The organism is Flavobacterium sp. XS2P24, assembly GCF_030010285.1.
In the GTDB taxonomy this organism is placed as follows: domain Bacteria; phylum Bacteroidota; class Bacteroidia; order Flavobacteriales; family Flavobacteriaceae; genus Flavobacterium; species Flavobacterium algoritolerans.
Genome location: NZ_JASCRU010000001.1, coordinates 115,344 through 173,014, shown reverse-complemented (window position 1 = coordinate 173,014; position 57,671 = coordinate 115,344). Strand labels below are relative to the sequence as shown.

The window sequence follows — 57,671 nt, the reverse complement described above, 5'->3', positions numbered from 1 at the left end:
GGTTGGAATGCTGGACTTTCGATGCGGGGAAATTTCTATAATAATTGGGACATGGTGTATAACATTCAATTTAGCGAGAATAATTTTTCTGTTGTAACAAACACTTTTACTTTGGCTAAAGAAGATGTTAACTATAAATTGGCGTCAGCTCAAGTGTCTTTACAAGTGAGTTATAAACTTGTTGAAAATCATTTGAGTATTGAGTTTGGACCCATTGTTCAAGTAAATGGAAAATTAAATATTGATAATGCAGATGAAAATAATGTTATATCTGGTACAACGTTGTTAGCCAAAGATATTAGAGAGATTTCAAATTTTAATTTTTATCCAACGGTTGGAATCACGTTTGGTGTTCGTCATTTCAGAGCAAATGTTTCCTATCAATATGGTGTCAATAACATGCTTGAAAACTTGAACAACAAGAATTTAGGAGTATATTTCAAGGGAAATCCTGGAATACTAAATGGGAATTTGATTATTTATTTGTAGCTAATCACATAAGAATATAAAGTAGAAGGCTCAAAGTTCACTAAATAAACCTAGTGAACTTTGAGCCTTTCTTGGATAACTTTGTGTTTAAAAACTACAAAGTTGCTATTGCTTTTTGAATTCTGTTAATCGTTTCGTCTTTTCCAATTACTTCAACGATATCAAATAGGTGAGGACCTTTCAGCGCGCCAACCAAACTCAAACGAAACGGTTGCATTACTTTTCCCATTCCAATTTCATTTTTCGTCATCCAGTCTTTGACAATCGTTTCGATATTCATCGAAGTGAAATCCGTGATTTCCTCCACAACAGAAATTAATTCCTGCATTAACGCCGGAGTTTCTTCCTTCCAGTTTTTGCTTGCTTTTTCATCATACGCTGTTGGAGCCACAAAAAAGAAATCACTCATTTCCCAAAATTCAGAAACAAAATGCGCGCGTTCTTTGATTAAAGAAACCACTTTTGTTAAGACACTTTCATCAACAGAAAATCCTTTTTCAGCCAAAATAGGAGCATAAGCTTTCGCTAAAGTTGCATCTTCTTGCTTGATTAAATACTGGTGATTGAACCATTTGTTTTTTTCCGGATCAAATTTAGCTCCGGATTTATGAACTCTGTTCAGGTCAAAAGAATTTACTAATTCTTCCAGCGAGAATAATTCTTTATCTGTTCCGTCATTCCAACCTAATAACGCTAAAAAGTTGATTACGGCTTCCGGGAAAAATCCTTTTTCTCTGTAACCTGATGAAACGCCTTCTGCGGTTTTCCAATCCAATGGAAATACTGGAAATCCCATCTTGTCACCATCACGTTTGGATAATTTTCCGTTTCCAACAGGTTTCATAATCAATGGTAAATGTGCAAATTCCGGTGCTTCCCAACCAAATGCTCTGTACAATAAAACGTGCAAAGGCATAGAAGGCAACCATTCCTCACCACGAATTACATGCGAAGTTTCCATTAAATGATCATCCACAATATTAGCTAAATGATAGGTTGGCATTCCGTCACTTTTGAACAATACTTTATCGTCCAAAAGATTCGTTTCAAATTTCACATCACCACGAATAATGTCATGCAAATGCAATGTTTCATTCACCGGAGTTTTAAAACGGATGACATAATGTTCTCCTGCAGCAATTCTTTTAGCAGTTTCATCAGCAGAAATCACTAACGAAGTGTCCAGTTTTTCTCTGTTAGTATGATTGTATATAAAGGTTTTTCCTTGTTCTTCTTCTAGTTTTCTTGCTGCATCTAAAGCTTCGGCTGTATCAAAAGCATAATATGCATTTCCGGAATTGATTAATTCAGCAGCATATTGTTGGTACAAATCTTTTCTTTCGCTTTGACGGTATGGACCAAATTTTTCATTTTTACCAATAGTCTCATCTGGCGCAATTCCTAACCATTCCAGCGCTTCCATGATATATTCTTCGGCACCCGGAACAAAACGATTTTGATCCGTATCTTCAATCCTCAGGAAGAAAACACCATTGTTTTTTTTGGCAAACAAATAATTGAATAATGCGGTACGAACTCCGCCAATATGTAAAGGTCCAGTTGGACTTGGTGCAAAACGCACCCGAACTTGTTTAGACATTGCTGTAAATTTTTTGCGAAGATACAAATTCGATTTCTCATGTTATTATCTGAAAATGAGATAATGTAAGATTAATGAGTTTGATGATTTTTAACATTTCTTTATTCATATAAATTGTTACTTTTATTGGTTACAAAAAACAAAGCATAAATTTTGGAAACTCAGCAATTTATTTATCAAAAATTAGAAGCTTTCATCAGGAAGTTTTACACGAACCAATTGATACGGGGAACTATTTTCTTTATCGGTTTAGGATTGTTGTATTTCCTTTTTACGCTTTTTGTCGAATATTTTCTTTGGCTCAAGCCAATGGGAAGAACCATTTTATTTTGGACTTTCGTTGGAGTAGAAGTGTATCTGTTGTTTCGTTTTATTTTGTTTCCCATTTTTAAATTATTCAAACTTCAGAAAGGAATCGATTACAATCAGGCTTCGGCAATTATTGGAAATCATTTTACAGAAGTGAGCGACAAACTGACTAACTTTTTGCAATTGGCGGATTCTGATATTCATCAGAATAAATCGGAATTATTGGCCGCATCGATTGAACAAAAAGCGAATGCGTTGCAACCAATTCCTTTTGGGAATGCCATTAATTATAACCGAAACAGAAAGTATTTTCCTTTGGCTTTAATTCCAATATTATTGTTTGCTTTCTTTTATGTCTCGGGTAACAGCAACATGATTTCTCAAAGTTTGAATAGAGTAGTACATTTCAATTCGGCTTTTCTGCCGCCGGCTCCTTTTAAATTCGTGATTTTAAATTCGAATTTACAAACCGAACAAGGAAAGGATTTTATCCTTCGAATAAAAACCGAAGGAAAAATTGTTCCTGAGAATGCGATGATTTTTATTGATGATGAAAGTTATTTTATGGAATCTTCTAAAGCAGGAGAATTCCAATTTAAGATGGCGAAGCCTTCAGAAAACATTTTGTTCCACGTGGAGGGAAATGCTATTTCTTCTCCAGATTATGAATTGAAAGTGATTACCGTTCCATCGATTGCTAATTTTGAAATGCAGTTGAACTTTCCTTCTTATTTGAATAAAAAAGCTGAAATTATAAAAGGAACAGGAAATGCAATCATTCCGGAAGGAACGCGTGTGACTTGGAAAATGAACACACAAGCCACAGAAAATGTAGCGTGGATGGATGGAATTTCAAAAGCTACTTTTTCGAAAACTGAAAACACCTTTGTTTTATCTAAAAATATAGTTCAAAACACAGATTATCAAATATTTACTTCAAATGAGAAGGTAAAAAATTACGAAAAACTCAATTATCAGCTTACTATTGTCAAAGATCAGTTCCCAACGATTAATGTGAACAACGCACCGGACAGTTTGAAGGTGGTTAAGAACTATGTTTTAGGTCAAATCTCAGATGATAATGGTTTGTCTAGACTTCAGATTGTGTATTACGAAAGAGAGAAACCACAAACTGCCAAACGTGGAACAATTGCTATTAAGAAAAGTGCTTTTGACCAATTTGTATTTTCGTTTCCAAGCAATCTTCCGGTGGAGCAAGGCGTGTCTTATGATTATTATTTTGAAGTTTTTGATAACGATGCCATCCATAATTTCAAAAGTACAAAGTCTTCGGTTTTCTCTAATCGTGTTTCTACAGATGAAGAAAAGGAAGATCAAATTTTCCAGCAGCAAAGTGACAACATTAACAGTTTAGAGAAGTCTTTAAAAAACCAAGATAAGCAAATTTCTGAAATGGAGAAGTTGCAAAAAACTGGAAAAGAAAAAGAAAATCTGGATTTCAAAGATCAGCAAAAAGTAAATGATTTCATCAAACGTCAAATGAAACAGGATGAGATGATGAAAGAATTCACTAAAAAAATGAACGATAATTTGGAGCAATTCAAAACCGATAAAAAGGATGAGTTGAAAGAAGAGCATCAAAAACGAATGGACAAAGCCGAAAAGGAATTGGAAAAAAACCAGAAGCTTTTAGATGAATTGAAAGAACTAAACGATAAAATTCAGAATGAAGAGTTGTTGTCTAAGTTGGATAAATTCAAACAAAACAGTAAAAACCAAACTAAGAATTTAGAACAGTTGGTGGAGTTGACAAAGAGGTTTTATGTCGAAAAGAAAGCAGAACAATTAGGAGACAAACTCGACAAGCTTTCTGAGAAACAAGATAAATTATCGAATGATGAAAAGGAAAACAAACTAGATAAGCAAGAAGATATCAATACTGAATTTGACAAAATCCAAGAAGATTTAAACGATCTTGAAAAAGAAAACAAGGAATTGAAATCACCTTTGGATTTACCAAAAGATGATGCTAAAGAAAAAAGCATTGACGAAGATTTAAAGAAAGCGTCTGAGGAATTGAAGAAAGACAAAAAGGACAAAGCCAAACCAAATCAAAAAAGCGCTTCTAAAAAGATGAAAGAGATGGCGCAAAAAATGGCACAAACTTTGGAGCAAGGTGAGATGGAACAGTTGCAGGAAGATGTGGCAATGTTGCGACAAATTTTAGATAATTTATTAGCGTTTTCTTTATCACAAGAAGACTTGATGAATCAGTTCAAAAAGCACAAATCAGGGTCTCCGGCCTTTAATAAAAATATTAAAATCCAACAGGATTTAAAGCAACAGTTCAAGCATGTTGATGACAGTTTGTTTGCAATGTCGTTGCGTAATCCAAAAATTGCTGAAGACATAACCAAAGAAATTGGCAATGTAGTTTACAATGTAGATAAGTCTTTATCCAGTTTAACCGATGCTCAAGTTCCAAAAGGATTATCACACCAGCAGTACACTGTTTCTGCGGCTAATAAACTTGCAGATTTTCTAAGTGATATGCTTAACAATATGCAAATGCAGATGTCAGGAATGGGTTCTGGGAAACCGAAGCCAGGACAAGGACAAGGAATGCAATTGCCGGATATTATTAAAAAGCAAGAAGGTCTTGGCGAGAAAATGAAAGATGGAATTAAAAAAGGGGAGAAACCTGGAGAAGGTCAAAAAGGACAAAATGGCAAGCAAGCTAAACCTGGAGAATCGGGTGAAGAAGGCGAGGGTGGAGAGGGCGATGCACAAGCTATAATGGAAATTTATAAAGAGCAAAAGCAATTGCGTGAAGCATTGCAAAACGAATTGAATAAACAAGGATTGGGGGGTAATGGACAAAGCGCTTTGGAACAGATGAAGCAAATTGAAAAGCAATTACTGAATAAAGGTTTTAAGAACGAGACACTTCAAAAGATACTGGATGTAAAACAGGAATTATTGAAATTGAATTCTGCTATACAACAACAAGGAGAGGAAAATAAGCGCCAATCTGAAACCAATAAAAAGGAGTTTAATAATCAATCTAATGCGCTGCCAGCTGCTTTATTAGATTATTTGAATAGCATAGAAATATTAAATAGACAATCCTTACCTTTGCGCTCGAATTTTAATCAAAAGGTTCAAGAATATTTTAATAAAAAATGATCAATTTTAATTACGAAACCGACTTTAATTTAGACAACGAAGAAGCCATTGAGGCTTGGTTGGGAAATGTTATTGTGTCGGAAAAGAAAAAAGAAGGAGAGATAAATTATATCTTTTGTGATGATGAATATCTACACAAAATTAATGTTGAGTATCTTGACCATGATACGCTTACGGACATCATCAGCTTTGATTATTCTTTGGGTAATGAATTGCATGGCGATATTTTTGTTTCTATCGAAAGAGTGAAAGACAATGCGGTTGATTTCAATGTTTCTTTTGAGGAAGAGTTAAAGCGCGTTTTAGTTCACGGGATTTTACACTACTGCGGTTATAAAGACAAAGGGGAGGCTGAAGAGCTCCTAATGCGCTCTAAAGAGGATGAAAAAATAGCTATGTTTCACGTGGAACAATAGCGCTGTTTTTGTTTTTTAAATCTAAAGTGTTTCACGTGGAACATTTAGAGTTGGTTTAAAAATAGGTTTGCAATGTTTCACGTGGAACAAAATATAGATTTCAAAATTACAATCCTGAACAAGGATTAAATTATAAAAGAAGATGTTTCTAAATGAATATGATGTAATCGTTGTGGGTGCAGGGCATGCTGGTTCAGAAGCTGCAGCCGCTGCCGCAAATTTGGGTTCAAAAACCTTGTTGGTTACAATGAGCTTGCAGAACATTGCCCAGATGTCATGTAATCCAGCGATGGGTGGAATTGCCAAAGGACAAATTGTGCGTGAGATTGATGCGCTTGGAGGATACTCGGGAATTGTTTCGGACAGGACGGCAATCCAGTTCAAGATGCTGAACAAGTCCAAAGGTCCTGCAATGTGGTCGCCGCGCGTTCAAAGTGACCGTATGCGTTTTGCAGAGGAGTGGAGGATGATGTTGGAAGGAACTCCAAATCTTGATTTTTATCAAGAAATGGTGAAAGGTTTGATTATTGAAAACGGAAAAATAAAAGGAATCCGGACTTCGCTTGGAGTGGAGATTCGATCTAAATCGGTTGTGTTGACCAATGGAACTTTCCTAAATGGTTTGATCCATATTGGTGAAAAACAATTTGGTGGAGGAAGAGCAGGCGAGAGTGCTGCTTATGGAATTACCGAAGATTTAGTGAATGCCGGTTTTCAAGCAGGAAGAATGAAAACAGGAACGCCTCCAAGAGTGGATGGACGTTCTTTGGATTATTCGAAAATGAACGAGGAAAAAGGGGATGCTAAGCCAGATAAGTTTTCTTATTCGGATATAACGTCACCGTTGGTTCATCAGAAATCGTGTCACATGACGTATACGTCTCTTGAAGTTCACAATATTTTGAGAGAAGGTTTTGATCGTTCTCCGATGTTTAACGGTAGAATAAAAAGTCTTGGGCCAAGATATTGTCCATCAATTGAAGATAAAATTAATCGTTTTGCTGATAAAGAAAGACATCAATTATTTGTGGAGCCAGAAGGATGGAATACGTGTGAAGTTTATGTAAATGGTTTTTCCACATCGCTTCCTGAGGATATTCAATTCAAAGCGTTGAGTTCTGTTGCGGGATTTGAGAAGGTGAAATTCTTTCGTCCGGGTTACGCAATCGAATATGATTATTTCCCGCCGACACAATTGAAACACACTTTGGAAACAAAACTTGTTGAAGGTTTATATTTTGCCGGACAAATTAACGGAACTACAGGATATGAAGAAGCGGCTTCTCAAGGATTAATGGCAGGAATTAATGCGCATTTAAAAGTGCATGAAAAAGCACCATTAATTTTAAAAAGAGACGAAGCCTACATTGGGGTTTTAATTGACGATTTGATTACCAAAGGAACTGAAGAGCCGTACAGAATGTTTACGTCTCGTGCGGAATACAGAACGTTGTTGCGTCAAGATAATGCTGATTTCAGATTAACGCCGATGTCACATGAAATTGGTTTGGCTTCGGAAGCGCGTTTACGTAGAATGGAACACAAATTAAATGAGTCTGAAAAAATGGTGGCTTTCTTCAAAGAAACGAGTGTTTCGATTGCGGAAGCAAATCCTATTTTAGAATCAAAAGATACGGCGTTGATTACGCAAGGAGATAAAATGTTTAAAGTATTCTCTCGTCCGCAAATTGATTTGGAAGACATCATGAAATTTGAAAAGGTTGCAGCTTATGTTGCAGAAAACGATTTGGACCAAGAAATTTTGGAACAAGCCGAAATTCAAGTGAAGTATTCTGGTTATATCGAGAAAGAAAGAAACAATGCGGATAAATTGACAAGATTGGAAGATGTAAAGATTCCTGAGAATTTTGACTATGAAAAAATCAAATCGATGTCAATTGAAGCCAAGCAAAAATTAAGCAAGATTCGTCCGGTAACCATTTCTCAAGCATCAAGAATCAGTGGTGTGTCGCCAAGTGATGTTTCGGTGTTGTTGATTTATATGGGACGATAAGATTTAAGATTGTTGATATAGGATTAACGATTTTTGATTTAAATCTGGAATCAGAAATCGTTAATCTTTATTCTTAAATCAATTTGTTCCACGTGAAACTACGTTGTGAAGCCTTGCTATAATTGAATAATCACAAAAATAAATAATTCAGCCCTGAAAGCATCCGTTGGTGTTTTCAGGGTTTAGTTTAAAATTAAAATATAAAAGCACTATTAATTAATGGACATTTCAAACCAACAGCCTTTTTTAACCGTTAAAGATTATTCTGTTTCTCAGGAAATTTTCGATTTATATTATGATGATAAATTGGACATGCTGATTACGTCTCCGCAACCCAGCTTAGAAAATTTAGGAAAGTATTACGAAAGTGTGGATTATATTTCGCATACTGACAGCAAAAGGTCTTTGTTTGAAAAAGCATATCATTTTGTAAAAACTATTGCGCTGAAAAATAAATTGAATTTAATCAATTCATTGCAACCTAATAAAGGAAGCATTTTAGATATTGGAGCCGGAACAGGTGATTTTTTATCTGTGGCTAAAGAAAATGGTTGGCACACGATAGGAGTAGAGCCAAGCGAAAAAGCTAAAGCGATTGCAAAAAAGAAAGGCGTTTCATTTGTTGGGGCAATCAGCGAATTAGACAATCATTCTTTTGATGTGATTTCGATGTGGCATGTTTTGGAACACGTTCCAAATTTAGAAAACCAAATCAAAGAATTGAAACGATTATTAAAACCAAATGGAACTTTAATTATTGCTGTTCCAAATTTCAAATCTTTCGATGCAAAACATTACGGAAAGTTTTGGGCTGCTTACGATGTGCCAATTCATTTTTGGCATTTTTCTAAAACGGCAATAAAATTGCTTTTCGAAAAAGAAGAAATGAAATTGGTAAAAGTGCTTCCTATGAAGTTCGACTCTTTTTATGTGAGTTTACTTTCGGAAAAATATAAAACAGGTAAAATGAATTATATAAAAGCCTTTTTTGTCGGATTGCAATCAAATTGGGAAGCGAAGAAGAATTTTGAGTATTCTTCACACATTTACATCCTAAAAAACAACTAAAAATCATTTTAAGCGCATTTAAGCGCATTTTTTAATGAAATCGAGGGTGATTATTGGATTTTTGGACTGATTAGTTTATTTAAAAGATATGAACGTCACTTTTGATAGTCATAAATTATGCGTTCATTAATCGCAATAATAAAATCTTATATCATAAATATGTAGCATTTTTTAAACTTTATGTCAATGCTGTCTATTTTTTTATATTTTTGTCACCAATACTTAAAATTAGAAATTAACCGAAATGAAATCGAATATTCAAGAATACCAAAAAAGTAATATTAAAAATATGAGTAAAAAAGCATTAGTAATTATCGCACTTTCAATTTCACTTGTTGCTTGTAATAAACCTGCAGAAGTTAAAGAAGTAAAAACAGCTTACGTAGATACTTCTGAATTAATGAAAGAATATACAGAGGCAAAAGACCTTGAAGCAAAATATAAATCAAAAGCAGAAGAAAAAGGAAGACAATTAGAAGCTGAAATTGCAAGATTTAAGCAAGAAGCAGCAAGTTTTCAATCTCAAGCACAAGCAAACGGTCAAGCTTGGGCACAACAAAAAGGTGCTGAATTGCAAAAACGAGAGCAACAATTAGGTTATGCGCAACAAGCATTGTCTCAAGAATTGCAACAAGAAAGCGGAAAAGAAATGGATTCTTTAGTAAGCGGAGTGAAAAAATTCATCAAAGCATACGGTAAAGAAAAAGGATATGCATACATCTACGGTACAGGTGACGCAGCTTCAATTCTATACGCTGAAGACAAATTTGATATCACAAAAGAAATTATCAAAGCCTTGAACGACAAGTATAAAGCTCCTGCTAAAACAGAAGAAAAAGCAGAAGCTAAAAAATAATTTTTTTATATTAATTCAAAAAATTGCCTTCGTCTACCCTTAGATTGAAGGCATTTTTTTTGAAGCTATCGGGGCTAAAAAATAGTTGAATTATAATCCTAAAATGTTTTCCAAAATTAAAATAGTATTCCTAATTTTCAATACTTTAGCTTTACATATACACGCCTAATGCAAACCATTTCAGAAGCCGCTGCTTACACCTTACGATTCATCAATCAAACCCATCGATCCGTTTTCCTGACCGGGAAAGCTGGAACGGGAAAAACTACCCTATTACGGGAAATTATCCAAACCACACACAAGAACACTGTAGTTGTGGCACCAACGGGAATTGCTGCGCTAAATGCTGGTGGTGTAACGATTCATTCCATGTTTCAGTTGCCGTTTGGAGGATTTATTCCGGATAATTCATCGCCTCAATTTTCTGAAAGCACTAAATTTGAAACCAAAGCTACCTTGCGCAGGCATTTCAAAATGAGCGGTTTGAAAAAATCAGTAATTCGCAATATGGAATTGCTGATTATTGATGAAGTGAGTATGCTTCGTGCTGATTTACTGGACGCTATGGATTATATGATGCAAACGGTACGTAAAAAAAACAGTGCTTTTGGTGGCGTTCAGGTCTTGTATATTGGCGATTTATTGCAATTGCCACCGGTAATTCGTGACGAAGAATGGCGTACGCTGAAAACCTATTACAAAGGAAAATTCTTTTTTCATTCGCATGTCGTGCAGCAACATCCGCCTTTATACATTGAATTGTCCAAGATTTTTCGTCAAACTGATGATACGTTTATTTCGGTTTTGAATAATCTGCGCAACAACCAAATTTCCCAGCAAGACATTCAAACTTTAAATCAATATGTAAAACCTGATTTTGATTTAAAAGCAAACAAAGGATACATCACGTTAACCACGCACAACAACAAAGCCGATTCTATGAATGCGCAGGCTTTGGAAGATCTGGAAGGAAAGTTAGTGGTTTATAAACCTGAAATAACAGGAGATTTTCCAGATAAGATATTTCCCGTGGAACAACAATTGCAGTTGAAAGTAGGCGCGCAAATCATGTTTGTAAAAAACGATTTATCATTTGATAAGCATTATTTCAACGGAAAGATGGGCATTATCAAATCGCTTTCTAGTCAGGAAATTCTGGTTCATTTTCCGGAAGAAAACAAAACCATAGAGGTCGAAAAATACGAGTGGCAAAACATCCGCTATAAAGTAGACGAAACCACCAAAGAAATTGAAGAAGAGGTTTTAGGGACTTTTGTGCATTATCCTATCAAATTAGCGTGGGCAATTACGGTTCATAAAAGCCAGGGATTGACATTTGATAAAGCTGCGCTTGATGTTTCGCAAGTTTTTCTTCCCGGACAAGCTTATGTCGCATTATCACGTTTACGCTCGTTAGAAGGGCTTATTTTGCTTTCTCCGCTGCGTATGAACGGTATTTCAAACGATCAGGATGTGATGGATTATTCGTTAAACAAAGCTTCGGATTCATTTTTAGAGAATGCGTTGCATTTTGAAACTAAAAATTTCATCCATAACTATCTGATAAACACGTTCGATTGGAGTGATTTGGCACAAGAATGGCGCAATCATAAATTCAGTTACAACGAAAAATCTGAAATTTCAGAGAAATCCAAACATGCGGTTTGGGCCAAAAAACAAACGGAAGTCATCGAACAGCTTTTGGATCCATCCAAAAAATTCATATCGCAATTGAATAAACTTTTTGGTCAGGAAACAGTCGATATGAATCATGTTTCGGAACGCATTCAAGCCGCTTTCAGTTATTTCCTAAAACCAATGGACGAATTGGTTTTTGAAATCCTTTGGAAAATAGAAGAAGTAAAACGCATCAAAAAAGTAAAGGCGTTTTACGATGAATTAATCGTGCTGGAAGAATTGCAAACCAAGGCCGTTTTGCGCTTAATGAAGGCCAAATTATTGATAGAAACCGTTGTTGCAGGAGAAACCATTTCGAAAGAGAAATTGACCTCCTCAGAAATAAAAAAATACATCAGCCGAAAAACGGAAGCCATACAAAATCAATTCAAGGAAGTGAATATCACGCTGATTGAAGACGAAAAAGACGTGGAACGTTATACTTCGAAAAAATCAAAAACAGTAGCGCCTAAAAAATCAACGGTTCAGGAAACCTATGAATTATGGGTAGAAAAGAAATCAATTGAAGATATTGCGACAATCAGGGTGTTGACGAAACAAACGATTTACTCGCATTTTGTGAAGTTGATACAAACCAAAGCAGTATCCATTTCGGAAGTTTTACCGGAGGATAAAATGCAGGATTTGGCAGCTGCTTTTGCCGGATACAAAGAAGAATCACTGAATACCATGATGGAAAAACACGGTCATAAATTCTCTTGGGAAGAAGCGAGGATGTATAAAGCAAGTTTGAATTAAAGTACTAAATTTCTAAATATGAAAGCATTATATGTTATTGGTAACGGATTTGACATGCATCATGGTTTATCTACAGGTTATCAGTTTTTTCATAAATACATACTTCAAAATCAAAAAGAATTAGTAGATGATTTAGAAAAATATTTTTCCTTTATTGAGGACGTTGATAAACTTTGGTCAAGTTTTGAAGAGGACTTAAAAACTTTTGAATTTCAGTCTTTTTATGATGATAATTGTAATGTTCAAATTTATGATGAAAATTTTAAACCCAGTTTAACGTATGGTCTTGAAGATGATATAAATGAGCAATCCCAAAAATTAATTGAATCCATCAGGGGCGCTTTTGAAAGCTGGATTGAAAATATTGATATTGAATCGGTTGAAAAGAAATTGAATATAGAAGAAAATTCTTTTTTTATAAACTTTAACTATACATTGCTTTTAGAAAAAACATACCAAATCCAGCAAGATAAAATAGTACATATTCATGGTGATATTGAGAATAAACAAATAGTTTTTGGACATAATAAGGTTCTAGAGGAGGATTCAGAAATTGATGAAAATGGGGATAGCAATAGAACACTATTTTCAGATTCTGAATCTGCAGCAAAACAACCATTTCATGCTTTTTACAAACCCGTTGGAGATATTATTAAAGAAAATAAACATCATTTTGAGCGTTTTAATACTGTAAAAAAAATAATTGTTTTAGGACATTCTTTAAAGGAAATAGACATTCCGTATTTTGAAGAAATTCTCATTCACACAAACAGTGCGAAATGGGAAGTGAGTTATCATGAAGACAAAGAAGAAAAGGAGCATTTGCAAAAACTACAGAAAATTGGGATTAATAAAAAAGACATTAAATTGTTTAGATTAGATTAATTTCATTCTGCTGGTAGCATAGAAATATTTACGCAAAAGTAAAAATGTACAAAGCGAGTTTGAATTAAAGCAATAAAGCGCTAAAAATAAAAAACCCTATTCGGTAAGAATAGGGTTTTTGTTTTTATAGTGATTGAATCAATATCCAAGCCTCTGGGTTGTGCTTTTCATTAATTTCTTTTTTTGCTTTTTCTGCTTCAGCAAATGTGGCGTAACTGCCATATAAAACTGGAAAATAACCATTTTTATTAGGAGCGATTCGTTTGGCATCATATCCTAAACGATTTAAAATTCGCAACGTTTTGTCTGCATTTTTTTCTTCTCTGTAGACTCCAGCCATAATGTGATACGGCATTTTTATTTCGGCAGTCGATTTTACGGAGAGTGTAACAGCAGGAACCGGACTTTCAATGAAGAAAGTGGCTTGCTGAATTTTATTTTGAACTTGTTTTTGAACGGCAGTTTCAACAAGAATCGTCTCTGAGGCGATTTGGTTTTGATACATTGGATAACCAACGCTTCCTGCAAGTCCTAATCCTAACACAAAAATAGCAGCGTATTTCAAATATGGATTTGCTGTTCTGGTTTGTTCAGGAACCATTGTGATGGTTGCTTTTTCTTCGATTGCTTCTACTTCTTTTTCAAAGATTGCTCTTTTTACAAGTGGAGAAACAAAAGGAGCCAATCCAAAAGAACTGGTTAAATAATTCGTTTGATCATAAGGTGTGAAAACGATATTGTGATCCGCGTTCAAACGAAGGTCACCTACATTTTTTATAGAAAAAAGTTGATTTTCTTCTAATGCTTTTTTCCAATTAAAAACCTCATATTGAATTGCGCTTACCGCATACTCATAAGACGTTTTCTCTGCTAAAGCGATATGACAGGCCAATAAACCATCATTGTTTTTTAGATTAGCATTGAAAGCAATCATTTTTTTGGGTGGAGAAAATGAATTTGTACTTTCGTTTAGTTTAGCCGATTGAATTTCGGTCAAAAAAGCTCCGAAACCAGGAACGGTAACACATTGATAACGGTATAAAAGCTGCGCGATGTATAGTTCGATTTTCATACTTACAAAGTTATACAACCAAAATAGTTATCAAAATTTTATTCACAATTTTTATTAACAATCCGCATAAAAATTTATACATTTCACTCTCAAATAATTAACATGAAATAGCCATGTTTAATCGTTATACAAACATAAATAAAGATTTCTTTAAATTGGCGTATTCCATATTCCAATAAAAAACAAGTATTATCTACATATGAAAGAGCAGGATTTATTTTATTTATTGGCATTGCAAAGAATAGAGGGCGTGGGCGACATAATGGCCAAAAAACTGCTTACCCATTTTGGAGCTGCAGAAGCGGTTTTTAATACAAAGGCTTCGCAACTTGCTGCTATTGATGGAGTAGGCTCTGTTTTGCTGAAAAATTTAAAGGATAAATCGGTTTTCGAAAAAGCAACTCAAGAACTGGAGTTTATAAAAGCGAATGAAATCAATGCTGTTTATTTTCAGGACGAGGATTATCCGGAACGGTTGAAACATTGTATTGACGGACCACTTTTATTATTCACCTCTGGAAATATCAATTTAAAAAACAGAAAAATAATCAGCATTGTAGGAACGCGTCAAATTACCTCGTACGGAACTGAATTTTGCAGAAAATTGATTGAAGATTTGGCTCCGCTAGATCCTATAATCGTCAGTGGTTTTGCGTATGGAGTCGATATTGTGGCGCATCAACTGGCAATGGAACATAATTTACAAACAATAGGAGTAGTAGCGCACGGTTTAAACCAAATTTACCCGAAAACCCATAAAAAATATGTGTCAAAAGTAGAACAAAACGGTGGTTTCATGACTGAGTTTTGGAGTTCTTCGAATCCCGATAAAGAAAATTTCGTTCGAAGAAACAGAATCGTCGCAGGAATGTCTGAAGCGACCATCGTAATTGAATCAGCTGATAGAGGTGGTTCATTGATTACGGCAAATATGGCGAATGATTACAACCGTGATGTTTTTGCGGTTCCGGGACGTGTTACGGATAAGTACAGCCAGGGTTGCAACAACTTGATAAAAACCCAAAAAGCAAATGTCTTGACGAGTGCCGCGGATTTGATTTATATCCTGAATTGGGATATCCAGAAAGAAACAAAACCCGTACAAAAACAATTGTTTGTAAGCTTAGATGATGAGGAGCAAAAAGTATACGATTACCTTTTAAAAACAGGAAAAGAACTGATGGATATTATTGCTTTGCGCTGTGATTTTCCTATTTATAAAATCTCTGGAATGCTGTTGAATATGGAACTGAAAGGTGTTATTCGGCCTTTGCCGGGGAAATTGTTTGAGGCGATTTAGCAATTAAATCAAAAGAAAAAACCGCAGATTTACAGATTTTAAATAATCTGCGAATCTACGGTTAATCATTTTATAAACTTAAGAATTAAAATCAAGGTTTTAATTAACCTCAAATCCTAATTTTTCTCTCACTCTTGCCAGAACTCCATTCGCAACAGCAGCTGCTTTTTGAGCGCCAATCTTTAAAAGTTCATCTACTTCATTAAGATTATTGATGTAGTAATTGTATTTTTCTCTCTCGGTTTTGAAAGTTTCTGTAATCAATTCAAATAACGCTTGTTTGGCGTGACCGTAACCGTAATTTCCGCCAAGGTAATTGGCTTTCATCGCTGCGATTTGTTCTTCATTTGCCAATAAAGAATATATAGCAAAAGCATTGCACGTATCTGGATTTTTAGGATCTTCCAGCGGTGTGCTGTCGGTTTCAATGCTCATCACTTGTTTGCGTAAGGACTTATCATCCAGGAATATGTTGATAATATTATTGGCTGATTTACTCATCTTTCCGCCATTGGTTCCTGGAATAAGCATGCTGTCCTCCTGAATTTTAGCTTCAGGAAGAACAAATGTTTCGCCCATTTGGTGGTTGAAACGTGACGCTACATCACGAGTGATTTCAAGGTGTTGCAATTGGTCTTTTCCTACGGGAACAAACTCTGCATCGTATAATAAAATATCGGCAGCCATCAGCATTGGATACGAAAACAAACCAGCGTTTACATCTTCCAGTCTGTCGGCTTTGTCTTTGAAAGAATGCGCTAATGTCAAGCGTTGAAAAGGGAAAAAACAACTCAAATACCAAGATAATTCCGCTGTTTGAGGAACATCAGATTGTCTGTAGAAAACTACTTTATCTACATTCAAACCACACGCCAACCAAGCTGCAGCGGTACTGTAGGTATTGGTTCGTAGGGTTTCGCCGTTTTTTATTTGTGTTATCGAATGTAAATCGGCAATGAAAAGAAAGGATTCGTTTTCAGGTTTATTTGATAATGCTATTGCGGGAATGATTGCGCCAAGTAAGTTTCCTAAATGTGGTGTTCCTGTACTTTGAACGCCTGTAAGTATTTTTGCCATTATTTCTTTTTTCTTAACCGCAAAGTTCGCAAAGATTTTCGCAAAGTTTGCAACGATTGTAAAGTTTTTCTAATACTTAGCTTTCCAAAGCAAATTCTTTTATTATTATTCGCCTACGATTTCTTACTTTTGAACTTATGAGAGGATTAAAAATTGTTTTTTGGGTTTTGTGGCGCGTATGGTTTTATATTTTGATGGCCATTCCCATATTGGTGATGTTTCCTTTTCTGGTATTGTCTATTTTGACAGAAAGAGGCTATCCTTATTTTTTTAAGATGGCTCGTATTTGGGCAAAATTTATTCTTTTCGGAATGGGTTTTTATTATAAAATAGATAAAAACCAAGAAATGGAATACCAAAAAAGTTATATGATAGTTGCCAATCATACTTCCATGGCCGATATTATGCTGATGCTAGCTCTGACTAGAAATCCGTTTGTTTTTGTGGGTAAAAAAGAGCTTTCAAAAATTCCTTTGTTTGGATTTTTCTATAAAAGAACCTGTATTTTGGTAGACAGAAGTTCTTCAAAAAGCAGAATGGAAGTCTTTAATCGCGCTCAAAAAAGAATCAATCAAGGATTGAGTATTTGTATTTTTCCTGAAGGCGGCGTTCCAGATGATGAATCGATTTTGTTGGATACTTTCAAAGACGGTGCTTTCCGATTGGCGATAGAACACGAAATTCCTATTGTTCCCATTACTTTTGCTGATAACAAGAAGAGATTTTCGTATACTTTTTTCAGCGGAAGTCCAGGAATTATGCGTGTAAAAATGCATTCACACATAGAAACTTTAGGAAAAACCGGCGTTGATCGAAAAGAAATTCGTGAAGAAGTACGCGAAATAATATACAATCAACTAGTAGCTTTCGACTCAGATCCAATTAAAAGCTATAGCTAATACCAGAATACAATCCGATAAATAACGGTTTAAAGTCGCCCGAGTTGTTTGAAAATGTATTCAATTGATATTTTACCATTGGTTCCACATTAATTTGGAATGATTTTATAATCTGGTACTTAAATCCTAAACCTACATTAGTACTGAAATGGACTTGATTCAAGTTTTTTGCTTCGCCTAATTTCACATTGGTTTCAGATGAAACTAACGATATTTTATTTTGGCTTAGAAACAAAGTACTTACACCTCCAATAACGTTAATTCCGAATTTTTTATCCAAAACAGCATAGGAAACCTCCAAAGGGACTTCGTAATAGCCCATTTTTTGATTGATGGCGCCTGTATTGGTTTTTTGTAGGTCTTTTTCGAAAGTGATTAAGCCGTTCAAAGCAGATTGATTTTTAATCTCAATTAATGCATTTGAAGAATAATTGATATTTGCCAGATTATTGTTTGCCAAACCGGTTGAGTAAACTACGTTATTCGTGTTGTATCCTAACGAGAGCTTGTTAATTCCGCTTCGTAAGGCTATTTTTTTAGAAACAGCATAATTTACCCCAATACCAAAACTTAAGGTGTTATTGGCCGTTTTTTGATTTTCTGAAAATTGTGGGTCAATGGCTGAACCGCCTGAATTCGAATTCAGATATACAGCCGCGATATTTGGCGTAATTTGCCACTTGTTTTTTTGATTGAGAGCCACAGCCTCTTTTTCTTCTCCTTTTTTCTTTTTAAGGATTTCTTCTAATTCGTTTGGTTTTTCAGCACTATTTTCGGGCTCTTTTTTAGTGTCTATTGCTGCAATTTTAGCGTTTTCATTCTCTTTTAAGTTGCTTTTTTCCAGTGTTTGATTTTGTTGAATGTTTTCAAACGGATTATAGTTTTTTGTATTGTTTTTTTCAGCAGTAACAACCGTAGCGTTTTGGTTGTCATTATTTGCTGATGTTTGTTTTAGCGGTGAATTATTTTTTTGGAAATAAACAACAGAACCGTTTTGATTCTTCTCTTTGTTCGAATTGATTTTAAATCTATCAGAAGATATAATTTCTTTTTCATCTGTTTTTCCTGTTTTAATTTTGTTAACTACGACCTGAGGAATTGTTTTCACTTCTAAAGGATTACGCGCTCTTTTTGTTTTTTCAAGAGTAGAATCCTTTCCTTCAAACGAATTTTTTAAAACTTTTGTGTCTATAACGACACCATTTTTTATTTCAAATTTATTGTTTACAATGGTGTTCAATGCAAAAAAACCTAAAAGGAAAGCGGCGGCTATCCCAGAAGATTTCATCCAAAAAGGAATTACTTTTCGGTCCTCCTCTTTTTCTTTTAAAGAGGCCTGGATATTTATCCAAACTTGTTTACTGGGCTCTGATTCAAAATCTTTGAATCGCTCTTGAAACAATCGGTCTATATTTTTTTTATCGTTCATTTTGCCAATGAATTTATTTTAGTTTTTGTATGATGATCAATTTTTTCTTTCAAAATCCCTCTTGCTCGCGCCAGATTTGATTTTGTGGTCCCGGTACTGATTTTAAGCATCTCGGAAACTTCTTTATGAGAATATCCATCAAGTACATAGAGACTAAAAACTAATCTATACTGGTCTGGTAACTCTTGAATGATTTGCATTAGATACTCGATAGAAATATTTTCGTCTTCAATTTCGACTTCTTCCTCAGGAATATTGTCGTTTATAACTTCCATATATCTAACGCCTCTGAATTTCTGAAGGGCATTGTTAATTAATATTCTCTTTGCCCATCCTTCAAAAGAACCTTTAAAATTATACTGCTCAATTTTATCAAAAATGATCAAAAACCCATCCTGTAGATTGTCTTCGGCATCTGCATAATCAGTGGAGTATTTTAAACACACCCCAAAGAATTTTTTAGAAAACAATTGGTACAATTGCTCTTGTGCCTTGGGGCAGTTTTTTTTACATTGATTAATTATTTGATCTAATACCACAGTTTTTAAGGACATTAATTAATTAGTCACTGGAATTTCAACCTCTTCAAATATATTTTGACCATTGGCGTCCTCACCTTTGTAAAACTTAAAAATATAGGAACCGGTATTGGTTACATAAAAATTGAAAGAAACCTCAATGGGCTCCGAAGTTAAAGGTGTGCAATTTGTAGTTTCAAGAACAGAGGTTTGTATACCAATTGTTCTTACGTTCAAATTTTTATCGTAATAGATTCCTTGAAAAGAATGGCAATCAGAAGGTTTTTTGTACTTCAATTTTATCTCATAGGTTTGCCCTAAGGTGAAAGATTGAGGCACTGTGTAACTGTCTACCGGAAGTACTTCATAGCTGTAATTGGGTTGATCATCGTCAATACTACAGCCCGTCAGGGTCAATAAAAACAGGGTGAGTAAAACAATTTTTTTCATCTTTACTAATTTAAAAGTTAATACTATTCCGTCAGTTTAAAAGTTTTTATTGACGGTTTTCTTAATAGATGAAATTTTTTAAAAAGGTTGCGTTGTAAATTAAAAAAACCCGATATTCTCGGGTTTTTAGTTTTTTATGCTTCAGCTAGTTCTTTTATTCTGGCTTTAATTTTTTCTTCAAGTTCATCCGCTAATTCCGGATTGTCTTTTATTAAAGACTTAACAGCATCACGGCCTTGTCCTAATTTGGTTTCACCATAACTGAACCAAGATCCCGCTTTTTTGATGATTTCAAATTCTACTGCAAGATCTAAAATTTCTCCTGTTTTTGAAATTCCTTCACCATACATGATGTCAAATTCAGCAATTTTAAAAGGCGGAGCAACTTTGTTTTTCACCACTTTTACTTTGGTTCTGTTTCCAAGGACGTTATCACCATCTTTAATTTGTGTGGAACGACGAATGTCTAAACGAACCGAAGCGTAAAATTTCAAGGCATTTCCTCCAGTTGTTGTTTCTGGATTTCCAAACATTACACCGATTTTCTCTCTTAATTGGTTAATAAAGAAAACAGTACAATTTGTTTTGCTGATGGTTCCTGTTAATTTACGCAATGCTTGAGACATCAAACGAGCGTGAAGACCCATTTTAGAATCTCCCATTTCTCCTTCAATTTCACTTTTTGGAGTCAAAGCGGCAACCGAGTCAATTACTACAATGTCAATCGCTCCTGAACGAATTAAGTTTTCAGCAATTTCTAAAGCTTGTTCTCCGTTGTCTGGTTGCGAGATGATTAAGTTTTCGATATCTACACCTAACTTCTCTGCATAATTTCTGTCGAAAGCGTGTTCCGCATCAATAAAAGCAGCAATTCCACCCGCTTTTTGAGCTTCGGCAATAGCATGAAGTGTTAAGGTTGTTTTTCCAGAAGATTCCGGACCGTATATTTCAATAATTCTACCTCTTGGATACCCGCCAACGCCTAACGCTAAATCAATTCCTAAAGATCCTGATGAGATTGTTTCCACTTCTTCAATGGCTTTATCCCCCATTTTCATCACCGTTCCTTTTCCGTACGTTTTGTCTAGTTTGTCAAGCGTAAGTTGTAGCGCTTTTAATTTGGATTCTTTCTCTGTACTCATCTTCTCTTTTACCTTTTCTTTCATCTATTTGTATTATTTTATAACTCTAAGAAACTGACAGAATGACTAATTATCCTGAAAATTTCATTTATATGCAAAGATTTATTTTCGTAAAAATACTTCTTTTTTTAATGTAAATTTTCTCTTTCAAGAATATTTTAAATCTAAATTTCAATAAAAAATAAGTTGCTTATACGTGTTACTGAAACAATGCCTTCAATTCAGTAGCTTCATGAGGATTTAATTTTCCTGCTAAAACTAAACTGAGTTGTTTGCGTCTCAATGCGGCATCAAAACGTTGTTTTTCCAGTTCTGTTTCTGGAATTAATTGAGGTACTTCTACCGGTCTTCCAGTATCATCAACCGCTACAAAAGTATAAATTGCCTCATTGGCTTTGGTACGGTTTCCTGATTGTCTGTCTTCAACCCAAACGTCAATATATATTTCCATTGAACTTCTAAATGATCGGGAAACTTTGGCCTCTATAATAACCACGCTTCCAAGAGGGATAGCTTTATTGAAAGCTACGTGATTTACTGATGCGGTCACGCCAATTCTTCTAGAATGTCTTCCTGCGGATATACTGGCTGCACGATCCATTCGGGCCAATAATTCACCACCAAAAAGATTATTCAAAGGGTTGGTCTCACTTGGTAAAACCAAATCAGTTAATATAGTCAGGGATTCTGAAGGATGTTTTGGAGTCATGTTTTTTATATAAAAAGGGAATCGTTGTTTTTAAATAATAATTGGGTTTTAGTTTAACCAATAAACCGCCAATATAGCTGGTATGAAATAGATAACAATTGTTCTGGCACCATCGTAATCCTTCGCCAATCGCTGTCCGAAAAGCAACATCAATAAAGTGATACAAGAGAAAACTGCTCCATAAAAACCGAATATTCTGCCATTATTTACGAATAATTCAATGCAACCCACTACGCACAAAATACCAGAGATTAATTCTAATATTAAAATGTTAAGCAATGCTAACGGCACATGGTTTTTTAGCGGTGTTTTAGAAAAATGACCTTTCAACCAGTCTACATTATCTTTCCAATAAAACAGTTTATCGTAACCGGATTGCAGGAAAGTAATGGCCAGAAAAATTAAAATTAAAATCGAAGTAATGTTGTTCATTTTTTTATTTTTTGTGAATTAAACGGGTGAGTTTTATAGATAAATCGGTTAAAATAATTTTAGCATTTCCGTTGCGCTCAATGTGATACATGGCATCCGAAAGTTCTTTGAAAATATCATTTATGTTGTTGCCATTTACAAAAGGGGCAAAATTCTCCAGTTTGAATTTTTCCACTTTCGGCTCCATATAAACCAAGCTTTCCGTTTGGTAATTGAGCAACAAAGCCTGACGGAACATATCGATACAAAAATGTAAAAACTTCTTTTGGGTTTCTCTTCCTAAACTGGCAATTTGCTCGCTCCATTGAATCAAATCCTGAATGGCAGCTGCATTTCCTTTGGCTCTAAAAGCAGCACGAACCCAATCAACAAACCACTTTTCAAAAAAAACCGATTCGCTGTCCGGTTGTAATAATTGCAATGCTTTGTTATAATTTCCTTGTGCTTGATGTGCTATTTTTAAAGCTTCTTTAGGCTCTGTATTTTCTCTTGAAACTAAAGCTTCAGCAATTACGGTTTCGTTTAATCCGTTAAAATGTAGGACTTGACATCGGGAACGAATGGTTTGGATTATATCTTCTTCGTTTTCTGAAATCAGGATAAAAACGGTTCTATCCGTAGGTTCTTCGAGTAATTTCAATAGTTTATTGGAAGCGGCAATATTCAATTTATCAGCCATCCAAATAATCATGACTTTGTAACCGCCTTCATAAGATTTTAATGCGAGAGATTTTAAGATTTCCTGGGCATCATCAACCCTAATTTCTCCTTGTTTGTTCTTAACGCCAAGAGTTAAATACCAGTCAAACAAACTTCCGTACGGATTTTGAGTCAAAAACGCTCTCCATTCCGTGATAAAATCAATACTTTTTGGTTTGGTTTTTACATCTTCGGTACTTACTGTTGGGTAAATAAAATGCAAATCGGGATGCGAAGTTTTCTGGAATTTGATATTGCAGGCTTCGTTTGAACCCGAGTTTTCGGCGTTTTGATTGCTGCAAATAATGTATTGTGCATAAGCAATTGCCATAGGTAAAGTACCACTTCCTTCAGGGCCAACAAACAGTTGCGCATGTGGAATTCTTCCCAAATCAGCACTTCTTGTCAAATGACTTTTAATGTGTTCTTGTCCTAAAATTTCTGAAAATTGCATAAAGCAAAGATAGAAGAAAATGGTTTAGTCTAAAATTTTCGGTAGCAAACTTTCAGGAAAAGTAACGGTATAAATGATATGGAGCGTGTGCCTTTTTTAAGATGAAAATTTAACTTTTTTTAGGGAAAAATAGGCTTGAAATAGATAAAAAACGTCATTATTTATGATAATTTAACATTTTAAGTTTACTGAACTGTAGGTTTAATATTAATAAACGAAATTTTTTTTGGTGAGAATTAAATTTTCTTTTCAGAAGCGATGTCCATTAGAATGAAACAGTGTTAAACCCAATAATATCACTTGTGTAGTGAAAAATCAAAGCGCCCGATGAAATGCAAATATGTTCGATATAATACGTTTTTTTTTACAATTTGTAATCTTTTGTAGTCAAAAAAAATATTGACAAAGTTGCATTTTGAGTTTTATTGTATATTTTTGTTAGATAAACTAATTGGTAAATTCAAATTATGAAAGGGAAAATTATTTTTTTCAGTGTGTTTTTTTTGTTAGCGACAGGCGTGGTTTCAGCACAGGATAAAAATGCTCCTAAAAGTATTATTAGTACAAATGCGATAATAAAAAAATACCACGTTAAGGAAGAGTTGGAAGGAATGAAAAAAGGGGAATTATTAGAACTTTATATTGAACGTATAAAAGTTTTGGTAAAAACACTACCCTACATTGCCTTGGCTACAAAACCAGGAGTTACTATGAATGATCTAGGAATTCCTAATGATGCCGATAATAGAAAAATATTAGCGGGACAAGATGAAAGTACTGCAAATTTCCTGGATGTAACTGTTGCGTTTCAAAGAAGAATGGTGCCTTATTCAGATACAGACAATTTAGTAAAAGCAATTTTATTTTATGAAAACACATTGAAATCATTACATGAGTTCAATGACATGTAATAATTTGTGAGGCTTAGTTTAATTTCTTTTCTAATTTTTATTAACAAGTAATTTTATAAGAGTATTGTAGCGATAATCGAATATTAATTTAGAAAAAACTCGTTATCGATACATTCTGAAATAATTCAGAAAAATCGTAATGGGTTTTTTTATTAGTACCAAAGCATTTTTAATATAAATTTTATATCTTTTTATCTCATGAAAACAATTACTCAAATTGTATGGATTCTCTTTTTTGGAGTTTTCAGTGTAAATGCACAGCAAGAAAAAGGAATAACAGGTTCAAACAACTGGCTAAACAACTGGACGGAATTTAAACCTAATAAAGTTGATTATGGTCAAGCCAATCAAATATTGGCGGGAAATATTACCGGAAACACAAAATTGTTCAAGAAAAATGTCTACATATTGCAAGGCAGTGTTTTTGTTACTAATAATGCAACGCTGACCATTGAACCCGGAACAGTAATAATAGGCGATTATGAATCCAGTGCTTCTCTTGTAATCACAAAAGGTGCTACGATAATAGCCGAAGGTTTAGAGACTGACCCTATCGTTTTCACTTCAAACAGAAGCTCCAGAAAAGCGGGAGATTGGGGAGGAATTGTAATACTGGGCGATGCACCAACGAATAAATTTGGGAATGCTTCCTCTGTAAATTTTGATTTGGATACTTCGTTAACATCATATGGCGGTAATAATGTAAGCAGCAATTCAGGTATTTTAAAATTTGTAAGAATCGAATTTGCAGGAAAAAAAATTAAAGGTTTAGGGAATTTCAATGCATTGTTACTGGCAGGTGTTGGAAACAAAACGGTTTTAGAAAACATAATGATCAGTTATGCTGCAGGTGATTCTTTTGAAATATATGGCGGTGAACTTACTTTGAATAAACTGGTTTCTTTTAAGTCAAGCAGCGATGATTTTAAATTCAACTTTGGGACGCAATGTCGAATTGATAATTCTCTTGCCATTCGATCTTCTTATTTAACCAGCAATTTAGGTTCAAGATGTATAGATGTGGCTTCTTATGACAAAAAAGAAGAAGTTGATTTCACTAAAAAACAAACCTCAGTGATTGCAACAAATCTAACGTTGATTAACAATAGCGAAAACATAAATGTTGATATTCAATCAGGTTTAGTTAAAGAGGCAGTATATGTCTCTCAGAATACGTCTCTCGATCTTAAAAGAACGGTAATTTCTGGTTTTAACCCAGCAGTTTTATTGGATAATAAGATTGAAATTAATGGTGAAAATCTTAAGAAAATAAAATTCGAACAGATGTATTTCAATTTCTGTAAGGGAAATATTTTTACGGAATATAACTCAAACAATGAGGATTTAGAAAATTGGTATGGCAATAGTGCCTTTTCTAATGTGTATTCTCAAAGTGATAATAAGGAAACATTCATAGACCTTTTCAATGAAAAAAAACCTGATTTTAGATTGCGAATAGCTAAAATTACAGCATCAAATGATCACTAAAAGAATCATTTGTTGTAACTGATTTTGATTTCAGGTGTGAAAATGTAACGATATACAATTGTAAATTATTTTTATGAATTGGATAAATAAAGATTGAATGCGGAATGACTACTATTATAAATAAATATTTTTATTTTCTTTTATTACTGGTTTTTCCTTTAACTAATAGTGTTTATGCTCAAATAGTTATAGGAACACCAACATTGTCTTTTAGTCAAATTTGCGCGAATCCATCTTTTAATACTTTTAATGTAACGTTTCCTTTTTCACCGGTTTCCGGCTTAAATGCCTCCAATCAGTTCATTGTAGAATTATCAGATCCAAATGGAAGTTTTGCTACTCCAACCACAGTTTTCACTTCTACTGCAGGAGCTATAACAGTCTCACCGGCAACAGTAACTTTTTCAGTACCTGTTACCACTGCTGGTGAACAATACAGGTTAAGGGTAAAAAGTACAAGTCCATCAGCGACAAGTCCTAATTCTATCGCTTTTGCTGCTTATTATAAAGTGCAAGATACCCCATTTTCCATCAATAATTTTATCCCAACGGCTACCTATTGTACTGGCGGAAGTTATGTTTTAAACATAGATAATCCCGGAGCGGCAACTAATGATTCTCCTTTAAAATATCCTTCGTTAACCTACAAATGGTTTAAAGAACCAAGTTTAGCTCCTATTGCTACCGGAAAAAGTTTAACGGTAAATCAACCCGGAAAATACTATGTAGAGACAAATTATGGTACTTGTACCTCAAATTCATACTCTAACCGAGTTACAGTAAGCGAGTCTAATTCTTCGGCTGCTACGACAATCACATCCAGCCTTGGAAATCCTTTTTGTTCGAGCGCCAGTGCAACAACTTTAAGTACAGTGGCGGGTAATAGTTATCAATGGTCTAAGGATAATGTTGCTATAGCCGGAGCTACAAGCCAAACGTATGTAACGAATCAACCAGGACAGTATTCAGTAACTGCAAGCTTTGGAAGTTGTGTGGCCAATGCCTCTATCAACTTACAAGGATATCAATTTGCAAGCACTATCAATGTCCCGGATACCAATACCATTGCTCCAGATGAAACTCTGGAAGTAATTGTAACAACAGCGGCTTCGAGTCCGGAATACAAATGGTATTTAAACGGAACAATTATTTCGGGTGCTACAACAAGTACGTATGATATACGAACAAAAGGGAATTATAAAGTTGTAATTACTCAAACTACAGGCTGTGTCGCATCAAAAGAATATTCTTTTGTAGTCAATTCCTCAATTGATCCCAATCCATTTCCTAATGTTACAAACATACCTAATTTAGTAAGCCCTAACGGTGACGGTATCAATGATACTTGGATTATTCCGCAAGAATATGTAAGCGGAACAAATACAAAAGTACAATTGATAAGTTCCTTGGGGGAAATAGTGCTCGACACAAATGACTATCAAAATAACTGGCCCGAAAACGGAAACGATTTCAAGAATATAAACCCGGTTTATTATTATATTATCACTACTCAGGATCAAAAAGTGAATAAGGGATCGATAACTATAGTGAAATAACATGAAAAATATTTTTATAGTTATAGCTCTTTTTTTCGGTACACAACACCTGCTTTATGCTCAAGAGGATGGAGTGGTTTCATTTAATCAACCCGTCCGAAATTCGTTAAAGTTTAATAGATTCCTGATCAATCCTACCTTTAGTTTTGTTAGAGAACAAAGCACTATTGTCAGTTTTTATAACAAAAGGCAATGGGTTCAATTTGACAATGCGCCTCAGACCTATTCAGTAAGCTATTCTGGAAGATTCAGAGAAAATGAAGGGATTTCTGTTGGATTATTCCAGCAGAATTATGGTGTGCTTACCACCTTTGGGGCTGTGGCAAACTTTGCTCATAATGTAATGCTTCAAGAGGATAGTAATCTAACTTTTGGAATGAATGTAGGATTTTATAAAAGCGGCTTAGATAAAGGCAAGGTTATTACAAACTATCCTGATCCATCATTAGAAAGTATACCCTCAAATGCTTTAATAACGGTGAATCCGGGTATCAACTATGGAACTGCCTTTCTTGATTTTGGACTTTCTGTAAATAATCTGATTTTATACAATCTTAAAACTTCTAAAGTAGTCAAAGACGATCCTGAACAAAGCATTCAAGCTCACATTATGCACACGGGATATTTAGATACTTATGGTTTTTTTGACAAAAGTAAATTTTCGGCTTTGCTTAAAACAGAGGTTAAAAAAGATAAAACTGTTGTTTCAGGATTAATGATGTTTGCTATTCCCAAAGGAATTTGGGCTCAAGCGGGTTATAATAGCGTATACGGGATGTCCGGCGGAATAGGGTTGAATATTACTCCAAAAATTTCTTTAGAGTACAATTATGAAAAAGGCATAGGGAATTTGTCCAATTTTGGATCTTCCCATGAAGTTGTTTTTGCTTATAAATTTAAGAGTAATTCGTACTATTATGGCGATGATGAGGAAGAAGGAGCTATTATTCCTCCCGCAGAGGTAAGAAAATCAGTTCCGGCACAACCAAAAGAATCTAGCATTTTATCTCCTGAGGATGCTCAAAAGTTGAAGGAACTTAAACTTGCTTTGGCAGCTCAAAAAGAGGAAAGAAGATTGCAGAAATTAAAAGAAATTGCTGATGCTGCAGCTAAAGCCAAAGCGGATTCACTTAACCAAACCAAATTGGCAGCAGATGCCAAGGCTAAAGCGGATGCACTTGCTCAAGCAAAACTTGCTGCTGATGCCAAGGCTAAAGCAGATGCGCTTGCTAAAGCAAAAATAGCAACAGATACTAAACCTAAACCTGATGCAGTTGCTCAAGCGAAACTCGCTGCTGATGCAAAAGCCAAAGCTGATGCACTTGCTCAAGCAAAACTTGCTGCCGATGCAAAAGCCAAAGCAGATGCCCTTGCTCAAGCGAAACTTGCTGCGGATAATAAAGCTAAAGCTGATGCGCTTGCTCAAGCAAAACTTGCTGCCGATGCAAAAGTCAAAGCTGATGCACTTGCTCAGGAGAAACTCGATGCAGATAATAAAGCTAAAGCTGATGCACTCGCTCAGGCAAAACTTGCTGCCGATGCCAAAGTCAAAGCTGATGCACTCGCTCAGGCAAAACTGGATGCTGATAATAAAGCCAAAGCAGACGCACTTGCTCAGGCAAAACTTGCTGCGGATGCTAAAGCTAAAGCTGATGCACTTGCTCAAGCAAAACTTGCTGCAGATAATAAAGCCAAAGCAGACGCAATTGCTCAAGCGAAACTAGATGCGGATAATAAAGCCAAAGCTGATGCCCTTGCTCAAGCGAAACTCGATGCAGATAATAAAGCTAAAGCTGATGCCCTTGCACAGGCAAAACTTGCTGCTGATGCTAAAGCCAAAGCAGACGCTCTTGCTCAAGCGAAACTCGATGCGGAGAATAAAGCTAAATTAGCAGCAACACCAAAGGATGCCACTACAAAATCGATGGATGATTTAAGCAAATTAGTAGAAGAATCTAAAAACACACAGCAACAATTATTAATGCGATTAGGTGAAACGGTTGCCAATAAAGAAAAAGACCTTAAAGAATTAAAAGAAGAGAATGATCTAAGTGAGAAAGGTATTTTCAAAGAGCCGAAGCCTTTCAAAAGCGTGTCTGCGGAGAATAATGCATTAGAAGCTTTAAAATTAGAATTAGTTGAGGTGAATAAAACTCAAACCGTAAAAATTAGAGAGTTAGAGAATTTATACAAAGAAAGGCTGAAAAAAGTGCCGAATAAAGAGGACGAAACGAATCAATATTATTTGAAAGCCATAGAAACATTAAAACAAGAACAATTAAAAGTATTGCAGTCAAATACGAATCTGATTGCATCATTAGAAAAAATTAAAACAGATACTGAAATTGAGAAAAAAAGAAGAATTAAACGCGCTGGTTTTGAGAATGATCAAAGTAGGTATTTGAAAGATAAAGCGACATTAAGCTTAATAAAAGAGAAGACTGCTTTCAGTTCGGTTCCTTTAAAAGCAGAAGATTTTGACTCAGGTGATGAGCAGTCTAATATGCAAATTTTGAAAAATATTAAAAATGTGGAAAGTGGTTATTATTTAGTGGTTGCAGTACATGATAATGTTGCTAAAAGAGATGAATTTTTAACAAAAGCAGTTGCTGCAGGACAAACAAACATAGATTTCTTCTACGATATTAATACCAGTAAATATTTCATTTACTATAATAAATTTGATAACATAGAAGAAGCCAAAAAAGCATTAGAGTCAAAAGGCAGTAAACCTTATAACGGTAAAATGTCTCTTGCTAAAATTGAAAATTAATTAATAAAATCAGTTATGGAAAAACAGTAATAATTTGTTCTAAATATTAAATTCAGTTTTGCACATTTTTGGATTAATTCCCAAGGCCCCTAAGAGTTAATCCGGAAAAATAAAAACCATCAGGCAATGTTGCCTGGTACAATAATTTTACCCCAATGAAATTAAAAAACTACCTACTAATTGCTGCATTATTTGTGGCAAATAATTATATTGTATTAAGGCAATCTGCCCTTTCTTTTGCGTCTCTATTTTTCACTCATACGATTAAATCAGAAAGGATTTCATTATTGAATGTGTTCAAAAAGTCTGTTCTTTTAAAAACAGGTTTTGTACTGCTAATGCTCTTGCTGAGTGAGACATCCTATACTCAAACCTACAAGACATTTGCTATACGAAAAAAGATAGATATCAGAGGAAGTATGGTTGTGGCGGGAAATAATATTTTGGGCCAAGACAATCTTCCTTTTAACGATAATACAAAATCCAATCAGGATATATCGATGAAGTATATCGATATTGATTCTGATGCCAGTACTTTCAGTTCCAGTAGTGCAGACCTTTCAGTTCCTACACAAATAAATGGAACATTAAGCACCTGTTATAGGGTTTCCTATGCTGCTTTGTATTGGGGAGCAATGCTTCAGAGCGGTAGTAGGACAGACATCAATAAGGTAAAGCTAAAATTGCCGGGGGCTTCCACATATAGCGATATTAATGGGACACTCATTTATGATGCCAACAGTTCTCCCATAATTCCAGATGCGAATAAACCGTATGCCTGTTATGCTGATGTGACCAGTTTATTGAGTGGTTTGTCAAGTGCAGGGGGAACGTATACGGTGGCTAATGTAATTGCCAGTGAAGGTTCTAATGGCTCCACCGGATTATCAGCCGGATGGACTCTTTTTGTGGTTTATGAAGACCCAAGTCTTCACATGAAATCATTTAATGTTTTTGATGGATTTAGCCATATTTATGATTCACATTTTGAAAAAATTCCGGTTACGGGTTTTATAACTCCTCCATCAGGTCCTGTAGATTTACAGTTTGCTTATGCTGCTTTGGATGGAGACAAACCTAAAGGGGGAACGAAACTGGAGTTTGGCACTAAGGAAGTTACGACTCCCTTAAGATCTGCCAATAAGTTTTTTAGTTCTACGATTGAAAATACCAATGGAGTTCAAACGCCAAGAAATCCTTCTGGATCCAATACCTTGGGATATGATACCGGTGTATTGGAAGTGGTAGGAGCAAATCCGGAGTATATAAAAAATAACCAAACATCAACCGATTTTACACTGCAAGTGGCCAGAGGTCAAGCGGATCCGGTATTTCTATTTTTCTCTGCTTATGCCGTAGATATCATTGCGCCAAAAATAGACCTGACTAAACTGGTAAAGAATACTTCGGGAGTTGACATTGGTGGAACCAATGTTACTTTAGGACAGTCTTTAACGTATGAAATTAGTTATCAAAATGTTGGTAATGATAATGTGAATAATTTTACGATAAAAGATGTATTGCCAGAGAATATAGTCTTTAATCCTCTCACCAATATCGATTATACTAATTCAGGAGGAGCTACATTACAATCCTATGATCCAGCTACAAGGACCATTATTTTTACAATCCCAAACAGTTCCGTATTAGTCAATGGAGCCCTTTATACCATACGCTTAAACATACAGGTAGTCCCCAATTGTAACATGTTGAGTGATGCTTGTTCGAATGTGATCATGAACCAGGCGTTTGCAACTTATAGCGGTATTATTAATACCAATACATTTGAAGAAGAGGGGAGTTTTGCTTCGACGGCCTGTAAATTAGGTTCGCCTGAATCGACTAATTTTTTAGTAGATATTTCCAATTGTACCTTTGAGAGAACCGAAGTCTTGTGTGGAGCCAGTGTTGTATTATCCGCTTCAGATGGATATGCCAGCTATTCTTGGTCAACAAGTCCAACAGGAACACCGGTTATTGGAACCGCTCAAACCTATACAGCCACTCAAACCGGGGTTTATTATGTGAAAAATACCCCTTCGGGTACCTGTTTGCCAATTAATGAAAAGATTACCGTTGTTCCTTATGGTAACACCATTACGAATCCAATTATCCCTTTTGCAGATTTATTGCCTATTTGTCCGAACAACGGAAAAGTCCTGCCTAATATTTTCCTGTGTGGTGCCAATGCTACCCGTGCAATTACTACCGGTATTAGTGATGCGGCATCGATTGTTTGGCAAAAATTAAACGAGGCAAGCTGTCCAGCCGTTACTGTTGATAATTGTGCGAATGAAAGTTCAGCATGTACCTGGAACCAAGTTGGTACGGGTCCGGATTATACGGCAAATACTGCCGGACAATATAGGGTTACCATAAATTATGTAGGAGGCTGTTACAGTGTTTTTTATTTTAATGTGTATCAAAACCTTTTAAGCCCAACAGTTACCACCAGAGATATTATCTGTAGTACCCTTGGAGAAATAACCGTTGGAGGTGTTCCTGCAGGATATGAATATAGTTTGAATGCTGCCGGTCCTTATCAAACCTCAAACGTGTTTTCTATTGCTACGCCCAATTCCTATATGGTATATATTAAACAAGTTGGGGTAGTTACCAATCCATGTATTTTTACTGTTCCTGATATTCTTATCCGAAATAGAGTTTTTACGGTTTCAAAATTTGTCAGTCAACCACTTTGTAACGGAGATAAAGGAGCGATAAAATTGGCGGCTAATGACGCACGTCCACAATATTATTTTAGCATTCACCAAGGGGGAACATTGGTCAACAGTGTAGGTCCAATAATGGCTAGCGAATATGAATTTTCGGGTTTAAATCCGGGAATCTATACTGTGAGGGTTCGGACTGAAGATGGTTGTGATTATTCGGAAAATATTGAAATAATAGAACCACCTTTATTAACAGCAACTTCGGCACTGACTAAACCATTGACTTGTACAGATGGGCAAATTACAGTATATCCTGTTGGAGGAACGCCACCATATACGTATTATGTAAATAGCACAACCGATTTCCAAAACACGCCACAAATTACGGTTACAAATCCATTGCCTCCGGGAGGTGTTTATACTATAGACGTTTTTGACAGTAAAAACTGCAAGACCACAACTACAATTACGGTAGCTGCTATTCCGCCGCCAGTTTATACGGTTAGTCAAACTAATATTCTATGTTACAATGACACTACGGGAGAAATTAAATTTAATGTTACAAATGCCAATGGGTATACTTTAGCTTATAGTATTGATAATGGCGTTACCTATGTGGCAAATCCAACTTTCTCTAACCTTAGTGCAGGAACTTATACGGCGATTCTTAAATATTCATTGTTGGGTGCAGACTGTTTTTCTACAGCTGAAGTTATCACGATAACACAACCAACAACAGCTTTAACAGCTTCTGCGGGAGTTTCTGAATTAGCCGGTTGCGGACCTTTGGGGGAAGGGAAAATAAGAATCACTAACCCACAAGGAGGAACACCTTTTCCAGCACCAAATTATTATTTATATAGTTTTGACAATCAAACTACTTGGATAACCACTAATGAAGCGTACTTGGCTCCGGGAACGTACACGGTGTATATAAAAGATGCTAATGGTTGTATTTATGCCATGCCAAATATCATCATTGACCCAAAACCGGTTGAACCAACTATTGAGGTTGAAGATGCTGTTTTCAATTGTGATGGTACTGCGACCAGTACTGTGACTGTAACAAATAATGGAGGAGCCAATTATAGTTATCAATATCTGTTGGATGGTACTTTGAATGCGAACATACCGTCAAATGTTTTTACAAATGTGCCTTCCGGAACGCATACAGTAAGTGTTTCCTATACATTATTAAGCGTTCCAACTTATAGTAATTTATTGAAAGAAGATTTTGGATCTGGAGCACCAACTACAACTTCGGGGATTGCAAGTGCTTATTGTTTTAATGATCAACATGTGTTAGCACCTTATGCTTGTGGTACTAGATCAGTCGAAGACAACCAATATTCTGTAGCCAGCTTTTTTTGGAGATCTGATGACCCAACCAGTAATAATACAGGGGCTTGGTATCACTTTAAAGATCATACAAGTAATGGAACTAATGTAAATGGAAGGTATTTATTGGTTAATATCGGCTCTGCTGCAGGACCTTATGGGGTTCTATACAGTAAACCTATTGTTGATATTATTCCAAATCAAGACGTAAAAGTTGATTTGTATCTTGCTAACTTAATAAGGACTTCTAGAACTGGAGCTAAACCGGATTTCATTATAGAGTTAGTCGATGGTTCAGGAGCAGTAGTAGCTTCACAAGCAACTGGTGAAATTGCTAATAATGAGATTTGGAATCTAAAATCATTGTCACTTAATCCAGGGAATAACACTAATTTGACATTTAAAATACGTTCCGGAAGTATACTATATTCCGGGAATGATGCTTTAATTGATGATATCACCGTATATCAATTACCAAAATCATGTATTACTACCAAAGATTTTACTGTAATAATTCCTACTGATGAAGCTTTTACTGCTTCAATCACAGGATTCAAGAATGTAACTTGTGCTGGTGCTAATAATGGAGAAATCACAATCGCTGCCCAAAATTTTGATACTACAAAAGGGTTTCAATATTCTATTAATAATGGTGTGACTTGGTTTACCCAAATGACCTCTCCTTATACGATTATAGGATTAGCAGATGCCACGTATAATTTACAAATTCGTTATGATGCTACCTCAACTGGAACGTGTGTAAAACCATTTACACAAATTATAACTGCGCCAACGGCATTAATCACGACAGCAACTGTAACTAAAGTTGCAACCTGTATTTCGGGTGCAACCATTACGGCTAGTTCGACAGGGGGAACTTTAGCATATAGATATGAATTATGGGATGCAACAGGAACGACTAATGTTCAACCATCTCAGAATACCGGTATTTTTACAAATATTGCACCGGGAACCTACATTGTTCGTGGGTATGACGCTAATAATTGTACCGATGATGCTGATGCACTTGTTGTTTTGGCACCGCCAACTTTAACCGCATCACTGGACGCAAGCTCCGATTTATGTTTTGACAGTTTGAATCAGGCTTCATTAGTAGTAAATGTTTTAGGAGGAACTGCACCATATACGTATAGTTTAGATGGTGCTCCGGCTCAAAACAGCAATACATTCAATACTGTAAGTGCAGGGAATCATTCGGTATTGGTAACAGACAGTTTTGGTTGTACTGCGCCGGCTATTACTGTTAGTATTGCACCTCAACTGACTACTGTAGCTACCACTACAAAGACATTAGATTGTACAGGTAATCCAAATGCTGTAATATCAGGAACCATTTCTGGAGGGAATGCTCCATTTGTAATAACGGTACTTTCAGGAACAGGACCAGGAACAATAGCCCAACCAACAGCAACTACTTTTACATACACAACAGCAGTTGCAAGCACGTATCAATTTCAAATACAAGATGCTCAAGGATGTATTACTACTGCTACTGCAACGGTAAATTCTTTAACTCCGATAACAGCGACAACTACAAATAGTAACCCTTCTTGTAATGGTGCATTTGATGGTTCAGTACAAATAGTTCCATCAGGAGGAGTAGGTCCTTATACTTACAGCAGCGATGGAATTACGTATGTTTCGAGTTCATTATTCTCAGGTTTAGGCAACGGAACACATACTTTTTATATCAAAGACAGTAAAGAATGTTTTATTACAAAAACGGTTACTTTAACACAACCTACTGCTTTAGTAACGTCAGCAAGTGCAACCGCATTTAGTTGTAGTGCAACCAATACGAAACAATCAGCAACAATAACCATAGCGGTTCCTACTTCAGGAACAGCTCCATATCAATACAGTTTTAATGGTGGTGGTTATACCAATGTCAATACCTTAACGATAAATGACAACGGAACAGATCAAGTAATTTCGTATTCCGTAAAAGATGCAAAAGGGTGTGTGTACTCAAACACGATTACAGTTTTAAAATTAAATCCACCAACTGATTTAAGTTTTGCGGCTGCACCAATAACATGTACGGCGCCAACAACTACAGTTACAGTTACAGCCACAAATGGGGTAGGAATATTGACTTATGCCATTACTTCGCCGGCAGCTTCAGTAGCTTCAAATACTACTGGTGTTTTTGTTGGATTATTGCCGGGAACTTATATTTTTAAAGTTACCGATGCCAATGGATGTTATTTCTCAGAATCTTATGTTGTAAATTCAGTTACGCCAATCACTGTTATTGGAAGTAAATTGAGCGATGTATTGTGTAATGCTGGAAATACAGGATCAGTTCGATATACTGTTTCTGGATTTTCAGGAACGTATAGTTATAGTATTAATGGAGGTTCAACTATTACGGGACAAACGGCAACAACGATTAATCTGACCAATCAATTTGCAGGAACATACGCAATTTTGATAACCGATGAGGTTACGGGTTGTACTGCGAATGCTTCTGTTACAATACTAGAACCGACAATTTTAACAATACCTTCAACAAGTGCCACTAATGTTCATTGTAATAATGACAATTCACAAATTACGGTAATGGTCTCTGGAGGTACCGCTAATTATTTATACGCAGCGGTAATTGCAGGCTCTACGGCTCCAATAGCTTCAGTGTACAACAGCAGTAATATCATAACTGTTGACACGAACTCAGCGACAAATTTAAGCTGGGATGTTTATGTAAAAGACGCTAAAGGCTGTATCGTAATCACTACAGTAGATGTGATTACAGATGATTTACCAATTGTTACGGCCAGTGTAAACAATCAGTGTACAAGTTCAGGAAGTAATTTTACAATTACTGCTTCGGGCACTGGATTAGCGCCTTTAACGTATAGTATCAATGGAACTACTTTCCAAACCGGTTCAACTTTTACAGTTACTCCAGGTTCATATACGGTTACTGTTAAAGATAAGAATGGTTGTACCGCTCAAGCAGCTGCACCTACTGTTGTTTATCCGGCTATGATTGTAACGGCTGTTTTAACCAAAGACAACACTTGTTTTCCTGCGCCTACGGATGCTAGTATGACTATTTCGGTAACTGGAGGAGAAGCTCCATTTGGATATCGTGTAAAAGTTGGAGCGGGTTCTTATATTGGTTCGCCAATTCCTTTTGGAGGAACCTCGTTTACATTTAGCACATCAACCGCAAATACATATCAATTTGAAATTACGGATGCTAATGGATGTACCAAAGAAAGTAATGTAATTTCAACAACAGCCATTGTACCTGTAACGGCCTCTTTTGTAAAAGTAGACCCAACATGTAATGGGTTTTCAGATGGTTCTATTCGATTAACAGCCCTAACCGGTGAAGCGCCTTTTACGTATAGTATTGACGGAGGAACTACTTTTGTTGCTACTAATGTGTTTGGAGGACTAGCTTCGGGAAGTTATCCTTATGTTGTCAGAGATAAAAAAGGTTGCGATGCGACAGGAACAATTATACTTGATAATCCTCCTCCAATAGATGCTTCGATTGCAATAACAGATATATTTTGTAACGCAAATACTCCGGGTAGCTTACTTGCAACAATTAATTCAGGTGGAATCGCTCCATTTACATATACTTTGTATAGCAATACTTTTACACAATTAGCAACATCTGGAACAACAGCAGCAACAAGTTATAATTTCACTGGATTAACTTTTGGGGATTACTATATTACAATAGTCGATGCTAAAGGATGCGAATATAAAAGCTCGAAACAAAGAATTAAAACACCACCATTTCTTAGCCTTGCTGCGCCTGTTATTGTAGGGAGTGATTGTGTTAATGGCGCCACGGTTCAACTGGAAGTTATTTCTGGAGGAGTTGCTCCATATAAATTTTCAATTTTTGGACAACCCGCAACAACCTCACCAGCTATAAATACTCCTCCGTATCAATGGACGTTTACTAATTTATTACAAGGAACCACTTATTATTTTCAAGTTGAAGATGCTAATCTTTGTACATCAATACTAGAGGTTATTATACCGCCAATATCAACTATTGCAGTAAATATAGATAGCATAAAAAATGTTACTTGTAAAGGTTCCAATAATGGTATTTTAGATTTCACAGTTAGTAGTTTTGATACTTCGGTGACAACTATAAATTACGAAATATTGGACGCTTTGACTAATGCTCCGGTTTCCCCAGTTATTAGTGGGGCTATAACTGGAACTGCAGGAGGACCAATATCAGGGACTATTACTTCGTTACCTCCAGGGGATTATTTGTTGAAAGTCACAGAATCCACCGGTACACTTTGTTCTGCAATTATACCATTTAGTATAACTCAGCCTCTTCAAGTACTTGCTTCAAGCATTACGGCTCAAGTAAATGCCAATTGTGATTTGGGTTCTCAAATAACGCTAACTACAACAGGAGGAACCGGACCTTATGAATATGCTGCTGGTGCGCCTGGATTTACACCAATAACAGTTGATTTTGGAACAAGTAATGTGTTGACTTTAAATTATGTTGCTCCCGGAAATTGGGATATAGTAGTAAGGGATGCCAATGATTGTAGGGTTATAATTCCTGTAATAATCTCTAAAGATGATGATCCAACCATAAATACACCAGCTGCTATTTGTTATGATGGGAATCCGTTTACAATTACTATTTCAGGAACTGTTGATCTGGATTTAGCCGGTACAGAAATGTATAGCGTAAACGGTAGCGCTTTCCAGGCAAGTCCTAGTTTTACTTTTAATGCATCTGGAACCTATAATTTAGTAATTAAAGATGGAAATGGTTGTACGGCTACAGTACCGTATGAAGTAAAAGACCAATTGGAGTTAAGTGCAACTCTTACCAAAGAATTGGATTGTACAGCAACACCAAATGCACAAATTACTTTGACTACAACAGGTGGATATACAACGCCGTCTGCAAATTATACTTATGAAGTTTCTACAAATGGCGGTGGAACATGGACAGCTATGGCTACCAATGTATATCCTGCAGTAATAGCGGGAACGTATGATTTCAGAGTTACTGATGCGAATAATTCAATAATTTGTCAAACAACTACAACTTTTATTTTAGATCCAATACCAACTACAGTATTTAATACTACAGTAACTAATGTAAGTTGTAACGGTGGGAATGACGGATCGATTACGGTGAATGTAACTTCTGGAGTTGGGCCTTTTGAATACCAATTGGGTGCAGGAATCTTTCAATCTTCGAATTCATTTACAGGTTTAACAGCTGGTACAGCTTATGTTATTACCGTCCGTAATGCTAAGAATTGTACGCTGGCTTCATTGCCAATCACCATTACAGAGCCAGACGATTTAACGGCAACTTCATCCATTACAACAGCATTAGTATGCGGTGCGGGGAATGCAGCACAACCAGCAACAGTGACTGTAAGTGGAATTGATGGTACTGCTCCGTATACTTATAGTTTTGATGGAGGTGCAAATTATACAGCAACACCTACTTATCAATCATATACGGGAATCACATTTGATGTTTATGTAAAAGATGCTAACGGTTGTATTTTTATTTTAGATAATGGTGTTGATATTCCGGCTTTGGATGCTCCAAGAGATTTAAATTTTGCAGCACCTGCTGTTACTTGTTCTTTACTAACAACTACGGTAACAGTAACAGTTCCTGCGGGACAAGGAGGTATAGCACCTTTTACATATAATAACCTAACATCAGGTACATCAAGTGGTACTGGAGTATTTGCGGGACTCTTACCAGGAACCTATTTATTTCAAGTAACGGATGCTAATTTCTGTACCTACCAAGAGTCACACACTGTTAATCCGGTAACGAATATCACTGTTTCGGGTCAATTAATTAGTGATGTGACTTGTAATCCGGGAGCCAATGGAGAAGTATTGTTTACAGTAGGAAACTTTGCAGGAATGTACAGTTATTCATTAGACGGAGGAACTACAGTTATTACCGGACAAACAAATCCAACGATAACAGTATCAGGATTAAGTGCCGCAAGTACACAAACGATCATCGTAACTGATGAAACAACAGGATGTACGGCTACAACTTTTATTGATGTTTCGCAACCTACTCCATTAGCTTTGACGGCAAACCCATTTATTAATGCCAATTGTAATTTTGGCGCTCAAGTAAGTGTGACTGCTTCAGGAGGTGTTGCTCCATACGGTTATTCGTATGTAATAAGCGGAGATCCGGCAGGAACTTATTCTGTTTCGGCTTCAGCTGTTTTAAACCCGGCTACAGCAACATCATGGGATGTGTATGTGAAAGACGCTAATAATTGTGTAATTACAACGCCATTAACAATCGCTATTGCAACTGATCCACTTCCAACAGGAATAACGGTTTCTGGTTTAAGTCAATGTCCAAGCGCAACAGGCGATTATACTTTTACCGTAAATGTAGCAACAGGAGTGGGTCCGTATGAATTTAGTATTGGAAGCGGATTCCAAACAAATCCAACATTTACCGTGAATGCATCAGGAACGTATGATGTAATTGTAAAAGATGCTAATGGTTGTTCGACAACAGCGACAGGTTTAGTCGTTATTTTGCCTGCTTTACAATTACAGGCTACTATTACGGCTTTACCAACTTGTATTGATGGCGATGGAACACTAACGCTTTTTGCTACTGGAGGTTCGGGTAATTATGAATACAGTAAAGACTCAGGAACATATCAAGCTTCCGCAAATTTCACTAACATTTTTGCAGGAACACATACAGTAACCGTTAGAGATATTACAACAAATTGTACCAAGTCTATTTCGGTAATTTTGGCAGCGGCAACTCCAATCACTGGTTTTGCACTTTCAAAAGTTGATGTGACTTGTAACGGAGGAAACGATGGAAGTATAACTGCTTCTATGACTACTCCTGCGGTAGGAGTAAATGACAATCCAATATACAGATATAGTATTGATGGAGGTGCTACCACTCAAACTTCAACGGTCTTTAGTGGTTTGATTGCCGGAACATATACTATTGATGTGACTTCAGGAAGAGGTTGTGAGGCCACTCAAACCATAACTGTTAATGAGCCGGTTATTATAACAGTTCCTGCTCCAACGGTTTCTCAATATGGTTGTAATACAGGCTCAAATGCAACTAATTATGCTACGATTACTGTAACTGGGGTAACTGGAGGTTCTGGAACTTATGCCAATTATGAATTTATAAAAGGCGGAACAGTAGTTCAGTTTGGTGCGAACAATACGTATACCGAATCTGATTTATTAGGCGGTAGTTACACCGTAAATGTTTACGATAATAAGGGTTGTATTGGCACTGCGCCATCTGTAATTACGATTGCGCCATTTATTGCTTTAGACAAAGCGAATGTAGCGGTTAACAATGCAATTACGTGTACCAATCTAGAAGACATTACGGTTATGGTAAGCAGCATCGGAGGAACACCAACGAATCTGCAATATACTGTAGCTGATTCTAATGCGACAACAGGAGTAATTGGAGCTAATTATAATTTCACCAATGCGACTGGAATTTTCACCGGACTAAATATTGGGAATTACCTGATTACAGTTGAAAATTTAGATACAGGATGTAGCATACAAAGTGTGCATTATGTAAATAATCCAAATACTTTCGACCTTACAATAGACACTATTGTTGATGTAACTTGTTTTAATGGAAATAACGGTAGTGTTAATGTCACTTTTGTGGACAGAGTAATTACAGCCACTGATCCGAATCAATCCGGGCCTTTCAATTATACGATAGTTGATGCCCTTGGTAATTCGGTTACTGCAGGGACAGCAGCAACTGCGGGACCAATAACCATTAATACTTTGGTAGCTGGCACGTACACTATTACAGCTACATTGACGAATAGTCCGTTTTGTACAGTAAGTAAAAACTTTACCATTACGCAACCTACAGCAGCTTTGGCCATAGCCGAAACCCATACTGCAATAACATGTGTTACAGGTAATAATGATGGAAGTATTTCCGCATCAGCTGTTGGCGGATGGCCGGGAGGTTATCAGTTTGAATTAACAGGACCAATGACTGTAGCGTATTCTTCTCAAAGTAATTTTACCAATTTAACAGCAGGAACGTATACAGTAAATGTCAGAGATAGTAAAGGATGTGTGGCTACAACAACTGTAACACTTGTGGTTCCAACACCAATTACCGTAACCGCAAGTTCAGATATTACAATGCTAAACTGTAAAGGAGATAAAAATGCTACGATTACTGTTGATTTACCTACAGGCGGTCAAGGATCTAATTATTTATACACTTTGAATACGACATCTGTTACTCCGCCAACGGCATCAGGACCACAAATTTCTCCTTTGTTTAGTGGCTTAGGAGCAGGAACGTACACGATTACGGTAACAGATGGATACAGTTGTTCAGCAACTTCGGCTGCTATTGTTATCACTGAGCCAACAGAGGTGAAATCTAATTTGGTAGTGGCAACAACACAAACGTGTTTAACACAAACAACACTTACCTTGAGTGCAACGGGTGGAACAGGACTTTATACCTATAGCGACTCTGCGGCGTTTACCACAATTTTAGGTTCGTTTGTGTCTTCGGTAACCTTTCCGGTGCCAGTAGGAACGTATGTTTATTATGTTAGGGATGCCAATGGTTGTGTTGCTACTGTTTCTAATCAAATCAAGATTGATCCATTGCCAGCATTAATAATCAATTTAGATAAGACAAATGCGGTTATCAATTGCGCAGGAGACAATACAGGTGTTATTGTTGCAACAGCGCAAGGAGGACTTGGAAATTATATCTATACACTACAGGATGCATCTGGAAATAACCTTACTGCTGTTCAAGCCAGTCCAGGTGTTTTCACAGAACTTTTTGCTGGAAATTATCAAGTAAAAGTAGATAGTGGTGATTGTACAACAACGTCATCTATTATTACGATTACCCAGCCGTTGGCACCATTAGCTGCACCTTTCACAGTTAGTGATGTAACCTGTAATGGAGCAAATAACGGATCAATTGAAATCAATGCTTCTGGAGGAACCGGTATTATCAAATATGCTATATCTCCAAATTTAAACCAGTTTGTTGACGATACTATTTTTGATAAACTGGCGCCAGGTACTTATGATGTAATTGTCCAAGATGTATTAGGATGTTATATAAAAATTAATTTCACTATAAATGAACCAGACTTAATAAGTGTGGTAACCGATCCATCGTCTATAATTCCTGAAGTTTGTGAAGGGGATAAAGACGGAGAATTCAGCATTACAATTTCAGGTGGAACGGCTCCGTATAGTGTAAGCTTAGACAATCCAAGCGGAACTTATACAACGGGTACAGCTACTCAGACCGACTTTGATTTTACAGGATTAACAGGAGGTGCTCATACCGTTTATATTCGTGACAACTTAGGTTGTAATACAGAATGGATTGAAGTATTGCCGGAATCAATACGAATAAATCCAATTGCTGTTATTGATTACAGTTGTGTAAATAATGCTGCAAGTAATACGGTTACCGTAACTGTAGATGCGATTATAACAGACCTAACGGATGTAGATTATTCACTGGATGGAGCATCTTATCAAACGAGCAATGTATTTACAAATGTGGCTCCTGGAACAGGTCATTATGTTGATGTAAGACATACAAATGGATGTATCAAAAGAACAGCCAGCTTTGATATTGTACAAGTTGATCCGTTGGCATTAGTTTTAAACGATGGAGGATTAAACGAAATTGTAGCTACGGCAACTGGCGGTGGTGGCGGATATCAGTATACGCTTAACGGGGAATCCTATGGAACCAAGAATACTTTTATCATCTACAAATCGGGAGATTATACAGTTGAGGTAACAGATTCAAATGGTTGTGTGGTTTCAGCTACCCGATATTTTGAGTATATCGATGTCTGTATCCCGAATTACTTTACGCCAAACGGTGACGGAGTAATGGATGGATGGGCTCCCGGATGTACAATCAATTATAAAGACTTGACATTCGATATTTTTGACAGATACGGTCGAAAAATAGCAACCTATCGCCTTGGCCAATATTGGGATGGTAAATACAATGGTAACGAACTTCCTTCCGGAGATTACTGGTATGTTTTAAAATTGAATGATTTGAAAGATGCTCGAGAGTTTGTAGGTCATTTTACCCTTTACAGATAATAATTAAACACTGATGATCAAGTTGTCCCAAATTAAAATGATCCAAATGAAAAAAATAATAGTACTCCTTCTTTTGACTGTAACTTCGGGCTACAGTCAGGAGTTAAATTTGCCTGTTTTTACACAATATTTAGCAGACAATCATTTTGTAATATCACCAACATTCGCAGGTATTGGTGATAACCTGAAAATTAGAGCCAATGGACTTACGCAATGGGTTGGCATAAAAGACGCTCCGGATAATCAGTCCGTTTATGCTGATTTTAGAATTGCGGATCAATCAGGTGTAGGGATATCGTTGTACAATGACAGTAATGGAAACACCAGACAAACTGGGCTTAAACTGTCCTTTGCGCATCACTTAATATTAGACTATTATTCAAAACAATACTTGTCTTTTGGGATGTCATATAACATTAATAACTTTAAAATAGATATTAATAATTTCAATACAACATACGAAGCTCCTGTTCTGGATCCAAGCATCACGGACAACCGATTTGTATCCAATAACAACTTTGATATTGGCGCATTGTACAGAAATAAATCATTTTATTTGAGTCTTAATGCCAGTAATATTTTAAATAAAAATGCCGATAAGTTTTCAGGAGTTGAGCCGGTATTACTAAGAAATTATCAGGTTTACTCCGGATATGTTTTTAAAAGTCCAACGAATAACAGGATTGAATATGAGCCATCCGTTTTCTATCAATATTTTGCCAGTGACCAACGTTCCAGTACGGATGTGAATATAAAATACAGACAATTCAACAAGTATGAGGATTATTATTGGGCTGGAATTTCCTACCGTTTTTTGAATGATCAGTTTTTCAAACCGTTAAATTTAGGGCCAATGGTTGGTTTCAAGAAGTCTAATTTTTATTTTGGATATTCTTATCAACTTACCCTGAATCAATTGATGGCATACAACTCAGGAACCCATGTTGTTACAATTGGACTTGATTTTCTGGCAGGAATCAGCAACTGTCCTTGTACGCAAAGTCCGGTTCACGATTGATTATTCTTATTTATTTTCTTCGTTTTTGATATAAAAAATTGCATTAACTATTAATTTACAACGATTTCGTTGGTAAAAGCTATATTTTTCTAAGTTTTTCAAATTTAATAATAATTTAAAAGTTCTATATTTGTTATTCTTTCAAAAAAAACAAACTAAAAATATACTTAATGAAAACTTTAAACGATTTTAATTTTGCAACTAAGAAAGCAATAATACGTGTTGATTTTAATGTGCCTTTGGACGAAAATTTCAATGTAACAGATGCTACTCGTATCGAGGCGGCAAAACCTACAATTGATGCTATTCTTGCTCAAGGTGGAAGCGTAATTTTGATGTCACATTTAGGCAGACCATCAGGTGTTGAAGAAAAATATTCATTGAAACACATCCTAAAAACAACTTCAGAAGTGTTAGGAGTACCAGTTCAGTTTGCTTCAAACTGTGTTGGTGTGGAAGCTAAAAACGCTGCGGATAAATTACAAGCTGGAGAAGTTTTATTATTGGAAAATTTACGTTTTCATAGCGAAGAAGAAGCTGGAGATGTTGCTTTTGCAAAAGAATTAGCGTCACTTGGTGATATTTATGTAAACGACGCTTTTGGAACAGCGCACAGAGCACACGCTTCGACTACAATTATTGCTCAGTTTTTCCCAACAGAAAAATGTTTCGGATTATTATTGGCTAAAGAAATCGAAAGCTTGAACAAAGTTTTGAAAAACAGTGAAAAACCAGTAACAGCAGTTCTTGGTGGATCTAAAGTTTCTTCTAAAATTACGGTTATCGAGAATATTTTGGATAAAGTAGACCACATGATTATTGGTGGTGGAATGACTTTTACTTTTGTGAAAGCATTAGGAGGTAAAATTGGAGATTCTATTTGTGAAGATGACAAACAAGAATTGGCATTGGAAATCTTGAGATTGGCTAAAGAAAAAGGAGTTCAAATTCACATTCCAGTTGATGTTGTTGCAGCAAATGCATTTTCAAATACTGCCGACACTCAAATTGTTGACGTAAAAGAGATTCCTGATGGATGGCAAGGACTTGATGCTGGACCAAAATCATTGGAAAACTTCAAAAAAGTAATTATGGATTCTAAAACGATTCTTTGGAACGGACCATTAGGTGTTTTTGAAATGGAAAGTTTTGCTAATGGAACGATTGCTTTAGGGAACTTTATTGCTGAATCTACTGCAAACGGAGCGTTCTCACTTGTAGGTGGAGGAGATTCTGTAGCAGCTGTAAAACAATTTGGACTAGAAGACAAAATGAGTTATGTGTCAACTGGTGGAGGTGCTATGCTAGAAATGCTTGAAGGTAGAACATTGCCAGGAATAGCAGCTATTCTTGACTAATACAAAGAAATAAAAACCGTTAGAATTGAATGATTTCAAATTGATAAACGGTATCAGAATTCAATGAAAACCTTAGCGGTAAATAATATCGCTAAGGTTTTTTTGCATTAAATTTCAAGAATTGATTTTTTAAAGGGTTTTTTGCCTCTAAAACCGGTCAAAATTCTTTACAAATGAACGAAAGATTGCATTTTTAACAATATTTATAGAATTTTTTAGTTTAAACCTGTTAAGTTTGTAAAAACAAGCTTTGTAATCATTTGAAATATAGGTCTTTGATCGTAAAAATATGAATATAAAAAATACCACCTTATCGTTTTTTCTATTAGCATCCGTGCATTTATTTTCGCAAGAAACAGTTGTAAATAAAGACGTTGTAAAAGTAGAAACAAAATTATCCTATTTAGATTCCATCAAGAAAACCTTCATAAAAGATGACTTAGCATCTTGTGTTGACAGTTTGTGGATGAAAGAATTGACAAACCTAGATTTATACAACAACTTATCAGAGGATATTAAGAACATTAATATTGACCAAATAGTGGATTATGAATTGCCTACAGCCCTTTTGAAAGAAAGATTGGCGGCAATGGATGCCAAATCACCTTTCAATATTGAGTACAATCAAGGTCTGGAAAATATCATTAAATCATTCTTGAAGAACAGAAAAAAATCTTTTGAGCGCTTGATGGGCACATCAGAATATTATTTTCCACTTTTTGAAGAAGCTTTGGCGAAACAAAATGTTCCTTTGGAGATAAAATATTTGGCGATTGTAGAATCGGCTTTGAATCCAAAAGCAGTTTCTAAAATGGGTGCTACAGGACTTTGGCAGTTTATGTATCAAACCGGAAAACAATATGGTTTGAAAATTGATTCCTATGTTGATGAACGCAGCGATCCCTTGAAAGCCAGTGAAGCCGCAGCGCAATACATGACAAATATGTATAAAATATTTGGCGATTGGGATTTGGTTTTGGCCTCTTATAATTCTGGTCCGGGGAATGTTGCAAAAGCCATTAGACGTTCCGGAGGACAGCAAAACTATTGGAACATCAGAAAAAATCTTCCTAAAGAAACACAAGGATATGTACCTGCTTTTCTCGCTACAATGTACATTTATGAATACCATAAAGAACACGGAATTGTTCCTAACAGAGCCGCAGTAAAGCATTTTGCCACAGATACGATTATGATCAAGAAGCAAATGACGTTCAAGCAAATCTCAGATTTGTTGGATGTTCCAGTGGCGCAATTGCAGGTTTTGAATCCGTCATACAAGCTAAATGTGATTCCGTTTTATCATGATCAAAACCATTATTTGAGATTGCCACAAGAAAAAATAGCTGTTTTTGCGTCTAATGAAGACCAGATTTACGCCTACACTCAATATGAATTGAACAAACGTGAAAAGCCATTTCAGATTGAAAAAGCAATGGCTGTAAAGGACACGGCTAATTACACGATTCAGAAGATTGCACTGCCCAAAACAACCTATTATAAAGTAAAACGCGGAGATAATCTGAGTATGATTGCCAGTAAATATGACGTTGATGTTGCTGACATAAAAAAATGGAATAAACTTAAAAGTAATGCTTTGGCTTATGGAAAAAGTTTAAAAATAGTGATTGGTGCTGATTTGACAACTCTAAAGAAGGAACCTAAAACAGAATTGATACCATCAGAGAAAATTTCGAGCAATGAAAGAATAGTTGCTTCTGAAATGAAAGTCAATAAGGAAGAAAAAACTAAAAAAACTACGCAGCCAGAAACAGTAGTATCGAATGCATCTGCACTTTATGTGGTTCAAAAAGGAGATAATTTAGGAAGTATTGCCAAGAAATATGATGTTACCGTTGCCGAAATCCAAGAATGGAATCACCTTTACAATGATAATGTGCAATTAGGAGCTTCATTGCAGGTTGCAAAAAAAGTGTCAGACAGTAAAGAAGAATTAGTTTCAGGTCCCGAACGAAAAGACATTGAGTATGTTGTTTTGCAAGGAGATAATTTAGGGAATATCGCTAAAAAATTCGGTGCTTCATTAGCGGATTTAAAGCAATGGAATAATTTACAGGATAATACGATTGGCATAGGCGCCACTTTAATTGTTGCCAAAGATGAAATAGTCATCAATACCAATAAAGCGACGGTAAGTTCATTCAAGAAAAAAACGAATATCACTGATTCTTCTAAGAAAGAAGCGATTGATTACTATGTGAAAAAAGGAGATTCCTTGTATAGCATTTCTAAAAAATATCCAGGAGTAACCATTTCTGACTTAAAAAAATGGAACGGTATTCGCAGTGAAGAACTCAAGCCCGGAATGAAGTTAAAAATAAACGGATAATACGATAAACTTCTATAAATTTGGGTTTTATTTTATAATTGAATAGCAATGAATAAAGCCCATTTTTTACTTCTTCTGATTTCTTTGATGTTGTTTTCCTGTAAAAAGGAAAATGAATCTTTGCCGCGAAAAACATCGGGTAAAATCAATACTATTTCAGTTATTATTGACGATCAGTTATGGAATGGTGATGTAGGGGACAGCATTCGAAACAAGTTTGCATCTCCGGTAATTGGACTGCCACAGGAAGAACCGCTGTTCAACATCAATCAATATCCGGTTAAGCTTTTGGAAGGTTTCATGACGGATACCAGGGCGATTATAGTGGTGAAAAAAGGAGAAGTAAATAAATTTGAGATTGCTAAAGATCAATATGCATCTCCTCAGAATGTATTTCATATTTCCGGCAAAACAAGTGCGGATATTATTGCAGGCATTGAAAAAAACGCACCCAAAATGATTCAGCTGATCAAGGAGGCAGAAATAGCCGAAAGCCAGAGAATTAATGGTCAATCCCATATTGACCCAAAGGTAATTTCGAATAAATTCCACATCACATTACAAGTTCCTTCTGGTTACGCATATGTGCTTCACAAAAGCAATTTTATGTGGTTAAAAAAGGAAATCATAGGTGGGAACACAAGTCTTCTAATTTATCAAGTTCCTTTAAGCACCATAAAAAAAGAGGCTGATTTAATCACGAGTATTATTAAAATGCGAGATTCCATCGGGAAATTATACATCAGTGGAACCGAGCCCAGCACTATTATGATTACTGAAGAGGCTTACGCGCCGTATCTTTCCAAGATTACTCTTGATGATAAGGAAACCTATGAAACTAAGGGAACTTGGGAGTTAAATAATGATTTCATGTCGGGTCCATTTATCAATTATGCCATTGTCGATAAGGAATACAATCGGATTCTGGTTTTAGAAGGTTTTTGCTATGCGCCGTCTAAAGAAAAACGCGATCTTATGCATGAATTGGAATCTATCATAAAATCAGTAGATGTATTGAAAAGATAATCTTATTTTCTTTTATTTGTACGATACAAAAAACATAAAAACAGGCACGATGTTACAATGGAAAATTAAGGCGTTTGACGCACTAACTGTTCACGAACTATATGATTTATTACAATTAAGAAGTGAGATCTTTGTAGTGGAGCAAAATTGCGTTTATCTTGATCTTGACGGGAAAGATAAAGTAGCATTACATCTTATTGGTGAATTTGAAGGTAAAATTGTGGCTCATTCCAGATTATTCAAACCCGGAATCAGTTTTGATAATGCTTCAATTGGCCGAGTAACTGTTGCTGCTAATTATCGTGACAGAAAATGGGGACATGACCTAATGCGGGAATCAATTGCTGGAATTGCGCATCATTTTGGGGAAAGCAAAATCACTATCGGAGCACAATTATACTTGAAAAAATTCTATGAAAGCCATGGATTTGTGCAAACCAGCGAAATGTATCTGGAAGATGATATTCCGCATATTGAGATGAAAAGAGAATAACTAAATTTTCACAATAAGGAATTCGACCCGTCGGTCTAACGCTTCTCCTAAACCCGTAGGAAATTTGTTTCAACATCCTATATATTTCATTCTAAGGCTGTTTATGCCTTTAGACATGAGGTATTTGTATACGCTTTTGGCCCGATTCAAAGAAAGTTTTCTTTCGCGGCTGTCTTTTTCTATGGCGTTATCGTAATAGTTTGGAGTACAACATACGTGTCCTTTAATTTCGAATTGTAAGTTTTTCTGTTTTTGTAAAATTTTTGAAATTTTGTCTAATTCTAATTTTGATTGTACGGTTAATTTGCTGCTTCCCAAAGGAAATAGAATATTGTCTAAGTAGACTCGGTCACCCACTTTGTGATTGTCCTGAAAGGAGCTATAAATTCCTTTTCCAAAACTGTTTTTCTTTACAATGAGTAAATCTACACGTCTGTTTTTGGAACGGGTTTCATTTAAATTTTCAAAAGCATCATTTGTTAAAATGACCCGGCCTTTCCCCTAGATAATAACAATTTTGTTTTTATTAAAACCATTGGAAGTCAGGATATCTTGAACAGTTTTCACTCTGTTGTCTGATAATTTATAATTGTAATCATTATCGCCTCTATCGTCACAATAGCCATAAATCTGAATGGATTCGACTTTTGTAGTATCGACTCTTTTTATAAAATTGACTATAGTTTGTACTTGGTCGTTATAAAGATTGTATTTATCAAATTCGAAATAGACGGTTTCTGAGGCTTTAATTTGAGCGGATAAATGACTAAAAGAAAGCAAAAAAAGTAGACTAAATAAGTTCTTCATTATATTTTTAAAATAGTCTTATACTCAGAGTTGTTGTTTAAAATGCTCACTGCTTTCTTAATTTCTGAATTGTTTTTGATGTAATATTGATACAATCCTTCTTGGTATTGATAGCGTTTAATGATTTCATCCAAAATCAGATTTTTAATTTCTTTTTGGTTTTTATCCAATAATGCATTCTCGCTTTTTTGAAGCGCAGTAAGCAATTGTTGGTATTCTGTAAGGATAGATTCTTCTATTTTTTCTTTTTTGGCTACAGCCAAAGTGTTTTTCAAAGCGAGTTCTGTTTCAGTGTCAAAAGAGAATTTTTGTACTTTTAAAAACTGTTTGAAATCCAAGAAATCAGCATCGGTAACGGTAGGAATACGGTTTCCTAAATCGGGACTTTTATAATAATAACTAGTTACGTAATTAAAAATCCCGTCATTTTTTATCAAAGCATCCGTTATTGGACTTGATTTTGCTTCCTCTAGTTCCACATCGGGTTGAATACCGCCGCCATCATAAACCGTCCTTCCTTTTCGGGTTTTAAAAGCATTGTAGTTTTTCTCTTCAGTCTTTATGGCTTTCCCATTTGTATCTTTTCTGGTATAATCTAATGCTTGAATGCATCTTCCTGAGGGTGTGTAATAGCGAGAAATGGTTACTTTTAGTTGTGTTCCAAAGGTTAAATCCACCGGTCTTTGTACCAATCCTTTCCCAAAACTACGGCTTCCTACAACCACTGCACGATCTAAATCCTGCAAAGCGCCAGCCACAATTTCTGATGCCGAAGCACTTCTTCCGTTCACAATAATAATCAAAGGAATTTCAGTGTCTACAGGATCTTTGGTTGTTTTATAGGTGCTGTTGTGTTTCTCTATTTTTGATTTTGTAGTAACAATAATCTCGTTTTTTGGAACAAATAAATTACAGATATTCACCGCTTCATTCAAAAGTCCTCCCGGATTATCTCTCAAATCCAATATAATTCGTTCTGCACCGTCTTTTTTTAATTGTTCCAATGCTTCTTTGGTTTCGAATGACGCTTTTTTATTAAAATGTGACAATACAATATATCCGGTTTTGTCGTCTATTTTTGCAAAAAAGGGAACCGATTTGATTTCGACTTCATCAAGGACAATTTGAGTGGTGCTCATTTTTCCTTGTCGGATGTATTTGATGTCGATTTTTGTATTTTTCGCACCTTTAAAAAGCTGTGAAGCATCTTCTTTGAAATCAGATAATAATACATCGCCTATTTGAGTAATTTCGTCACCCGCTTTAAGACCTGCTTTATCCGCAGGGAAGTTTTTATAGGCTTCCTTGACGATTAATTTATCTTCTTTCCGAGTTAGTAAAGCGCCTATTCCAGTATATTCTCCAGTGTTGTTTATCTTGAAGCGCACCACATCCTGTTCGTTGAAATAAACGGTGTATGGGTCTAAATTAGCTAACATGCCTTTGATGGCTTTATCCATTAAGTCACCAGGATTCGTTTCATCGACATAATTTCGGTTCAATTCCTTGAAAAGAGTTGTGAATATCTCAATTTGCTTGGCGATTTCAAAAAAATCATCTTTGAAACTAGCACCAATAAACAGAAATGCCGAAGCGACAACGGGAATTATGAATTTTTTTTTGAAGAAAGAATACATTGTTTTATATTTTTTTTGTCTTAAATCTTTTTCTAATAAAGTAACCTATTGCAAACAGGATAATGATAAACGGCCAAATGCTCAGTAAATTTATAAATAAACTCGACATACTATTGAACCCAGATTTGATGGCAGTCCAAATTTTCATTCCATAAGAAGCTGTTACGCCACTTTCTTCAGCGATAGATTTGTAGAATTCTATGGTAATGGTGCTGAATGAAACTCGGTTTTGCATATAGTTCAACTGGCCTTCTTTTGCTTCGATTTCTTCGCGAATGGAGGAAAGTTGCGCCTCAATTTCTAACATCTCAGAAACTTTATTTGCTTTTTTTAGAAGTTCGAGATAACGGTTTTCAAGTACTTTTTTAGCTTTTAATCGAGCATCAATATCTATATATTCTGCAGTTACATCTTGAGAAGATATTTCTTTATTGTCAAAATAAGCAACTCCTTTTGAAATGTCTTTCAAAAACAAATCAAAATTTTTGCTTGGAACACGAATGATTAATCTTCTAAAAACAGACCCATAATCCTTTCCCTCAGTATCATTCTGAATAGTAGCATTGTGACTCTTTACGGCATTCTGTATTTGAGTATAAGTGGCTGTTAAATCATTGGTTTGAAAACGAAGATTGCCTTCTTTGATGATTTTTGGTTCAATGTTTTTAGGAGCTTCCTTTTCCGAGGCATTTATGTCAGCTTTCTCTTTGTCATAAAGTGCGTTACTGGCTGAAGCTTCTTTTGGGGGAAGTTTGATAGCTGATACTTTCATGTCTAAATCAGCCTCGGCTTTTTTACAACTGGAAAAAGAAAATAATAGTAGAAAGAATAGGGCTATTGACTTCATAAACATTAAATTTTAATGCTAAAAATACAAAAAATAGAATTGCTACTCTTCTTTTTTTATTTGAAGCAAAAACTTCTCAAACAATTGAATGGTTTTGGTATTAATTTCCTCGTACGTCAATCGGTCCTTCGTTTGATAAAAAAACATAAAGGAATACGGTTGGTCCAGATTATCAATCAATAAGTGTTTGTTCAGGCGATAGGTTTCGCGCAGTACACGCTTGAAATAATTGCGGTCTACGGCTTTCTTAAAATTCTTTTTTGAAACTGAAACGCCCATTTTTATTTTTTCTCCCGACACTTCGGGATTGCCAAAAGAACCGGCTTTATACACCAATCGCAACGGATATTTAGATACTGATTTCCCTTCGGTAAACAATAATCCAATGGTTATTTTACTTTTTAGCTTTTCGTTTTTTGGGTAAGTGAAGTTCATTTTAATAGAAAAAAGACATAGATTTTAACATGCAAAGTTACGATTAAACGTTGAGCCTGTATATTGTTTCGGATTTAAATACCGCTAAAAATATATTTCTTACTTTTGTGGCAAATTTTTAAAGCATGCAAAAACTAATTTCGTATCCCATTTCCGTAATTTATTATTTATGTTTCGGTCTAACATTGGTTATTTTTCATCCAATTCAGTGGGTTTGCTTCAATGTTTTTGGTTATCAAGCCCATAAAAAAAGTGTTGACTATTTGAATTTTTTCTTATTGAGTTGCACGAATCTTTTGGGAACAACGTACAAATTTGAAAACATAGAAAGCATTCCAAAAAATGTTCCTCTGATTTTTGTGTCTAATCATCAAAGTATGTATGATATTATTGCTATGATTTGGTTTTTCCGCCGATTTCATTGTAAATTTGTCAGTAAGAAAGAATTAGGAAAAGGCATCCCAAGTGTATCGTTTAATTTACGTCATGGAGGCTCTGTTCTTATTGATCGTAAAGATCCTAAACAAGCCATTCCTGCCATCAAAGGATTGTCTGAATATATTGAAAAAAACAACCGTTCTGCAGTTATTTTTCCGGAAGGAACACGAAGCAAGACGGGTAAGCCAAAAGAGTTTGCACAAAGCGGGTTGAAAATTTTATGTAAGTATGCGCCCTCGGCATACGTAGTTCCAGTAAGCATAAACAATTCTTGGAAAATAGTTAAATACGGGTTTTTCCCTTTAGGTTTAGGAAATCGCCTTACCTTTGTAGTTCATAAACCATTGGCGGTTAAAGATTATGCTTTTGCTGACTTAATCGCACAAACAGAAAAAGCAGTTGTTCAAGGAATAAAAATTTAATTTATATATAATGTCAATAAAAAACATTCGATTAGAAGTAATGCAGTTTTTGGAAAAAAACGTAGACAGCTTTGTCGATCAGTATCTAATTCCAGTGGAAAAAATATGGCAACCAACAGATTTTTTGCCTAATTCCCAAAGCGATACTTTTTTTGATGAGGTGAAAGAATTACGTGAAATTGCAAAAGAATTACCTTATGATTTCTGGGTGACTTTAGTAGGTGATACCATTACTGAGGAAGCTTTACCAACTTACGAATCCTGGTTAATGGACGTAGATGGAATTGATAATGTAGAGCGTAACGGTTGGTCTAAATGGATCAGACAATGGACTGGAGAGGAAAATCGTCATGGTGATTTACTGAACAAGTATTTGTATTTATCAGGTCGTGTGAACATGCGCGAAGTAGAAATGACAACGCAACACTTGATCAACGACGGTTTTGATATTGGAACCGGAAGAGATCCATACAAAAACTTTGTGTATACCAGTTTTCAAGAATTAGCGACTTACGTTTCTCATAACAGAGTAGCTCAAATGGCTAAGAAATATGGGGATAACAAATTGTCTAAAATGTGCAAAATGATTGCTGGTGACGAGATGCGTCATCATCATGCGTACAGCGAATTTGTAAACCGTATTTTTCAAGTTGATCCAAGTGAAATGATGCTTGCGTTTCAATATATGATGAAAGCAAAAATCGTTATGCCTGCGCATTTCTTGAGAGAATCCGGAGAAAAAATCAGTACTGCATTCGAACAGTTTTCTGATTCGGCACAACGTATTGGTGTTTACACGGCAGCAGATTATGTAGATATCATGCAAAAATTAATTGACAAATGGGAAATTGACAAAATTTCCGGTTTGACCGATGAAGCAGAAAAAGCTCGTGATTACTTGATGAAATTACCGGCAAGAATGGCAAAAATTTCAGAAAGATTAGTAATTCCACAAGAATCACATATTTTCAAATGGGTAGAACCAGCTTTAGTAAGATAGATTTTTGAGTTCTAAATAAAGAATAAAAATGTTGAATTTTGAAGTTGGAGAACTTTGAAATTCAACATTTTTTTTAAAATAAAATAAACAATGACAAACCCTGATTTAATAAGCAAAACGATTCTTTTTGTAAAAGAAAAGTTAGAAAATGCCGAAGGCGGACACGACTGGTTCCATATCGAAAGAGTGTTTAAAAATGCTGTTCTGATTTCAAAAAATGAAGTTTGTGATGCCACTGTTGTAAAACTTGGGGCTTTGCTTCATGATGTTGCCGACAGTAAGTTTCATGATGGTGATGAAACCGTTGGTCCAAGAATAGCGCGTGAATTTTTAGAATCAGAAAATGTTGACGAAGAAATCATCGCTCATGTGGTAAATATCATTGAAAACATCTCATACAAAGGCGGTAATTTCGAAAAGAAATTCTCATCCATAGAATTGGATGTAGTTCAGGATGCAGATCGTTTAGACGCGATTGGCGCCATTGGAATTGCCAGAACGTTCAATTATGGCGGATTTAAAAATAGAGCGCTTTATGACCCTAAAATCGCTCCAAATTCCAGTATGACAAAGGAAGAATATAAGAAGAATGATTCTCCAACGCTCAATCATTTTTACGAAAAGTTATTGCTTTTGAAAGACAAGATGAATACCGAGGCCGGAAAACAAATTGCGCAAGAAAGGCACCGTTACATGGAAGGATTTCTGGCACAGTTTTATGCGGAATGTGAAGGGGAAAAGTAAGTAAGCAGTGTTCAGTTTTTAGTATTCAGTTTGTTGACGTTGAAATTGTACCGCTGTACTCCAAAAAAAATCGATTTCAGTCTTGTTTTACACATAAACCATGAACTGATCACTAAATTCTGTTCACTGACCACTAATTTTAAATTCCTTTTTCTTTCATTTCCAAAATCACATCTGAAGCGTTTTTAAAAGTGGGTGCTTGCTCAATAATACTTCCCACTCTTTTTTTATTCAGTTTAAAGGTGATGTCATTTTCCGTTGTAAACAACAAAGCGGTCAAAAACGGGTTGTTCATATACGGAGCCAATATAATAAAGGCTTCGTCAAGCGAATGGAAACTTTCTATTTCTTCGGTTTTATACCGCGCCGTAACCGAAAGACTGAATACGTCATTCTCCAGTAAAACGGGACGCACATAAATATTTTTCAGTTCCGTATCACCAATGGTTTTAGCAAGCGTTAGTTTGGCGTACGTATGGTTTTCGATACTTTCTTTTACCTTTTCCCAGAAAAGTACAAATACAGGTTGGAAGGACATAAGTTTGATTTTAGATGGTGTTATATTCCGAAACGGGTCTGTAAAATTAAGTGTTGTAAGCCAAACAATCTCTTTTTGAGGAAAGATTATTTTAAAGGATTAGCACTTGTAAACTAAAAAGAGAACCAATGTGGCTCTCTTTTGTTATTATTTCCCGGTAAACACTGCTTTTCTTTTCTCTAAAAAGGCGGTTGTACCTTCCTTAAAATCTTTTGTTCCAAAGCATTTTCCAAAGGCTTTTATTTCGGCTTCATA

40 protein-coding genes (2 of these 40 cut by a window edge) are annotated in these 57,671 nt (G+C 35.6%); 23 read left to right on the top strand and 17 right to left on the bottom strand.

The genetic code is table 11. The features are described from left to right. On the top strand, nt 1–489 hold the 3' portion of the coding sequence (locus QLS31_RS00740) for an outer membrane beta-barrel protein (protein ID WP_282741810.1). It extends 153 nt beyond the left edge of the window; only the last 489 of its 642 coding nucleotides appear in the window; its start codon lies off the left edge, out of view; its stop codon occupies nt 487–489. Between the two features lie 94 nt (nt 490–583). Here QLS31_RS00740 and gltX read toward each other — a convergent pair whose 3' ends face one another. Further along, nucleotides 584–2,089: a glutamate--tRNA ligase gene (gene gltX, locus QLS31_RS00735; RefSeq protein ID WP_282741807.1), complete on the bottom strand. Its 1,506-nt coding sequence runs from the start codon at nt 2,087–2,089 to the stop codon at nt 584–586. A 153-nt stretch (nt 2,090–2,242) separates the two neighbouring features. Between gltX and QLS31_RS00730 the strand changes: the two genes are divergently transcribed. From QLS31_RS00730 to QLS31_RS00700, 7 genes are all read left to right on the top strand, one after another. Next, entirely contained in the window at nt 2,243–5,545 is a 3,303-nt protein-coding gene (locus tag QLS31_RS00730) for a hypothetical protein (RefSeq protein WP_282741805.1), read from the top strand. Next, nucleotides 5,542–5,961, top strand: coding sequence for an rRNA maturation RNase YbeY (gene ybeY / locus QLS31_RS00725; RefSeq protein WP_282741803.1), 420 nt, complete (start codon nt 5,542–5,544; stop codon nt 5,959–5,961). Before QLS31_RS00730 ends, ybeY begins: the two co-directional genes overlap by 4 nt. Nucleotides 5,962–6,103: 142 nt before the next feature. Continuing rightward, nucleotides 6,104–7,975 (top strand): tRNA uridine-5-carboxymethylaminomethyl(34) synthesis enzyme MnmG, encoded by a 1,872-nt coding sequence (gene mnmG / locus QLS31_RS00720; protein ID WP_282741802.1) that lies wholly within the window; start codon nt 6,104–6,106, stop codon nt 7,973–7,975. Nucleotides 7,976–8,194: 219 nt separating this feature from the next. Further along, complete coding sequence (locus QLS31_RS00715; RefSeq protein ID WP_282741800.1) at nt 8,195–9,043, top strand: class I SAM-dependent methyltransferase; 849 nt, start codon at nt 8,195–8,197, stop codon at nt 9,041–9,043. A gap of 244 nt (nt 9,044–9,287) precedes the next feature. Then, on the top strand, nt 9,288–9,899 hold the full coding sequence (locus QLS31_RS00710; protein ID WP_233206852.1) for an OmpH family outer membrane protein: 612 nt from the start codon (nt 9,288–9,290) through the stop codon (nt 9,897–9,899). A 168-nt stretch (nt 9,900–10,067) separates the two neighbouring features. Then, a complete protein-coding gene (locus tag QLS31_RS00705) occupies nt 10,068–12,335 on the top strand; it encodes a helix-turn-helix domain-containing protein (RefSeq protein WP_282741798.1) in 2,268 nt (755 codons plus the stop codon). Between the two features lie 18 nt (nt 12,336–12,353). Beyond that, complete coding sequence (locus QLS31_RS00700) at nt 12,354–13,220, top strand: bacteriophage abortive infection AbiH family protein (protein WP_282741796.1); 867 nt, start codon at nt 12,354–12,356, stop codon at nt 13,218–13,220. A gap of 124 nt (nt 13,221–13,344) precedes the next feature. Here QLS31_RS00700 and QLS31_RS00695 read toward each other — a convergent pair whose 3' ends face one another. Beyond that, on the bottom strand, nt 13,345–14,292 hold the full coding sequence (locus QLS31_RS00695; protein ID WP_282741794.1) for an SPOR domain-containing protein: 948 nt from the start codon (nt 14,290–14,292) through the stop codon (nt 13,345–13,347). A gap of 199 nt (nt 14,293–14,491) precedes the next feature. On the opposite strand from QLS31_RS00695, the gene dprA reads away from it, so the two are divergent. After that, entirely contained in the window at nt 14,492–15,592 is a 1,101-nt protein-coding gene (gene dprA, locus QLS31_RS00690; protein WP_282741792.1) for a DNA-processing protein DprA, read from the top strand. 99 nt (nt 15,593–15,691) lie between these two features. On the opposite strand, the gene trpS is transcribed toward dprA, so the two are convergent. Continuing rightward, the gene (trpS, locus tag QLS31_RS00685) at nt 15,692–16,669 is read right to left on the bottom strand and encodes a tryptophan--tRNA ligase (RefSeq protein WP_282741790.1); all 978 of its coding nucleotides are present in this window, start codon (nt 16,667–16,669) and stop codon (nt 15,692–15,694) included. Between the two features lie 137 nt (nt 16,670–16,806). Between trpS and QLS31_RS00680 the strand changes: the two genes are divergently transcribed. Further along, nucleotides 16,807–17,568 (top strand): lysophospholipid acyltransferase family protein, encoded by a 762-nt coding sequence (locus tag QLS31_RS00680; protein WP_282741788.1) that lies wholly within the window; start codon nt 16,807–16,809, stop codon nt 17,566–17,568. On the opposite strand, the gene QLS31_RS00675 is transcribed toward QLS31_RS00680, so the two are convergent. From QLS31_RS00675 to QLS31_RS00645, 7 genes are all read right to left on the bottom strand, one after another. Then, the gene (locus tag QLS31_RS00675; protein WP_282741786.1) at nt 17,552–18,997 is read right to left on the bottom strand and encodes a hypothetical protein; all 1,446 of its coding nucleotides are present in this window, start codon (nt 18,995–18,997) and stop codon (nt 17,552–17,554) included. The genes QLS31_RS00680 and QLS31_RS00675 overlap by 17 nt on opposite strands. Then, a complete protein-coding gene (locus QLS31_RS00670) occupies nt 18,994–19,536 on the bottom strand; it encodes a sigma-70 family RNA polymerase sigma factor (RefSeq protein ID WP_099716227.1) in 543 nt (180 codons plus the stop codon). The genes QLS31_RS00675 and QLS31_RS00670 overlap by 4 nt, the downstream gene beginning before the upstream one ends. 18 nt (nt 19,537–19,554) lie before the next feature. After that, nucleotides 19,555–19,965 (bottom strand): lipoprotein, encoded by a 411-nt coding sequence (locus QLS31_RS00665; protein WP_282741784.1) that lies wholly within the window; start codon nt 19,963–19,965, stop codon nt 19,555–19,557. 134 nt (nt 19,966–20,099) lie between these two features. Continuing rightward, nucleotides 20,100–21,107 carry a recombinase RecA gene (recA, locus tag QLS31_RS00660; protein ID WP_099716226.1) on the bottom strand — a complete coding sequence of 336 codons (1,008 nt, stop codon included), beginning with the start codon at nt 21,105–21,107 and terminating at the stop codon, nt 20,100–20,102. 199 nt (nt 21,108–21,306) lie between these two features. Further along, nucleotides 21,307–21,816, bottom strand: coding sequence for an acyl-CoA thioesterase (locus tag QLS31_RS00655; protein WP_099713930.1), 510 nt, complete (start codon nt 21,814–21,816; stop codon nt 21,307–21,309). 48 nt (nt 21,817–21,864) lie between these two features. Continuing rightward, nucleotides 21,865–22,248, bottom strand: coding sequence for a DoxX family membrane protein (locus tag QLS31_RS00650; RefSeq protein WP_099713929.1), 384 nt, complete (start codon nt 22,246–22,248; stop codon nt 21,865–21,867). A 4-nt stretch (nt 22,249–22,252) separates the two neighbouring features. Further along, nucleotides 22,253–23,401, bottom strand: a complete 1,149-nt coding sequence (locus QLS31_RS00645; protein ID WP_099713928.1) for a DNA polymerase III subunit delta' — start codon at nt 23,399–23,401, stop codon at nt 22,253–22,255. A gap of 467 nt (nt 23,402–23,868) precedes the next feature. Between QLS31_RS00645 and QLS31_RS00640 the strand changes: the two genes are divergently transcribed. The 10 genes from QLS31_RS00640 (at nt 23,869) to QLS31_RS00595 (ending at nt 50,548) form a co-directional block, all read left to right on the top strand. Continuing rightward, nucleotides 23,869–24,312 (top strand): hypothetical protein, encoded by a 444-nt coding sequence (locus QLS31_RS00640; RefSeq protein ID WP_282741781.1) that lies wholly within the window; start codon nt 23,869–23,871, stop codon nt 24,310–24,312. Between the two features lie 198 nt (nt 24,313–24,510). After that, nucleotides 24,511–25,800: a hypothetical protein gene (locus QLS31_RS00635; protein ID WP_282741779.1), complete on the top strand. Its 1,290-nt coding sequence runs from the start codon at nt 24,511–24,513 to the stop codon at nt 25,798–25,800. Nucleotides 25,801–25,904: 104 nt separating this feature from the next. Then, the gene (locus QLS31_RS00630; RefSeq protein WP_282741777.1) at nt 25,905–27,356 is read left to right on the top strand and encodes a gliding motility-associated C-terminal domain-containing protein; all 1,452 of its coding nucleotides are present in this window, start codon (nt 25,905–25,907) and stop codon (nt 27,354–27,356) included. A gap of 1 nt (nt 27,357) precedes the next feature. Continuing rightward, the gene (locus QLS31_RS00625; protein WP_282741775.1) at nt 27,358–30,129 is read left to right on the top strand and encodes a PorP/SprF family type IX secretion system membrane protein; all 2,772 of its coding nucleotides are present in this window, start codon (nt 27,358–27,360) and stop codon (nt 30,127–30,129) included. Between the two features lie 155 nt (nt 30,130–30,284). Then, nucleotides 30,285–44,303: a T9SS type B sorting domain-containing protein gene (locus QLS31_RS00620; RefSeq protein ID WP_282741772.1), complete on the top strand. Its 14,019-nt coding sequence runs from the start codon at nt 30,285–30,287 to the stop codon at nt 44,301–44,303. 46 nt (nt 44,304–44,349) lie between these two features. Beyond that, nucleotides 44,350–45,321 carry a type IX secretion system membrane protein PorP/SprF gene (locus tag QLS31_RS00615; RefSeq protein ID WP_099716225.1) on the top strand — a complete coding sequence of 324 codons (972 nt, stop codon included), beginning with the start codon at nt 44,350–44,352 and terminating at the stop codon, nt 45,319–45,321. 170 nt (nt 45,322–45,491) lie between these two features. Next, entirely contained in the window at nt 45,492–46,679 is a 1,188-nt protein-coding gene (locus QLS31_RS00610) for a phosphoglycerate kinase (protein WP_282741770.1), read from the top strand. A 289-nt stretch (nt 46,680–46,968) separates the two neighbouring features. Then, entirely contained in the window at nt 46,969–49,029 is a 2,061-nt protein-coding gene (locus QLS31_RS00605; protein WP_282741768.1) for a LysM peptidoglycan-binding domain-containing protein, read from the top strand. Nucleotides 49,030–49,077: 48 nt separating this feature from the next. Next, complete coding sequence (locus QLS31_RS00600) at nt 49,078–50,055, top strand: DUF4837 family protein (RefSeq protein ID WP_282741766.1); 978 nt, start codon at nt 49,078–49,080, stop codon at nt 50,053–50,055. Between the two features lie 49 nt (nt 50,056–50,104). Then, nucleotides 50,105–50,548 carry a GNAT family N-acetyltransferase gene (locus QLS31_RS00595; RefSeq protein WP_282741764.1) on the top strand — a complete coding sequence of 148 codons (444 nt, stop codon included), beginning with the start codon at nt 50,105–50,107 and terminating at the stop codon, nt 50,546–50,548. Between the two features lie 69 nt (nt 50,549–50,617). Here QLS31_RS00595 and QLS31_RS00590 read toward each other — a convergent pair whose 3' ends face one another. The 5 genes from QLS31_RS00590 to rnpA form a co-directional block, all read right to left on the bottom strand. Further along, the gene (locus tag QLS31_RS00590; protein WP_282741762.1) at nt 50,618–50,905 is read right to left on the bottom strand and encodes an OmpA family protein; all 288 of its coding nucleotides are present in this window, start codon (nt 50,903–50,905) and stop codon (nt 50,618–50,620) included. 144 nt (nt 50,906–51,049) lie between these two features. Beyond that, complete coding sequence (locus QLS31_RS00585) at nt 51,050–51,355, bottom strand: OmpA family protein (RefSeq protein WP_282741760.1); 306 nt, start codon at nt 51,353–51,355, stop codon at nt 51,050–51,052. Then, nucleotides 51,355–52,992 carry a S41 family peptidase gene (locus tag QLS31_RS00580; RefSeq protein ID WP_282741757.1) on the bottom strand — a complete coding sequence of 546 codons (1,638 nt, stop codon included), beginning with the start codon at nt 52,990–52,992 and terminating at the stop codon, nt 51,355–51,357. Before QLS31_RS00580 ends, QLS31_RS00585 begins: the two co-directional genes overlap by 1 nt. Before the next feature lie 4 nt (nt 52,993–52,996). Then, nucleotides 52,997–53,839: a DUF4349 domain-containing protein gene (locus QLS31_RS00575; RefSeq protein WP_282741755.1), complete on the bottom strand. Its 843-nt coding sequence runs from the start codon at nt 53,837–53,839 to the stop codon at nt 52,997–52,999. 42 nt (nt 53,840–53,881) lie between these two features. Beyond that, nucleotides 53,882–54,274 (bottom strand): ribonuclease P protein component, encoded by a 393-nt coding sequence (gene rnpA / locus QLS31_RS00570; RefSeq protein ID WP_282741753.1) that lies wholly within the window; start codon nt 54,272–54,274, stop codon nt 53,882–53,884. A 125-nt stretch (nt 54,275–54,399) separates the two neighbouring features. On the opposite strand from rnpA, the gene QLS31_RS00565 reads away from it, so the two are divergent. From QLS31_RS00565 to QLS31_RS00555, 3 genes are all read left to right on the top strand, one after another. Continuing rightward, entirely contained in the window at nt 54,400–55,134 is a 735-nt protein-coding gene (locus QLS31_RS00565; protein WP_282741751.1) for a lysophospholipid acyltransferase family protein, read from the top strand. A 10-nt stretch (nt 55,135–55,144) separates the two neighbouring features. Then, nucleotides 55,145–56,134, top strand: coding sequence for an acyl-ACP desaturase (locus tag QLS31_RS00560; RefSeq protein WP_099713914.1), 990 nt, complete (start codon nt 55,145–55,147; stop codon nt 56,132–56,134). 90 nt (nt 56,135–56,224) lie between these two features. Next, nucleotides 56,225–56,878, top strand: a complete 654-nt coding sequence (locus QLS31_RS00555) for an HD domain-containing protein (RefSeq protein WP_282741749.1) — start codon at nt 56,225–56,227, stop codon at nt 56,876–56,878. 139 nt (nt 56,879–57,017) lie between these two features. Here the strand turns inward: QLS31_RS00555 and QLS31_RS00550 are convergent, their stop codons facing one another. After that, nucleotides 57,018–57,416, bottom strand: a complete 399-nt coding sequence (locus QLS31_RS00550) for a hypothetical protein (protein WP_099713912.1) — start codon at nt 57,414–57,416, stop codon at nt 57,018–57,020. A gap of 147 nt (nt 57,417–57,563) precedes the next feature. Next, nucleotides 57,564–57,671, bottom strand: the 3' portion of a protein-coding gene (locus tag QLS31_RS00545; RefSeq protein WP_282713248.1) for an enoyl-CoA hydratase-related protein. 675 nt of this gene lie beyond the right edge of the window; the window shows 108 of its 783 coding nt (coding positions 676–783); the start codon falls outside the window, past its right edge; it ends in the stop codon at nt 57,564–57,566.

What these genes read in the sequence shown, in the direction of transcription:
- gltX (WP_282741807.1), bottom strand. Translation starts at nt 2,089, where the DNA reads ATGTCTAAACAAGTTCGGGTGCGTTTTGCACCAAGTCCAACTGGACCT.
- ybeY (WP_282741803.1), top strand. Translation starts at nt 5,542, where the DNA reads ATGATCAATTTTAATTACGAAACCGACTTTAATTTAGACAACGAAGAA.
- mnmG (WP_282741802.1), top strand. Translation starts at nt 6,104, where the DNA reads ATGTTTCTAAATGAATATGATGTAATCGTTGTGGGTGCAGGGCATGCT.
- QLS31_RS00715 (WP_282741800.1), top strand. Translation starts at nt 8,195, where the DNA reads ATGGACATTTCAAACCAACAGCCTTTTTTAACCGTTAAAGATTATTCT.
- QLS31_RS00710 (WP_233206852.1), top strand. Translation starts at nt 9,288, where the DNA reads ATGAAATCGAATATTCAAGAATACCAAAAAAGTAATATTAAAAATATG.
- QLS31_RS00705 (WP_282741798.1), top strand. Translation starts at nt 10,068, where the DNA reads ATGCAAACCATTTCAGAAGCCGCTGCTTACACCTTACGATTCATCAAT.
- QLS31_RS00700 (WP_282741796.1), top strand. Translation starts at nt 12,354, where the DNA reads ATGAAAGCATTATATGTTATTGGTAACGGATTTGACATGCATCATGGT.
- QLS31_RS00695 (WP_282741794.1), bottom strand. Translation starts at nt 14,292, where the DNA reads ATGAAAATCGAACTATACATCGCGCAGCTTTTATACCGTTATCAATGT.
- dprA (WP_282741792.1), top strand. Translation starts at nt 14,492, where the DNA reads ATGAAAGAGCAGGATTTATTTTATTTATTGGCATTGCAAAGAATAGAG.
- trpS (WP_282741790.1), bottom strand. Translation starts at nt 16,669, where the DNA reads ATGGCAAAAATACTTACAGGCGTTCAAAGTACAGGAACACCACATTTA.
- QLS31_RS00680 (WP_282741788.1), top strand. Translation starts at nt 16,807, where the DNA reads ATGAGAGGATTAAAAATTGTTTTTTGGGTTTTGTGGCGCGTATGGTTT.
- QLS31_RS00675 (WP_282741786.1), bottom strand. Translation starts at nt 18,997, where the DNA reads ATGAACGATAAAAAAAATATAGACCGATTGTTTCAAGAGCGATTCAAA.
- QLS31_RS00665 (WP_282741784.1), bottom strand. Translation starts at nt 19,965, where the DNA reads ATGAAAAAAATTGTTTTACTCACCCTGTTTTTATTGACCCTGACGGGC.
- recA (WP_099716226.1), bottom strand. Translation starts at nt 21,107, where the DNA reads ATGAGTACAGAGAAAGAATCCAAATTAAAAGCGCTACAACTTACGCTT.
- QLS31_RS00655 (WP_099713930.1), bottom strand. Translation starts at nt 21,816, where the DNA reads ATGACTCCAAAACATCCTTCAGAATCCCTGACTATATTAACTGATTTG.
- QLS31_RS00650 (WP_099713929.1), bottom strand. Translation starts at nt 22,248, where the DNA reads ATGAACAACATTACTTCGATTTTAATTTTAATTTTTCTGGCCATTACT.
- QLS31_RS00645 (WP_099713928.1), bottom strand. Translation starts at nt 23,401, where the DNA reads ATGCAATTTTCAGAAATTTTAGGACAAGAACACATTAAAAGTCATTTG.
- QLS31_RS00640 (WP_282741781.1), top strand. Translation starts at nt 23,869, where the DNA reads ATGAAAGGGAAAATTATTTTTTTCAGTGTGTTTTTTTTGTTAGCGACA.
- QLS31_RS00635 (WP_282741779.1), top strand. Translation starts at nt 24,511, where the DNA reads ATGAAAACAATTACTCAAATTGTATGGATTCTCTTTTTTGGAGTTTTC.
- QLS31_RS00630 (WP_282741777.1), top strand. Translation starts at nt 25,905, where the DNA reads ATGACTACTATTATAAATAAATATTTTTATTTTCTTTTATTACTGGTT.
- QLS31_RS00625 (WP_282741775.1), top strand. Translation starts at nt 27,358, where the DNA reads ATGAAAAATATTTTTATAGTTATAGCTCTTTTTTTCGGTACACAACAC.
- QLS31_RS00620 (WP_282741772.1), top strand. Translation starts at nt 30,285, where the DNA reads ATGAAATTAAAAAACTACCTACTAATTGCTGCATTATTTGTGGCAAAT.
- QLS31_RS00615 (WP_099716225.1), top strand. Translation starts at nt 44,350, where the DNA reads ATGAAAAAAATAATAGTACTCCTTCTTTTGACTGTAACTTCGGGCTAC.
- QLS31_RS00610 (WP_282741770.1), top strand. Translation starts at nt 45,492, where the DNA reads ATGAAAACTTTAAACGATTTTAATTTTGCAACTAAGAAAGCAATAATA.
- QLS31_RS00605 (WP_282741768.1), top strand. Translation starts at nt 46,969, where the DNA reads ATGAATATAAAAAATACCACCTTATCGTTTTTTCTATTAGCATCCGTG.
- QLS31_RS00600 (WP_282741766.1), top strand. Translation starts at nt 49,078, where the DNA reads ATGAATAAAGCCCATTTTTTACTTCTTCTGATTTCTTTGATGTTGTTT.
- QLS31_RS00595 (WP_282741764.1), top strand. Translation starts at nt 50,105, where the DNA reads ATGTTACAATGGAAAATTAAGGCGTTTGACGCACTAACTGTTCACGAA.
- QLS31_RS00585 (WP_282741760.1), bottom strand. Translation starts at nt 51,355, where the DNA reads ATGAAGAACTTATTTAGTCTACTTTTTTTGCTTTCTTTTAGTCATTTA.
- QLS31_RS00580 (WP_282741757.1), bottom strand. Translation starts at nt 52,992, where the DNA reads ATGTATTCTTTCTTCAAAAAAAAATTCATAATTCCCGTTGTCGCTTCG.
- QLS31_RS00575 (WP_282741755.1), bottom strand. Translation starts at nt 53,839, where the DNA reads ATGAAGTCAATAGCCCTATTCTTTCTACTATTATTTTCTTTTTCCAGT.
- rnpA (WP_282741753.1), bottom strand. Translation starts at nt 54,274, where the DNA reads ATGAACTTCACTTACCCAAAAAACGAAAAGCTAAAAAGTAAAATAACC.
- QLS31_RS00565 (WP_282741751.1), top strand. Translation starts at nt 54,400, where the DNA reads ATGCAAAAACTAATTTCGTATCCCATTTCCGTAATTTATTATTTATGT.
- QLS31_RS00560 (WP_099713914.1), top strand. Translation starts at nt 55,145, where the DNA reads ATGTCAATAAAAAACATTCGATTAGAAGTAATGCAGTTTTTGGAAAAA.
- QLS31_RS00555 (WP_282741749.1), top strand. Translation starts at nt 56,225, where the DNA reads ATGACAAACCCTGATTTAATAAGCAAAACGATTCTTTTTGTAAAAGAA.
- QLS31_RS00550 (WP_099713912.1), bottom strand. Translation starts at nt 57,416, where the DNA reads ATGTCCTTCCAACCTGTATTTGTACTTTTCTGGGAAAAGGTAAAAGAA.